Annotated in this window: 47 protein-coding genes and 1 riboswitch (1 of these 48 running past the window's edge); of the genes, 35 read left to right on the forward strand and 12 right to left on the reverse strand. The window is 41.9% G+C overall.

Translation table 11 applies throughout. The features are described from left to right. The 10 genes from FC093_RS01935 to rnr form a co-directional block, all read left to right on the forward strand. A protein-coding gene (locus FC093_RS01935) for a family 20 glycosylhydrolase (protein ID WP_137260043.1) crosses the window boundary here: on the forward strand, positions 1-830 show its 3' portion. Its footprint begins 271 nt before the window's first position; the window shows 830 of its 1,101 coding nt (coding positions 272-1,101); its start codon lies off the left edge, out of view; its stop codon occupies positions 828-830. A 503-nt stretch (positions 831-1,333) separates the two neighbouring features. Further along, a complete protein-coding gene (locus FC093_RS01940) occupies positions 1,334-2,434 on the forward strand; it encodes an amidohydrolase family protein (protein WP_137260044.1) in 1,101 nt (366 codons plus the stop codon). A gap of 677 nt (positions 2,435-3,111) precedes the next feature. Beyond that, entirely contained in the window at positions 3,112-3,867 is a 756-nt protein-coding gene (locus tag FC093_RS01945; RefSeq protein WP_137260045.1) for an MIP/aquaporin family protein, read from the forward strand. 101 nt (positions 3,868-3,968) lie between these two features. Beyond that, a complete protein-coding gene (locus tag FC093_RS01950) occupies positions 3,969-4,211 on the forward strand; it encodes a hypothetical protein (protein ID WP_137260046.1) in 243 nt (80 codons plus the stop codon). A gap of 638 nt (positions 4,212-4,849) precedes the next feature. Further along, complete coding sequence (locus tag FC093_RS01955) at positions 4,850-6,616, forward strand: M23 family metallopeptidase (RefSeq protein ID WP_137260047.1); 1,767 nt, start codon at positions 4,850-4,852, stop codon at positions 6,614-6,616. A gap of 411 nt (positions 6,617-7,027) precedes the next feature. After that, positions 7,028-8,539, forward strand: a complete 1,512-nt coding sequence (locus FC093_RS01960; RefSeq protein WP_137260048.1) for a M28 family peptidase — start codon at positions 7,028-7,030, stop codon at positions 8,537-8,539. A gap of 25 nt (positions 8,540-8,564) precedes the next feature. Next, the gene (gene bioD / locus FC093_RS01965) at positions 8,565-9,212 is read left to right on the forward strand and encodes a dethiobiotin synthase (RefSeq protein ID WP_137260049.1); all 648 of its coding nucleotides are present in this window, start codon (positions 8,565-8,567) and stop codon (positions 9,210-9,212) included. Further along, positions 9,209-9,778 carry a 5-formyltetrahydrofolate cyclo-ligase gene (locus tag FC093_RS01970; protein ID WP_137260050.1) on the forward strand — a complete coding sequence of 190 codons (570 nt, stop codon included), beginning with the start codon at positions 9,209-9,211 and terminating at the stop codon, positions 9,776-9,778. Before bioD ends, FC093_RS01970 begins: the two co-directional genes overlap by 4 nt. Further along, on the forward strand, positions 9,768-10,847 hold the full coding sequence (gene lpxK / locus FC093_RS01975; RefSeq protein WP_137260051.1) for a tetraacyldisaccharide 4'-kinase: 1,080 nt from the start codon (positions 9,768-9,770) through the stop codon (positions 10,845-10,847). Before FC093_RS01970 ends, lpxK begins: the two co-directional genes overlap by 11 nt. A gap of 248 nt (positions 10,848-11,095) precedes the next feature. After that, the gene (rnr, locus tag FC093_RS01980; protein ID WP_137260052.1) at positions 11,096-13,324 is read left to right on the forward strand and encodes a ribonuclease R; all 2,229 of its coding nucleotides are present in this window, start codon (positions 11,096-11,098) and stop codon (positions 13,322-13,324) included. 135 nt (positions 13,325-13,459) lie between these two features. On the opposite strand, the gene FC093_RS01985 is transcribed toward rnr, so the two are convergent. Together FC093_RS01985 and FC093_RS01990 are read right to left on the reverse strand one after the other, a co-directional pair. Next, positions 13,460-15,070, reverse strand: coding sequence for an aryl-sulfate sulfotransferase (locus tag FC093_RS01985; protein WP_137260053.1), 1,611 nt, complete (start codon positions 15,068-15,070; stop codon positions 13,460-13,462). Between the two features lie 30 nt (positions 15,071-15,100). After that, on the reverse strand, positions 15,101-15,487 hold the full coding sequence (locus tag FC093_RS01990) for an RDD family protein (protein WP_170970962.1): 387 nt from the start codon (positions 15,485-15,487) through the stop codon (positions 15,101-15,103). 300 nt (positions 15,488-15,787) lie between these two features. Here FC093_RS01990 and recF point away from each other — a divergent pair, with 300 nt between their 5' ends. Then, on the forward strand, positions 15,788-16,873 hold the full coding sequence (gene recF / locus FC093_RS01995; RefSeq protein ID WP_137260055.1) for a DNA replication/repair protein RecF: 1,086 nt from the start codon (positions 15,788-15,790) through the stop codon (positions 16,871-16,873). A 307-nt stretch (positions 16,874-17,180) separates the two neighbouring features. Continuing rightward, positions 17,181-18,338, forward strand: a complete 1,158-nt coding sequence (locus tag FC093_RS02000; RefSeq protein ID WP_170970963.1) for an alpha/beta hydrolase family esterase — start codon at positions 17,181-17,183, stop codon at positions 18,336-18,338. A 181-nt stretch (positions 18,339-18,519) separates the two neighbouring features. On the opposite strand, the gene FC093_RS02005 is transcribed toward FC093_RS02000, so the two are convergent. Beyond that, complete coding sequence (locus FC093_RS02005; RefSeq protein WP_137260057.1) at positions 18,520-19,077, reverse strand: DUF1003 domain-containing protein; 558 nt, start codon at positions 19,075-19,077, stop codon at positions 18,520-18,522. A gap of 222 nt (positions 19,078-19,299) precedes the next feature. Between FC093_RS02005 and FC093_RS02010 the strand changes: the two genes are divergently transcribed. From FC093_RS02010 to FC093_RS02050, 9 genes are all read left to right on the forward strand, one after another. Then, on the forward strand, positions 19,300-20,781 hold the full coding sequence (locus FC093_RS02010) for a cellulase family glycosylhydrolase (RefSeq protein ID WP_206106484.1): 1,482 nt from the start codon (positions 19,300-19,302) through the stop codon (positions 20,779-20,781). 488 nt (positions 20,782-21,269) lie between these two features. Next, positions 21,270-22,385 (forward strand): SDR family NAD(P)-dependent oxidoreductase, encoded by a 1,116-nt coding sequence (locus tag FC093_RS02015; RefSeq protein ID WP_137260058.1) that lies wholly within the window; start codon positions 21,270-21,272, stop codon positions 22,383-22,385. Between the two features lie 21 nt (positions 22,386-22,406). Further along, positions 22,407-23,507, forward strand: coding sequence for a GDP-mannose 4,6-dehydratase (locus tag FC093_RS02020; protein ID WP_137260059.1), 1,101 nt, complete (start codon positions 22,407-22,409; stop codon positions 23,505-23,507). Positions 23,508-24,171: 664 nt separating this feature from the next. Next, positions 24,172-25,125, forward strand: a complete 954-nt coding sequence (locus tag FC093_RS02025; protein WP_137260060.1) for an MDR/zinc-dependent alcohol dehydrogenase-like family protein — start codon at positions 24,172-24,174, stop codon at positions 25,123-25,125. Between the two features lie 10 nt (positions 25,126-25,135). Then, positions 25,136-26,143, forward strand: coding sequence for a Gfo/Idh/MocA family protein (locus FC093_RS02030; RefSeq protein WP_137260061.1), 1,008 nt, complete (start codon positions 25,136-25,138; stop codon positions 26,141-26,143). Then, positions 26,127-27,251, forward strand: a complete 1,125-nt coding sequence (locus FC093_RS02035) for a glycosyltransferase family 4 protein (RefSeq protein WP_137260062.1) — start codon at positions 26,127-26,129, stop codon at positions 27,249-27,251. The genes FC093_RS02030 and FC093_RS02035 overlap by 17 nt, the downstream gene beginning before the upstream one ends. Before the next feature lie 217 nt (positions 27,252-27,468). After that, entirely contained in the window at positions 27,469-28,605 is a 1,137-nt protein-coding gene (locus FC093_RS02040; RefSeq protein ID WP_137260063.1) for a CgeB family protein, read from the forward strand. A 51-nt stretch (positions 28,606-28,656) separates the two neighbouring features. After that, positions 28,657-29,745: a CgeB family protein gene (locus FC093_RS02045; RefSeq protein WP_137260064.1), complete on the forward strand. Its 1,089-nt coding sequence runs from the start codon at positions 28,657-28,659 to the stop codon at positions 29,743-29,745. Next, positions 29,745-30,851, forward strand: coding sequence for a CgeB family protein (locus FC093_RS02050; protein WP_137260065.1), 1,107 nt, complete (start codon positions 29,745-29,747; stop codon positions 30,849-30,851). Before FC093_RS02045 ends, FC093_RS02050 begins: the two co-directional genes overlap by 1 nt. 66 nt (positions 30,852-30,917) lie before the next feature. Here the strand turns inward: FC093_RS02050 and FC093_RS02055 are convergent, their stop codons facing one another. Beyond that, entirely contained in the window at positions 30,918-31,574 is a 657-nt protein-coding gene (locus tag FC093_RS02055) for a metal-dependent transcriptional regulator (protein ID WP_137260066.1), read from the reverse strand. Positions 31,575-31,655: 81 nt separating this feature from the next. Here FC093_RS02055 and FC093_RS02060 point away from each other — a divergent pair, with 81 nt between their 5' ends. After that, on the forward strand, positions 31,656-34,130 hold the full coding sequence (locus FC093_RS02060; protein ID WP_206106485.1) for a TonB-dependent receptor: 2,475 nt from the start codon (positions 31,656-31,658) through the stop codon (positions 34,128-34,130). A gap of 255 nt (positions 34,131-34,385) precedes the next feature. Here FC093_RS02060 and FC093_RS02065 read toward each other — a convergent pair whose 3' ends face one another. Together FC093_RS02065 and FC093_RS02070 are read right to left on the reverse strand one after the other, a co-directional pair. After that, positions 34,386-35,711, reverse strand: coding sequence for an inositol-3-phosphate synthase (locus FC093_RS02065; protein WP_137260067.1), 1,326 nt, complete (start codon positions 35,709-35,711; stop codon positions 34,386-34,388). Between the two features lie 229 nt (positions 35,712-35,940). Next, a complete protein-coding gene (locus FC093_RS02070; protein WP_137260068.1) occupies positions 35,941-36,534 on the reverse strand; it encodes a histidine phosphatase family protein in 594 nt (197 codons plus the stop codon). 244 nt (positions 36,535-36,778) lie between these two features. Here FC093_RS02070 and FC093_RS02075 point away from each other — a divergent pair, with 244 nt between their 5' ends. Both FC093_RS02075 and FC093_RS02080 read left to right on the forward strand, forming a co-directional pair. Beyond that, the gene (locus FC093_RS02075; protein WP_137260069.1) at positions 36,779-37,870 is read left to right on the forward strand and encodes a polysaccharide pyruvyl transferase family protein; all 1,092 of its coding nucleotides are present in this window, start codon (positions 36,779-36,781) and stop codon (positions 37,868-37,870) included. Beyond that, entirely contained in the window at positions 37,867-39,252 is a 1,386-nt protein-coding gene (locus tag FC093_RS02080; RefSeq protein ID WP_137260070.1) for a Coenzyme F420 hydrogenase/dehydrogenase, beta subunit C-terminal domain, read from the forward strand. The genes FC093_RS02075 and FC093_RS02080 overlap by 4 nt, the downstream gene beginning before the upstream one ends. 98 nt (positions 39,253-39,350) lie before the next feature. Here the strand turns inward: FC093_RS02080 and FC093_RS02085 are convergent, their stop codons facing one another. From FC093_RS02085 to FC093_RS02105, 5 genes are all read right to left on the reverse strand, one after another. Continuing rightward, entirely contained in the window at positions 39,351-40,277 is a 927-nt protein-coding gene (locus FC093_RS02085; RefSeq protein ID WP_137260071.1) for a glycosyltransferase family protein, read from the reverse strand. Between the two features lie 119 nt (positions 40,278-40,396). Further along, positions 40,397-41,281: a beta-xylosidase gene (locus FC093_RS02090; protein ID WP_137260072.1), complete on the reverse strand. Its 885-nt coding sequence runs from the start codon at positions 41,279-41,281 to the stop codon at positions 40,397-40,399. 165 nt (positions 41,282-41,446) lie between these two features. Next, positions 41,447-42,187 (reverse strand): TIGR04290 family methyltransferase, encoded by a 741-nt coding sequence (locus tag FC093_RS02095; protein WP_137260073.1) that lies wholly within the window; start codon positions 42,185-42,187, stop codon positions 41,447-41,449. Between the two features lie 164 nt (positions 42,188-42,351). Next, positions 42,352-43,686, reverse strand: a complete 1,335-nt coding sequence (locus FC093_RS02100; protein WP_137260074.1) for a voltage-gated chloride channel family protein — start codon at positions 43,684-43,686, stop codon at positions 42,352-42,354. Positions 43,687-43,718: 32 nt separating this feature from the next. Further along, a riboswitch (Fluoride riboswitch) is annotated at positions 43,719-43,792 on the reverse strand. A 142-nt stretch (positions 43,793-43,934) separates the two neighbouring features. Continuing rightward, entirely contained in the window at positions 43,935-44,834 is a 900-nt protein-coding gene (locus tag FC093_RS02105) for an SDR family oxidoreductase (protein WP_170970964.1), read from the reverse strand. Between the two features lie 327 nt (positions 44,835-45,161). Here FC093_RS02105 and FC093_RS23650 point away from each other — a divergent pair, with 327 nt between their 5' ends. Next, complete coding sequence (locus tag FC093_RS23650; protein ID WP_170970965.1) at positions 45,162-45,323, forward strand: cyclic nucleotide-binding domain-containing protein; 162 nt, start codon at positions 45,162-45,164, stop codon at positions 45,321-45,323. After that, complete coding sequence (locus FC093_RS02110; RefSeq protein WP_137260075.1) at positions 45,324-45,737, forward strand: cyclic nucleotide-binding domain-containing protein; 414 nt, start codon at positions 45,324-45,326, stop codon at positions 45,735-45,737. Between the two features lie 33 nt (positions 45,738-45,770). On the opposite strand, the gene FC093_RS02115 is transcribed toward FC093_RS02110, so the two are convergent. Continuing rightward, positions 45,771-46,802: a GntR family transcriptional regulator gene (locus FC093_RS02115; RefSeq protein ID WP_137260076.1), complete on the reverse strand. Its 1,032-nt coding sequence runs from the start codon at positions 46,800-46,802 to the stop codon at positions 45,771-45,773. Positions 46,803-47,027: 225 nt separating this feature from the next. Between FC093_RS02115 and rhaT the strand changes: the two genes are divergently transcribed. The 9 genes from rhaT to FC093_RS02160 all read left to right on the forward strand — a co-directional run bounded on the left by rhaT (position 47,028) and on the right by FC093_RS02160 (position 57,231). Beyond that, positions 47,028-48,107: an L-rhamnose/proton symporter RhaT gene (gene rhaT, locus FC093_RS02120; RefSeq protein WP_137260077.1), complete on the forward strand. Its 1,080-nt coding sequence runs from the start codon at positions 47,028-47,030 to the stop codon at positions 48,105-48,107. Between the two features lie 73 nt (positions 48,108-48,180). Continuing rightward, positions 48,181-50,361 carry a bifunctional aldolase/short-chain dehydrogenase gene (locus FC093_RS02125; protein ID WP_240743151.1) on the forward strand — a complete coding sequence of 727 codons (2,181 nt, stop codon included), beginning with the start codon at positions 48,181-48,183 and terminating at the stop codon, positions 50,359-50,361. A gap of 97 nt (positions 50,362-50,458) precedes the next feature. Then, complete coding sequence (locus FC093_RS02130) at positions 50,459-50,794, forward strand: L-rhamnose mutarotase (RefSeq protein WP_137260078.1); 336 nt, start codon at positions 50,459-50,461, stop codon at positions 50,792-50,794. 138 nt (positions 50,795-50,932) lie between these two features. Next, on the forward strand, positions 50,933-51,247 hold the full coding sequence (gene rhaM / locus FC093_RS02135; protein WP_137260079.1) for an L-rhamnose mutarotase: 315 nt from the start codon (positions 50,933-50,935) through the stop codon (positions 51,245-51,247). Positions 51,248-51,288: 41 nt separating this feature from the next. Next, on the forward strand, positions 51,289-52,563 hold the full coding sequence (locus tag FC093_RS02140; protein ID WP_137260080.1) for a TIM barrel protein: 1,275 nt from the start codon (positions 51,289-51,291) through the stop codon (positions 52,561-52,563). A 55-nt stretch (positions 52,564-52,618) separates the two neighbouring features. Beyond that, positions 52,619-54,001 (forward strand): FGGY-family carbohydrate kinase, encoded by a 1,383-nt coding sequence (locus FC093_RS02145; protein WP_137260081.1) that lies wholly within the window; start codon positions 52,619-52,621, stop codon positions 53,999-54,001. Then, the gene (locus tag FC093_RS02150) at positions 53,998-54,735 is read left to right on the forward strand and encodes a (Fe-S)-binding protein (RefSeq protein ID WP_137260082.1); all 738 of its coding nucleotides are present in this window, start codon (positions 53,998-54,000) and stop codon (positions 54,733-54,735) included. The genes FC093_RS02145 and FC093_RS02150 overlap by 4 nt, the downstream gene beginning before the upstream one ends. Before the next feature lie 391 nt (positions 54,736-55,126). After that, complete coding sequence (locus tag FC093_RS02155) at positions 55,127-56,500, forward strand: lactate utilization protein B (RefSeq protein WP_137260083.1); 1,374 nt, start codon at positions 55,127-55,129, stop codon at positions 56,498-56,500. 83 nt (positions 56,501-56,583) lie between these two features. Continuing rightward, positions 56,584-57,231, forward strand: coding sequence for a LutC/YkgG family protein (locus tag FC093_RS02160; RefSeq protein ID WP_137260084.1), 648 nt, complete (start codon positions 56,584-56,586; stop codon positions 57,229-57,231). The last annotated feature ends 440 nt before the right edge of the window (positions 57,232-57,671 follow it).

Genomic DNA, 57,671 nt, shown 5'->3' on the forward strand with positions numbered 1-57,671 from the left:
TAAAAGTGTGTAACGAGAATGGCATTCAGCTAATACCGCAGATTAACCTGTTGGGACATCAAAGCTGGGCAAATAAAACCGATAAACTGCTGACTGTATATCCGCAGTTTGATGAAACACCGTGGGTACAAATGCCTGCCAGATACGAGTGGCCCAATGCCGATAAGTTGTATTGTAAAAGCTATTGTCCGCTGCATCCTGACGTGCACAAAGTAGTGTTTGAGGTGGTGGATGAATTATGCGATGCTTTTAAAACAAACGCTTTTCATGCAGGCATGGATGAAGTATTTTATCTGGGTGAAGATAAATGTCCGCGTTGTAGTGGCAGAGATAAAGCGGAGTTATTTGCTAATGAAGTAAGATTGATCCGCGACCATCTTGCACAAAAAAACCGCAGGCTGTGGATTTGGGGCGACAGGCTAATAGATGGTAAAACTACCGGACTGGGCGAATGGGAAGCCAGCTACAACAATACGTACCGCGCCATTGATATGATACCAAAAGATGTGGTGATTTGCGATTGGCATTATGAGCGCGCCGATAAAACGCCGGTGTATTTTGCTATGAAAGGATTGGATGTGGTGACGTGTCCCTGGCGCAAGCCCGCACTGGCAATTATTCAAACAGATGATATGGTCAACTTCAGGCAACAATCTTCTAAAGAAATGCAACCACACTTTGCCGGCATGATGCAAACCGTGTGGAGCGATGCCCGGTCTTTTTTAGATGGTTTTTACGGCAATAAAAAAGACAATAAAGGCGGAGACAGCACGCCGTGGGATTGCTTTAGAGCCATGTATAGCAAGATAGATAGCTTGCCACAGCAATGATATAAGCTGCAAGCCGCGAGCAGTGAACAGAAAGCATACTATGACTTAATTGAAAATGATATAAAATATCAGCGCTTGTTTTTGCTGATAAATATTGGTATGGAATGGCTTAATGCACTAAAAGAAAAAAGCCCTCCCTAAGAATAGGGACGGCCTCTAACGATTGCTTGCCATATGAAAATTTATATATACTGAGGTATATCTTCTTGTTTGACACTGCAAATATAGGAAGGAAGTTTAAACGTTTAAACATTTAATGAAAATATTTTTTAAAATTCCTGTTTTTGGCTTCCTTTTAACTGTTTGCTACCCCGGCAACTGGGAGTTAGTAGGTTATTAATTAAATTATTTTTCTATTTTAAAGGGGGATGTAATACACCCCGATAATGCGCTGCCAGAGAGGATCTCGCCATTTGGATGTTAATAGGCTATTTTAAATACATTTAAATAATCATGCATTTACTTACATTAGTAGGCATATTTTATACAATACTTTCATTATAATGAATTTATACAAAATTACTTCGCAACTAAGACGGGGCATCCTGTTGCTTGCTGTACAGAGCCTGGGATTCACGGCTTTTGCTCAAAGCGTAGATAATCTGAAGCTCAAAGATTATCGTCCCCTTTCTATTTACAAAGTGCCACAAACAAAGGTGGACAAAGCAAAGTATCCGGTGATTGATTTCCATTCGCACGATTACCCAAAAACTGATGCAGCAGTGGATGAATGGGTGCATATAATGGATGAGGCAGGTATTGCCAAATCAATTATTTTATCTTATGCAACCGGTGCCACATTCGATTCGGTGGTGGATAAATATGCCCGCTATAAAGACCGTTTTGATGTTTGGTGCGGCTTTGACTATACGGGCATGGATAAGCCGGATTGGGGTAAGCGGGCGGTAGCGGAACTGGAAAGATGCTACAAAAAAGGAGCGCGTGGCGTAGGCGAACTGGGCGATAAAGGTTTAGGTGAATTTTATTCCCTACCTACGCCCGGCTGGGGTATGCATATTGATGATGTGCGCATGAAACCATTGCTGAAGCGATGCGGAGAGTTGCACATGCCCATCAGCATACACGTTAGCGAGGATGCGTGGATGTATCTACCCGCAGATTCCACTAATGATGGGTTGATGAATGCCGCTACCTGGCATGTAGATATGACAAAAAAGGGTATGCTGAATCATGACGAACTAATAGCCACGCTGGAGCACTCGGTAAGAGACAATCCCAATACTACATTTATTGCCTGCCACCTGGCAAATACCTGTTCCGATTTAAGCCAGTTAGGCAGACTGCTCGATCAATATCCTAACCTGTATGCCGATATAGCTGCCCGCTATGGAGAGCTGGCGCCTATTCCCCGCTATGTACACCAGTTTTTAGAGAAGTACAACAATCGCATTGTATATGGTACCGACATGGGCTATGCAAAAGATATGTATCAAACTACATTCAGGATTTTAGAATCGGCTGATGAGCATTTTTATGAATACGACCGCTTTGGCTATCATTGGCCACTGTATGGATTGTATTTAACAGATACTACACTCCAAAAGATTTATTCCGGTAATGGTAAACAAATCCTATCAAAGTAATACTTGCTTTAAGACTGTTTTAGATGGAGTTGTCAACAACAGTTTATACCATTTTCAAACAAATGGCATACTATGTTTCTGTTTATAATTTAATATCAAAGCCTGCTGCTTTCATCGGGTAAATGGGTTTACACATACACATTTACAAGGTGTGTTTGCTTTTAAATAGCTCAATTATAAAGATTAGCAGCAAAAGAAATTTGCATTAAAATCCGGCTGACTTCAGTTGGGTTTTAATGCTTACTATTTATAGGGCAATATCCTGTTGAGTAGATAAACATAAAGCCTGTTAAACTCCGGTACTATAAGTGTTCGAAACCTGGGATATTATAAGTTTTCAGCTTGTCATTGCGAACGGAGTGAAGCAATCTGTGAGTTGTAGAAAAATCAAGATGAGCCATTAAGCTTTGATTTACAGCTAAGCATAGACTGCTTCGTAAACCCGCAGCGAGGATATTATTCTACTTTCAAACATAAAATTCATGTTTCGAACACTTATGCTCCGGTAATGCTATAATTACAAACACCCGAAACAGTTATATTTACTGTAAAAGACTTCATCAAACAGCAATATTTTGCAGTAATCAGGCAGCAAATAAATTATAAAAACCAGTAAAAATTGCCTGGTGCAGGAAAAGCTTATACAAGATTGGGTTGGTGTTTGCTAAAAAAAGGGTATGGGAAAGGAGTACAAAAATGAGCAGGCCGACTTTCTGAAATCTAAAAATAAATGGCGGGCTTTATTTGCAGAATGTTGGGGTACTTTTTTGTTGGTATTGGCGGGCGCTGGTGCGGTGGTTGCCTCCAAACTCACGGGTGAAGTTTCTAAAGGTATGGAAGTAGTGGCGCCGGGTATTATGGTGATGACGATCATCTACTTTATGGGCGCAGTAAGTGGTGCGCACATCAACCCGGCAGTAACGGTTGCTTTTGCCCTCCGGCGGCATTTCCCCTGGGCAAGGGTGCCTTTTTATATTGCTGCACAAATAACAGGGGCTGTGCTGGCGGCTGCTTTTTTAAAGAGCTTGTTTGGCCCGGTGGGCGACGTGGGTGCTACCGTTCCGCATCATCTGGATAGCTATTGGCAGTTGTTTGTTTTGGAAACGCTGCTGACCACCGGATTGGTGAATACAATACTGGGCACAGCGTCTGGCCCGGGCAATGTAGGAAACAATGGCGCCATTGCTATTGGTGGATACATTGCTTTATCGGGCTTGTGGGCAGGCGCCTTAACCGGCGCTTCGATGAATGCTGCCAGAACACTGGGACCAGATATTGTAAGAGGTGATTTTTCTACCACCTGGATATATGTAATTGCCACTTTTGTTGGAGGCATTATTGCAGTAGGTTTTGAATGGATACTAAAAGGCAGGCCCAGCCGGCACGCCGATGAGGAAGCTCAGGGCGGCGCAAAGATGAAAGATGCGGGGTAAAGAGAAATTTGAGATAGGTATTAAAAAACATATTTATCCTCGTTCTTTTGTTGGCTGTGTATATGAGCAGTGAAGGAGTTAATGTATTTAAAATGTAAACTATGGAAAACAATCCCCACAAAGGCACTGAACTGAATAATGTGCAGGAAACCTGGAACGAAAATGAAAAGCGGCGTGAAGAGGAGAGTGGTACGAGCGATATGCCGCAGGAAGAAACAGCACCTGCAACTACGCTGGATAAACTAATACAACAGGAAGCACATGAATATGATAATGACAACAAAGAAAACCGGTTGTTAGGCGGCGACCGCGCCAGTGTGAATGACGTAGAGGGTGATGAATAGCGTAATTCGTAAATAGCTATAACGGCAGCGCATAACATTCAAAATTTTGCGAAGTGCGGGATATCCTCATTCCGTAAGATCAGGAATTAGTTATATGATGTTTGGGATGAACTGTCACTAAGTTCAATCTCCGCAGCTATAATATCCATAATGTCGCACTTTGCAAATACATGCCTTTTAAACATAAACGCATGAATGTAGTATTTTGTAAGTGTAAAAGTACCTGCACGTATTTTTAAAGTTAATAGTGGCGCAAGTAATCCAAAGGCTGCAATGGAAATTACCAGAATGCCATAGTCATTTATATAAATGAAGAAGAAGTCAAGGCAATGCTACAGTCGTTAGAAGTATTATCCATACTGTGTAAGCCTATTTTTTAATTTTTACGCTGGCCGCCATGCTGTTGTTATACTTCGCATACAACTCCCGAATATATGCAACTCCGCCTAAAGTAACTGGCGCTACACTATCCTTCTCATTTCTTTTAAGCATATTTGTAATGCAATCCAATTCCGGGTTTACAAGAATGGAACAGCAATTGTTTTAGTTGCTGGCACGAAGGATGGAAAAGACTAACAGTCTGAAACCATAACAGTCAAATTATTTATTCAACAAATTAACAGATATCAGGAGTTGTAATGAGTCGTTTTATTATTTTTTTCTTTTTTCTTTTTATTGCACCTTTTCACGTTCTCGAATCGCCTTTTTATACTGGTAACACGGCTGTAAGCAAGCCTCCTGAATCCTACCCCAAAAATTATTTTCGCTATCCGCTCAATATTGCGCCTTCGCTCGCCGGCAACTTTGGCGATTTGCGTACCAATCACTATCACATGGGGCTCGATTTACGCACGCAACAACGCGAAAACCTGCCGGTGGTAGCTGCTGCAGATGGTTATGTAAGCCATATACGCATAGAACCTTATGGCTACGGGCATGCCATTTTTATTACACATCCCAACGGCTATACTACTGTGTATGGACACTTAAATAAGTTCTATATGGAACTGGAAGATTTTGTACGCAACCAGCAATACGCTACTGAAAGCTGGGAGCAGGATATTGATTTTTCACCCGGTCAATTTCCCGTGCAACAGGGACAATTTATTGCTTGGAGCGGCAATACAGGCGGCAGCGAAGGTCCGCACCTGCACTTTGAAATAAGAGATAGCGGATTGGCGGATGGTCATAATTACAACCCGCTTTTGTTCGATCTCAACATTCCCGATCATGTGCCGCCGGCACTGTACCGGCTGGGTATTTTTGATCGAAACCAAAGTATATACGAAAACAATCCGCGTATGTTTCCATTGCACAAAAAGGTACAGGTTGGCGAGAGGATTTATACACCGGCTGATGCAGTAATAAAAGTGCCTTATGGCAAGTTTAGTTTTGGCTTGAGTATGCAGGATAAAATGGATAATTCGTTTTCGTTTGGTGTGTACAAAGCTGATTTATATGTGGATGACAGTCTTTATAACGAGTTTAAAATAGAAGAATGTATTTATGGCGACAGCCGCTATATTAATGCCGGTATTGATTATTTTATGCGGTACGATGGACACGGTTACATGCAGCACCTGAGCCGGTTGCCCGGCAATCATGCTCCTTTTTATAATTCGGCTGGCGATGGCGTTTTGCAGTTGAATGATGATAGCGTTCACCAGGTAGAAGTGGAAGTGCTGGATGTTGCAGGCAATACCTCGCTGTTGCAGTTTGGGATACAGCGCGACAGCAGTGTGCATTTTCCCGAAAATAAAATGGGCGACAATATCGTACAAAAGCTGGCACCTAACCAGCCTGCCACTTTTGAAAATGCAGCAGTGCAAATATCGTTGGATGAAAATGCGTTGTACGATACGGTGCTGCTACGGTACAATGCTTCTAATGCACCGCCGGAGGCAGTATCTGCACTGCACAGTATTGGTGATTATCGCCAGCCGGTGCATACGGCTTATACAGTGCGCATCAAGTCAGCTGTTTTGCTGCCCGATAGTATGAAAAAGAAAGTAATAATGGTAATGCAAAGCGGTCGAAGAAAAGATGCCCAACAATGTATCTGGCAAGGTGATTGGGCAGCAGCAAGGTGGATGAATTTTGGACAGTTTTATTTAAAGTTGGATACACTTTCGCCAACAGTAAGACCGATCAATGTGTATGATGGCGCTATTTTTATAAGAGACCAGCAACTGGTGTTTGAAGCCAAAGATGAAACCGGCGACCTGCAATCATTCAATGGCTATATTGATGGGCGCTGGATTATGTTCAGGCAAAGAAACAATCGCTATACGTATGATTTTGACGATCGCTGCCCACCGGGAGCGCACACGCTGGAAATACGGGCAGTGGACTTAGCAGGCAACGAAACGGTGTATCAATGCAGCTTTGAGAATAGGGCGAAGTAGTAAGAATCTGGAGTTTGAAGTTTGGAAGAATAACTTGCTTTACTGTGCATTTAATATTTGCAAATAACGAATTAACATTCTGCACCTACTTAAAGCTGTATAAACTTGCCCATTGACGAAAGCACCCGTACCTGCTATAATCTTTTAGCAAAACCAAATATACACTTCTATTTTTAATAGAGGCTTTCACCTATTCAGTTAATAATCTGTGTTTGAAAAACTACTGTCATCTTTGTAAACCTTCTATATGAATGAATGACAGGCAAGTGAATTTTTGAATAAAGAAGAACGTTAATTCGTTGCAACTGTCAATAAAAGTTTCTACATCATCTGTAGAAGCCCGTTCATTAAACCCAAGCCGCTCAACCTTATCCTCCCACCATTATCTTTGATGTTTTTATTTAATAGCGTATGATGAAGAATTTGTTTGTAGCGTGTAGCTTATTATTAGCTTCCACTGTATTTGCGCAGCAAAAAGATATGGCTGCAAAATATGCCTCCGTAATAACGCCGGCAGCATTAAAAGAAAAGCTAACCGTGATTGCCAGCGCCGGCATGGAAGGACGCGAAACCGCAACGTCGGGACAAAAGAAAGCAGCGGCCTATATAGAAAATTATTTTAAAAAAATCGGCTTGCAGCCGGGTACGCCCAATGGTTATCAACTGCAATACCCGGTGTACCAGGATTCGCTGATTGCAGCATCTTTAAGCATTAACGATAATGCAGCGGAAATGTACCAGGACTTTACTTTAAGTCCCGCTTTTTTGGCAGAAGGCAACTGGCATGTGCAGGACGTCGTTTTTGCTTCGTATGGATTAAGCGACTCGGCCAACAACAATTTTGATGGATTGAATGTAACAAATAAATGGGTGATGGTAATTGATGGCACACCTGCCGATATTGACAGCACCGAAGCTGCAAAAACGTATGCAAATATGCGTGCCAATCGCATGAAGCCATCCAACATCAGGAACAAAAACATCAAAGGCCTGCTCATTATTAAAAGAGCTTTTCCGGAGCCAGCGGCTGCTTCGCTTAAAGGTGCCATGTATATGGATAAAAAAGCCAATAGCGTTCCGGTTATTTATATCTCCTTGCAAATGGCAGCTTCTATTTTGCAACAGCCTTTAAACAACTTCAAAGATTTAAAAACGGTCATCCGCGGTATTTATCCAACTTCCTTTTCTTTCAATGAACAAAAAACCACCCTTAATCTTAATAGCTCTAATGTGATTGGCGTATTGCCGGGGACAGACAAGAAAAACCAATATGTATTTGTAACCGCACACTACGACCATCTTGGCAAAAAAGGCAATACCATCTGGTATGGTGCCGATGATGATGGCTCGGGTACAACAAGTGTATTGCAGATTGCCACTGCTTTTGCCAAAGCCGCAAAGGACGGGCATCCTCCACGCCGCACCATGGTATTTATGACCGTATCGGGCGAAGAAAAAGGTTTGTGGGGAAGTGACTATTATACCGATCATCCGCTGTTTTCATTGGATAGCACTTCGGTAGATTTGAACATTGATATGGTGGGCAGAATTGACCCTGGTTACAAAGGTGATTCACTCAATTATGTGTACACTATTGGTGAAGATAAACTGAGCAGCGATTTATTGCCTATTAGTGACAGCATTAACAAGCGATACAACAATATGGAATTAGATCGTCGCTTTAACGATCCTAAAGATCCTAACCGTTTTTATTACCGCAGCGATCATTTCAACTTTGCCAAGCATGGTGTACCAGTCATTTTTTATTTCAATGGGGTACATGCCGACTACCATCAACCAAGCGATACGGTGGATAAAATCAATTTCAACCTCATGGCAAAACGCGGCAAGCTGATATTCTACACTGCATGGGCAATGGCCAACCGCGATAACATGATGAAGCGCGATATACCATTGAAATAATGGTTAAAAAGTATATTCTTTGTATATGAAACCAATTTTTATTACCGGCATTGGCACCGGTGTTGGCAAAACCGTAGCCGCAGCCATCATTACCGAAGCTTTGCAGGCCAATTACTGGAAGCCGGTACAGGCGGGCTTTGATGATGGTACCGATACATTAACTGTAAAAGAGTTAATCAGCAATACACAAACTGTTATTTTTCCCGAAGTATATAAACTACAATTGCCTGCTTCGCCGCACATTGCTGCAAGAGAAGAAAATATTACCATTGATATAGCAGCCATTTATCAATCCTACTCACAACTGGCAACTCACCACTCACATCATTCACCGCTTATTATAGAAGGCGCCGGCGGATTATTAGTACCTTTAAACGAAAGTGAATTTATAATAGATCTGATTAAAAAATTAGATGCCCGCGTCATACTCGTTAGCCGCAATTACCTGGGCAGCATCAATCACTCTTTACTAACTGCTGCCGTTTGCAAAGCAAATAATCTGGATGTGGCAGGCTGGCTCTTCAACGACCAGTACCTGCATTATGAAAGCGAAATAGAAAAATGGAGCGGTTATAAAAAAATCGGTGCAATTCCTGCTGCTACAATAATTAATAAAGCATTGGTGCGGGAACAGGCAATGCTTATTAAAGACCAGTTGAAAGCCTTATTATGACAAAAAAAGAATTGCGCGAACACTACCGGCAAAAGCGTTTAGCTATAACTGAAAAGGAAAAAATGAAGTTGGATGATTTGCTGCTTATCCAGTTTCAGCAATTGTCATTCAGCGATGTACGTGTGTTGCTTACTTATGCGCCTATGCCACATACGGCAGAGCCCGATGTACACCTGTGCGAGCGTTATTTGCAGCACCAGATTCCGGGCTTGCAGGTGGCATATCCGGTAATTGATTTTGCTACCTACACCATGCGTGCAGTGCTTGTAAATGAACAAACGGAATTTACACAAAATGCTTATAAAATTGAAGAGCCAACAGATGGCGAAGTGGTAAAGCCCGAAGCAATTGATATGATATTTATTCCGCTGCTGGTGTGCGATAAAAAGGGACATCGTGCTGGCTATGGTAAAGGTTTTTACGACCGTTATCTCAACCAATGCCGCGAAGAAGTACTAAAAATCGGCTTCTCTTACTTTGAGCCGGTAGAAACCATCAGCGACATCCATGCATTTGATATACCTTTAAATTATTGCATTACGCCGCACCATATCTATGAATTTTAATATCATTTTTACTCGCTCCATCCGTCTTTTACTACTGCCGTTTGCCTTGCTGTACGGGTTGGTAATTGCCATGCGCAACTGGCTGTACGATAAAAAAGTACTGCGGTCTGCAACGTTCAACTTTCCACTTATTTGTGTAGGCAATTTATCGGTTGGTGGCACCGGCAAAAGTCCCATGGTGGAGTACCTGGTAGAACTGCTGCAATCCCGTTTTAAAGTAGCAACTTTAAGCCGTGGCTATAAGCGTAAAACCAAGGGCTATGGCCTGGCCAACGAAACGACTACCGCATTAGAGATCGGGGATGAACCAATGCAGTTCCATTTAAAGTTTCCGCAAGTGGCAGTGGCTGTAGGCGAAGAACGGCTGGTTGCTATTCCGCAACTGCTGCACGACCGTCCCGGGACGGAGGTAATTATATTGGATGATGCTTTTCAGCACCGAGCTATCAGTGCCGGTCTCAACATTTTACTTACCGATTACAATAACCTTTTTTATAACGATTGGTTTTTGCCCACCGGCGATTTGCGCGATGAACGCCGCTCGTATAAACGGGCGCATATTATTGTGGTTACAAAGTGCCCTGCTACATTGGGTACAGATGAAAAAAACAAGATAGTAAAGCAGATAAAATTGCAGGAGCAGCAACATCTTTTTTTTACTGCTATCCAATACGGGCAGCCCTATCATATCATTACAAAGCAACCCATTGGCATTACGGCGCAGCAGGAAGTATTGCTGGTATGCGGCATTGCCAATCCGCAGCCTTTAAAGGATTATCTTACTGCACAGGTAGCTTCTTTTACAGAATTATCTTACAGCGACCATCATATTTTTACCATTGATGATTTAAAAGAAATGCGCAAAAAATATGGGCAGTTGCAGGGCATTAATACATTTATTCTTACTACCGAGAAAGATGCGGTACGCCTGCTTAAATTTAGTGAAGCATTGCGCGATTTGCCGCTGTATGTATTGCCTGTAAAGCATCAGTTTTTATTTGGTGAAGGTGCGCAGTTCAATCAATTGTTGCACGACTTTGTAGCTCATTCTCCGGCGGCTGAGGTGTAGCAAGCATGGATTTATTATAAAAGAGAATGAGTCTTCTCTGATGAATAGACGGTCCGCTCTTTTGCAGTGTTGAGTGGTGTATTAATTTTAATTTTTAAGCAGAGAAATAAAAGTGTAAACCCATATACTGTCACACCTTCTTTACAATATTCTCTGCATCAACTTTTCCTTACCTTTAAAAAATTAAAAGCTTCAAATAAAACAGGCTATATTATTGTATGGCTTGTAAGTAATAACTCAAACAAATAATGCGAGACAAAAAGAAGAAAAAAAAACATCCATCTCATAAGCATCATCCCGATGGTCATTTACTAAAAGGTACGCTGGAAGTAACGCGCTCGGGCATTGGTTATGTAGTGATAGCCGATGGCAGCGGCGATGTACTGGTGCGTCCGTACGACTTTAATACCGCGCTCAATGGCGATACCGTGCAGGTGAAAGTGGTAAAAGAAAACCCCATTACGCACAAGAAAGAAGGGCGCATAGCCGAGATAGTAGAACGCAAGCAAACGGAGTTCATCGGCACGCTGCAAATGGGCAAACGCTTTGCCTTTGTGGTGCCCGACAGCGATAGGCCGATGCCCGATATGTACATTGCTTTTGAAAACATTAACGAAGCAAAAGATGGTGATAAAGTAAGCGTGCGATTAACAAAATGGGAGAAAGGCGAGCGCAAGCCCGAAGCGGAAGTAACAGCTATTTTGAAGCCCGAAGATGTGAACGACAGCGCCATGAAAAACCTTATTGCCGAAAGCGGTTTTCCGCTTGCCTTTGGCGATGATGTATTGGAAGAGGCTGCCCGCCTCCCCGAAACCATTGCAGAGCATGAAATAAAAATACGGCGCGACTTTCGCGATACATTAACTATTACCATAGACCCGGTAGATGCTAAAGATTTTGATGATGCTATTTCCATCCGCACGCTTAAAGGCGGCTGGTACGAGGTGGGCGTACACATAGCCGACGTGAGCCATTATGTAACGCCGCAAACCGCACTGGACGAAGAAGGTTATAAACGCGCTACATCGGTGTACTTGCCCGACCGTGTAAACCCAATGCTGCCCGAGCATATCTCCAATGTATTATGTTCGTTGCGCCCGCACGAAGACAAGTTAACTTTCTCGTCGGTATTCCAGATAAATAAACAGGGAAAAGTAAAGCAATACTGGCTCGGTAAAACCGTCATTCATTCCAATCATCGCTTTACTTACGAAGAAGTACAGGAGATAATAGAAGGTGGTAAAGGGGAGTATAAAAAAGAAATATTACTCCTGAATGAAATAGCACAAACATTGCGCATGCAACGCTTTGCCAAAGGCGCTATCAACTTTTCTTCGCAGGAAGTCCGTTTTAAGTTGGATGAAAAGGGAAAACCCGTTGGTATTGAAATAAAGGAAAGTAAAGAAGCACACCAACTGATAGAAGAATTGATGCTGCTGGCAAACAGAACGGTTGCAGAGAATGTTTCTAAAATAAAGATCAATAAACAACACATTCCTTTTCCTTACCGCGTGCACGATACGCCGGATGAAGACAAGTTGAAACCTTTTATAGAATTTGCAAAGAAATTTGGCCACAAATTCGACATCTCTACGCCCGATAAAATTGCGGAAAGCTTCAACACCATGCTGGACGAAGTGCAAGGCAAGCCCGAGCAGCATGTGCTGGAGCAGTTGGGCATTCGTACCATGGCAAAAGCTACCTACACTACTTCAAATATCGGCCACTATGGTTTGGGCTTTGAAAATTATTGCCATTTTACTTCGCCCATACGCCGCTATCCCGATGTGCTGGCACACCGCGTACTGGAAAGTTGCCTGCAAAACACACCCATTATTGATAAGAAAATGGAAGAAAAATGCCGCCATTGCAGTGAGCGTGAACGGGCAGCGATGGAATGTGAGCGGGCTGCCAACAAATACAAGCAGGTAGAATACATGCGCGACTTTTTGGGTGAGGAATTTGAAGGCGTTATCAGCGGAGTTACCTCCTTTGGATTTTTTGTAGAAACTGTGGAGCAAAAATGCGAAGGGCTGGTAAGCATTAATAGTCTTACCGATTTTGATGATTTCAGGTTAATAGAGAGTGATTACTCATTAGTGGGCCTGCGTAGTGGGCGCCGCTTTGGTATGGGCGATAAAGTATGGATAAAAGTGGTAGCAGCAAACCTTGATAAGCGGCAGTTGGACTACGAATGGGTGCCAAAAGCTGTTAAAGAAGCGAAGCAACAAAAAGAAGTAAAACAGCAAAAGGAAGCAGCGCCGCAAAAAGAAACAAAGCAGCGTGCAAAGCCAAACAAGGCGGCAGCAAAAAAAGAAGTAATAGCAAAGGCTGCTCCTGCCAAAAAAGCACCAGCAGATGAGCCGGCAAAAAGGGCAGCTATAAAAAAAGCCTCCGTCAAAAAGGCTGCGACGAACAAAACCTCAACAAAAGCAGCCACTAAAAAAGTCAAAGCATCAAAGCGAAAAACGGGGTAGAATTAATATAAATACTTAACAACAAAGCCGCTGGTATTTTCAGCGGCTTTGTTGTTTGATAAACAAGTAATATCATTTTCAATTAAGTAGCAGGATATACACTTAATCTCCTGCTCATGGCGCACACCATCCAGTTTATAGATTATCAGGATAAGCACTCATTTTTTTTGCGCGGTGAAAGGCTGTGGTAGTAGCAGTATTGATAACCCTTTCGGCAACTACTTGCCCGGTACTGTAGTCAACTTCTACAATTCTGCCACCTCGGCCACCAGGATTCAGCGTATTAAGACCTGGTGCAAACAAGATATGGTTTGTTTCGGGTAAGTACTGAACGCTGCTGATAAAAGAGGCATAGCATTCCTGACCTCTGTCTTTGCCATATTCCCATATCTGCTGTACTGTTTTATTCGTTTCATCTATTTTATATTCTACTGCACGGCTGTATTTGCCAGGAGCAGAGTTGCTGGTAGAGCCATCGGGTGCATAAGGTGTACGGGCGGTACCATTATCAAATATCATAATGTCGCCGTTAGGCAAAAAAATGTTGGAGTGCTGGTACCAGTTCCATTCAAAGTCGGCGGTTCTGGTCCAGCCTTTTACAACAGCCGTATCGGTGATGGGGTTGCCCGAAGCATCGAGCGGCGTTAGCAAAAACTGGTTAAGGTCTTCTCCTCTGCGGTTTTTGCCCCAGCCAATATGTGCTGCCATTATCCATTTTACATTATTGCTATAATCCAGCTTTACTAAACATTGTGTACGGCCAGACACAATAATCGTATTATCGGTGGAATCGTACATTACAGAGTTAATATGTATCCAGTCTGCTTTGTTAGGATTATTTACAGTCTGCACCGTTCTGTGTTCATCCAGCGATTCTTTCAAATCCCATACGTTAGCAACGTCACCGCCCTGCCTGTTTATTTCTATAACATAATCTTCTATGGTAGAAAGACCTTCTGTATTCTTACTGTCGGGCTTGCTCACTGTAACGAGGAAGTTGCCATCTGGTTTCTCCTGCACATTGTGGTGAAATATATAGCCGGACAGGCCCCAGGTATTTATTATTTGACCCAGCAAATCCACTTCATATATCTTACTGGTTTTTGTGTCGCCAAAGTAAAGGTTGCCATTACGCAGCCTTGCAATACCATCGTCAAAAAACATGGTAGCCAGTTCGGGATAACTGCTGTAGTCGAGCACCCACCGTATATCGCCATAATCATCTATCATGTAAGGTATAGTAGGCCGGTTAGGTACTCCAAAAGTACTCAGACTACTTACCAGCGTTATGCCCGGTTCTACTGCGGTGGTATCAAAGTCTTGTGGCGTAATGGAAGTAGGCAGGTCGGCGGGCAGGCTGCCGGTTTGAATCATAACCGTGCTTTTTGCAAGCGTATCGCCGGTGCTGTTTACCACTCTTAGCAGCACTGTATTATTATAATCGGCATACATACCTATTACGGGTATAGAGTGCGAAGTACCGGCATCATTAAAGCGGTGAACAATATCGGTAAAGGAGCCATGCTTGCCCTTTACAATAAGTACGGTATTGCCTGCTTTTTCTGTAGTAAAACTCACTAAAGCAGATAACGGGGTATAGCCATACGGGTTCACTTTTACAGAATCGGGTGATACTGTAAATTCAATGGGAACAATGGGCGGGGAAGGTGGGCTTGGATGGTCGTTTTTGGAACAGCTATGCAATAATATAAACGCAGCAAGTGCTGTAAAAATGCGGTGTTTCATAAGTTGTGTAATTTTTTGCCAAAATACATATTATACTTCAACTACATAAGTTTTGCTGGCAAAATCGTGTAGGGTTTTTCCCAAAATGGGGAGAAAAAGGCTGTCAATTAGTATAATGCCCACAACCCTTACGGCAGAGCGGACTATTATTTGCCCGAAAGTTGCCTTTTTGCCATTAGCGCTCACTACTTTGGTAAGCGATAACCATTTACCCGGTGTACGCCTCCAGATCCCTTCAAAAAAGAGGTAATATAAAAAGGTTACGGCAGCGAGAAATTCATAAAACGGGAAGTATGTAAAATCATAATACGTTACATAAAAAGTCCAGCCGTTATAAGCTGCATATGTAAGCAGAAAAATAAGCAAAAAATCTACTAAAAAATTGATAACACGCGTGCCAATACCTACGGAATTCATTTGTTTGTTTTTGTTTACAATAACCATTGCAAAGGTGTGCAATTTAAAGCATAACTAACCTTTGAATGGCAGATTTGAATAATGAAACACCTTATGCTCCTGTGATGAGCTAAGCCGGTGTGGCCAATGTAATGGCTGTTTCCATTAGAAATGGTTTGTTTGAAGACTTTAATGCCTTTATTATACAGCTAAATGTAACCTTGGACTAACGCGTAAATGGTTGTATTTAATGTTAAACTAATTCTGCAATAGCACCTGCTTATTGATTGCCTTTTATATTGCCTGTTGTACATTGCAGCTATGTTATTCTTCCGGCAGTTGATGCTTACGCAATTTCGCAATTATGTGTTTGATTCCTTTACATTCACTCAAAATGTAGTGGGCATCAGCGGTGCCAATGGCAGCGGTAAAACCAACCTTTTAGATGCCATTCATTACCTCTGTTTTACCAAAAGTTATTTTTCGCGCCCTGATGCGCAAAATGTGCATCAGGGTATGCAGGGCTTCAGGCTACAGGCTACGGTAACGCGCCAGCAGCAAGACTTTGAGCTGTTGTGCATATTGCGCGAAAACAACCGCAAAGAGTTTTTAATAGATGGCGATGCGTATAAAAAATTCTCTTCGCACATTGGACGCTTTCCATGTGTAATGATTGCACCCGATGATGTGGAACTCATCAGCAATGGCAGCGAAGAAAGACGAAAATTTATAGATACACTGCTGTCGCAGTTAAATGAAGACTATTTAAAAAACCTGATTGATTATACTAAAATATTACAACAGCGCAACAGCCTGCTAAAGGCGGCAGCAGAGCATAACAGGTTGGATGATGCGCTGCTGGATATTTTAGATGAGCAACTAAGTGAAAGGGCTACTAATATTTATAACCGGCGCAATGATTTTATGCAGGAGTTTATCCCTGCGGTGCAGCAGGAATACGAAAGCATTGCCGGTAAAGGCGATGAAGTGCATATAAATTATTACAGCCAGTTGCACCATAATAGTATGCAGCGGTTGCTGCGCGAAAACCGTCCGCGCGATTTGTATTTGCAGCGCACCGGTGCCGGCATTCATAAAGATGATCTGGAGTTTAGTATGCAGCAGCAAGCCTTCAAAAATATTGCCTCGCAGGGGCAGCGCAAAAGTTTATTATTTGCATTAAAGCTGGCAGAGTTTAATATTCTTAAGCAATACAAAGGTTTTGCGCCGGTGCTCCTGCTTGATGATATTTTTGAAAAGTTAGATGCTGCGAGGATGCACAATTTATTGCATAAAGTATGTGTGCAACAGCAAGCCCAGGTGTTTATAACCGATACTCACAAAGAGCGTCTGGAGAGTGCATTCGAGCAATTAGGAATAGGATTTGAGCTGGTAAAATTGGAGTAAAATTGACGGCTTTTTTGCGTCTTGTAAATGCGCAAAACAGGCATACAGTTACAAACTGCTTTTAGGAGCAGGGAGAGCGGCTATAAGTGTTTAAAAGCGCGGATTCTATGCTTGAAAGCCGGATAGCATAATTGCGGCATAACGTAGTATCGGGTTAAGACAATACCCCGGGACTGAAACAAAGCTGGATTATGATAAAAAATATTTATAGGACAAACGACCATTCCTTTAAAAAACATCGTAATATTATGCTGTAATTAAAACTGCTGTTTGTAAAAACAAACAAATAAACCTTTAAAATTGAATCATGCCCCTACTTATGAAAACCATTTTTACCTTGTTTGTCTCGTTGCCGATCTTAGCTGCCGCAGCAAACAAGCCACCTAAAGTGAATGCAGGGCCAGACAAAGTAGTAGTATATCCATCCTCCACCTCAACAACTCTTTCTGGCAGCGGCTCTGATGCCGAGGGAGCTGTTACCTTTCTGTGGAAGCAAATCAGTGGCGTATCTACTGCTACGATTGCCAAGCCAACGGCTGCTGCAACAAAAGTAAGTGCACTCAAACCAGGAATATATAAATTCAGGCTTACCGTTACAGACAACAGTGGTGTTTCGCGCAGCGATACCGTCAATGTCTCTGTATTTCAAAAACTAACATGGACAGTTGCTGGTGTTGCCCGTGAAGCGTTAGTGCATCCTCCTGTTAATGGCACAGGTACTGCATCTCCGGTTGTATTTGCTTTCCATGGGCATGGTGGTACCGATTCGGCTTATGCTGCAAAAGGTTTTGAACTGAGTTGGCCCGAAGCAATAGTAGTGTACCCGCAAGGGCTACGTACAAAGGGAGAAATATTAGACTCTACCTGCCGCCAGTCTGGCTGGCAGACAAGGGTTGGAGAAGTGAATTGCTTTAATGGTAATATAGATCAGGATTTAAAGTTCTTCGATGCGATGCTAACTACTTTGAAAAATAAATACAATGCCAATCTAAGCCTTGTATTTGCTCATGGCTGGTCTAACGGCGCTGCTTTCGTTTATAATGCACTGTGGCCGGGCCGCAGAAGCAAATTAGCAGGGATTGGCCCATCCGGAGGTGATATGGATACCATAGCGGGGAAAAAGCCAATACCGGTCATACACGCTGCAGGCACGCAGGATATTAAAGATACTTTTCTTTATCAGCAGCAGGACGTGCTAGCCATCCGTAATTTAAATCAATGCTCTCCCACTGGCACTGTATGGGCTACCGGCCCGGGTGGACTTTTAGGTACGCGCTATAGCTCGCCCATTAACGATCCGGTAGTCTTTTTACAATATGATGGCGGACATATATATCCTTCTACAGTTCCACCATTGATTATGAGATTCTTCAGGGAAGTTGCGGGAGGTGCAACGGCTGCACCGTTGATTACTACTGTATATCCCCGTGTGAGCAGCAATTTATCAGCAAAGCGATTGCCTTAAGGTGCTGCCTTGTAAGTGGAGCATCTAGTCTATAGCAAAGCTATTAAGCCTTGCAGAAATGAACTCTGCAGAACTTATTATAGCTTTTATGCTGCTATAACAGGATGCTCTTTGGCGGAGCTAAATAATATTGGGCTGTACCTCTGTTAGTTTTATAGTCCTTTTTATGTGTATATTACCATTAACTTACTTCATTATTCAGGCTATCCTCACTTTCTTTTTGATGTTTTTCCATGGTATCCAATACTTTCTCCGGCTGCACATCCTTCGCTAATTCATCTATTTCAGGATTATAAGCATCTTCAATATTCATTTTTTTGGCTATAGCAGTCACCAGCGTTATCAGGCGGGTTACTTCGTGCTCTGCCAGCAGGCTCACCTGCAGGTTAAGGTCGGCACGTTTATCTGCCTGCGCATTCATCCGGTTTTGGCTGATAAGTACAAATGTAGAAAGAAAGATAGCTTCTACCGATGCGAACATGGCCAACACAACAAATGAAGGATCGAAAGGTTTTAAAGGCAGCCAGCCAACATTCCAGAATATCCATATTCCAAAAAGTACTAAATGAATATAAACAAACGACATGCTGCCGGTAAAGCACGTAACTGCATCGGCAAGCCGCTCCTCAAAGGTTTTTTGTTTTTCTTCCTGTTTATGCCGTCTCAGCAGCGCATCAATATTCCGCTCTACAATGCGCGCCATTTCAGGCATTTGGTCTGTTCTTCCATTACTATTCATATAGTTCTTTGTTTGTAAATACTATGGAACTTTTATGCCATACAGCTTCGCATAACCCATTGTTTTTATTTTAATGGGTTCAATTCGGGTTAAACCAATTGTTCTTACATTTTATATAGCGCTTGTAAAAACAACGGTGTATTTTGCTATGGCAAAATTTTTGAGGATAGCTATATCCGTTACTAGCAGTTAGTTTAATAATACGGTATTTATTTACACACGATGATAGATCAACTAGCAACCTACCCAGTTAACTTAAACACCAAAAAAAACGTACAAAAAGAGGCAATCCCATTAGCATATAACCTGCCCTGGATTAAAGTAGCAAAAGATGCTCCTTATTTTGTAACAGAGGATGGAAAAGACTGGATGCCCGTTGGACAGAATGATGCGATTACATGGCCGGATTTAGCAGGCATTTTCCGGCGTAAAGATCTGGCAAGTGTAGAAAAGTATCTGCAAATGCTGTCTCAGCATGGTGTTACGTGCCTGCGCCTGATGCTGGAATATTGCCATGGCGAAAACCGTTATTTTGAAAAGCCGGTTGGTTATTTTCAGCCTAACATGATACAATTGTGGGACGATTTGTTTGCGCTGTGCGAGCAATACAGATTGCGCATCCTGCTTACCCCTTACGATACTTTTTGGATGTGGCTTCGCTGGAAACATCACCCGTATAAGAAGAGTAATGGCGGTCCATGTGACAAACGCAGTCAGTGGCTGCTGTGTGCAGAAACGCGTAAGGCCATCAAGCAGCGTTTGGCATTTGCAACCGAACGCTGGGGCGGCAGCGGCGCTTTATTTGCCTGGGATATCTGGAACGAAATTCATCCTGCTCACGCCGGTGACAGCGTAGATAATTTTAGTGAATTTATAGAGGATATCAGTTCTTTTTTACGGCAAACAGAATTGCGGTTGTACGGACGTGCGCATCCGCAAACAGTCTCCGTCTTTAGCCCCGTATTGTACAAAGAGCCACGTGCTGCTGAGTGCATTTTTAAACATCCGGCACTCGATTTTGCTTCCGTTCATTTTTATGAGGCATGGACAATTGACCATCCGAAAAACACAGTGGATGCAGCTGTCAGTACCGGCCGACTCACGCGCGAAGCATTGGAACACACCAATAATAACCGTCCTTTTTTTGACAGCGAGCATGGTCCCATTCACACTTTTAAAGACCATAAAACAACACTGCCCGAGCCCTTTGATGATGAATACTTCCGGCATATTCAGTGGGCGCATTTTGCTTCGGGTGGTGCAGGCGGTGGTATGCGCTGGCCCAACCGGCATCCGCATAGGCTTACAACTGGTATGCGCAACGCGCAACAGGTGCTTGCGTCTTTTTTGCCACTCATCAATTGGCAACAATTCCAACGAAAAAACTTGAATAAAGAGATTGTTGTTTCAAACAAGGCCTTTGCACCTTTTGGTTGTGCCGATGCAGCGCAGGCGGTGTTGTATCTGTTGCGTACCAACACGATTAATGTTATCGGCATGCTCAACCCGTTTGCCGAACCATTGATGGTAGATGTACAAATTCCTGGGTTGAAGTGTGGGCGTTATCAAATTACAGCATGGAATACAGCAACCGGCTCGGCAGTAAAAGTGTATGAAATGGATTATAAAGAGGAGCCCTGTTTTTGTTTTACAACACCGCCGATTGTAACAGACCTTGCAGTTGCAATAAGGCGTATTGAGTAGTGGATAATAAAGCCATAAAAAGTACATGTCAACGGGCTAAAACTTCACTTTCGCCTTCACATTGCTGCTGTTATTGCTATTGGAACATATTTTGCTATGAGTCAACTCACAGCAATAATTGTAGCCGTAATAAAAAATTATAAATGCTAACCATGTTTTATTATAACCCATTACCACATCATTTTACTCCCTGCTCTTACGCTTGCAACACTTGCCCGGCTTCGTTTTATAAAAAAGAAATTTTACGGCATTGCTTTACCTTCAAAAGCTACATACGGAATAATGGATAATACAACTAAAACAAGTTGCTTGATATAGCAGATCGGACCCTGACAGACAAAACGGATAAGATGAATTTAGCAACAAGTAATTAACGCTTCCGGCGCTTTTTCAAGCTTTATAGAAGAAGCAGGTTGTTTTTAGACGACTGTTAGTTATATCAGCATCTTTTTTTGTAAAACCTATATTACTATAAAACACTATTATTAATGAATAAAAAAGTTTTGATAACAGGTGGCGCCGGCTTTATCGGGTCGCATTTGGCAGATGAACTGTTGGAGAAAGGCTATGAGGTAAGAGTACTGGATAACTTATGTGAACAGGTGCATGGCAAAAATTGCAATCGACCAGCATTTCTCAATCCTGAAGTAGAATTGATTGTAGGTGATGTGCGCGATCCTAAAAAAGTGAAAGAAGCTTTGAAGGATATAGATGCCGTATATCACTATGCAGCTATGGTGGGCGTAGGGCAAAGCATGTATGAAATAAAAGAATACACCGATGTAAATAATGTAGGCACTGCTGTATTGCTGGAAGCATTAAGCAAGAATCCGGTTGAAAAGCTGGTGGTTGCATCCAGCATGAGCATTTATGGAGAGGGCTTGTACAAAGACGCGGAAGGCAATATTAAAGCAGGCTTGGAACGCAAACTGGATCAGCTAAAAAGAGGCGATTGGGAAATATATGATGCTAAAGGAAATGTGCTTACACCTTATCCAACGCCCGAAACCAAAACACCTTCGTTGTCATCCGTTTATGCGCTTTCCAAGTACGACCAGGAGCGCATGTGTTTGCTCATTGGTAAAGCATATAATATTCCTACTGTTGCCTTACGTTTCTTCAATGTTTTTGGCACCCGTCAATCGCTTTCCAATCCCTATACCGGTGTGCTCGCTATATTCGCTTCGCGTTTGCTCAACGACAATCCTGTATTGATTTTTGAAGATGGTAACCAGATGCGCGACTTTGTGCATGTATCGGATATAGCACAGGCATCGAGACTGGCCATGGAAACAGGCGCTGCCGGCGAAGTATTTAATGTAGGCAGCGGTAATGCTTATACTATCAACGAAATAGCTGGCAAGCTTTCTGAAATATTGAACAAAGAATATATTGTTCCTGAAATATCGGGCAAGTATAGAGTGGGCGATATCCGGCATTGTTTTGCGGATATATCTAAAGTGAAAACTATATTGGGCTACGAGCCAAAAGTATCATTGGCAGGCGGATTGATTGAACTGGCAGAATGGCTGGAAGGACAAACTGCAGAAGATAAAGTAAGTGAAGCCAGCAACGAACTGGCAGTAAGGGGACTAACCGTTTAAAACACTAAAGCACTAAAAAAAATGATAGCTAAATCTGCATCTGATAATGAAGATAAGTATACGTTGGTAACAGGCGGAGCCGGCTTTGTAGGCGTGAACCTTGCAAATCGGTTGCTGACACAAGGAAAAAAAGTACTCCTATTCGATAACCTGTCACGTGCTGGTGTAAAGAATAATTTATCCTGGTTGCAGGAAAAACATAAGCAGCATTTACAGGTAATGATTGCAGACATCAGAGACCGGGCTGCTGTTGCAGAAGCCGTAAACAAAGCAGATGGGATATTTCATTTTGCTGCACAGGTGGCGGTTACCTCCAGCCTGATTGATCCTTTTTACGATTTTGAAGTGAATGCGCAAGGTACGCTCAATCTGCTGGAAGCAATTCGCAATTCAGTGCATCAGCCGCCGGTTATTTTTTCTTCTACCAACAAAGTATATGGCGATTTGGATGACTTAGGCATTGTAATGAATGGTACGCGCTATTATCCCGAAAATATTTTTTTTCGCCAACATGGTATTAGTGAAAAAAGAAGCCTGGATTTTCATAGTCCGTATGGTTGTACCAAAGGGGTAGCCGACCAGTACATGCTGGATTATGCAAGAACCTTTGGATTGAAGACCGTTGTTTTTCGCATGAGTTGCATTTATGGCCCACATCAGTTTGGTACCGAAGACCAGGGCTGGGTAGCGCATTTTCTCATACAAGCATTAAAAAACAAACCCATCACCTTATATGGCGATGGCAAGCAGGTGCGCGATATTTTGTTTGTAGAAGATTTAGTAACCGCTTATTTGCTAGCAATGAAAAACATTCATAAAATATCGGGTAATGCCTTCAACATGGGGGGCGGTGTAAGCAACACCATCAGCCTGCTGGAGTTGTGTGATATGATTGGTGAAATAGCCGGTAAAAAGCCCGAAGTGCAATTTGATAGCTGGCGCCCCAGCGACCAGAAATATTATGTTTCCGACTTCAGCAAATTCAACGCGGTTACCGGCTGGAAACCACAGGTAGGAACGCATGAAGGCGTAGAGAGATTGTACAACTGGTTGCAGGAAAATGCCATTATACCGGCAAAGAAAAATGAAAGCAAAAAGCAAAAGGTGGGCAGCCCGGCGTAAGTTGCTTTATACAAGTAAGCTCTGATATATTCTATGGTACTCTTTGTTAAGATTCGTGTCTTCAAGTACTGTTCGAAATAATTTCAGGTGCTGATTAAGTGAGTAGAATAGTAGAGAATGATTTTATATAATTATTGCTCATCTTCCTTTTTTTCTTGAAAGAAAAAAGGAACCAAAAAGTTATGAATGTATTGATGTTTTTTCAATGGTATTCATGAGAACGCTTCGTTTAGTTATTTCGGATAGTAAATATTTTCAATAGACTCAATGAGCCACTTCGTGGGTTCAAGGACGGCATAATCGCTCCGCGCATCCGTGCGTGCCTGCGCCTTCACTTACTCTCAGATGGATTTCTGTTGTTTAGGGAATGATTTAGCTACCATTAAAGCTGTATCTTAGGATAAAGGGTGGCGATGGCCGGACAACACGAAGTCTCATCGAAGATAAACGCGCGGATCGGGTTGTCCTTGATCTTTTTGGTTACTTTTTTTATCAAAGAAAAAAGTAACAAACAAGAACTTAAAATAGAAATTATATTTAGATATGCATGGCATCTAATAGAAAACACAAGAAGGAGTATTTATAAATCTATCTCGGCTAACCAGCATCTACTTACCTTTGGCACCAACATTATTTCAGCAAATAATAAAACGAAAAACACCAGATGATTGCAGCGGTATTGGATAAACCACAAACATTCACACTATATCAAACGCCTATACCCAACATACAAGACAACGAAATAAAGATACGTGTAGAAGGTTGCGGCATTTGCACATCCTCTATTCCCCTGTGGGAAGGGCGCGAATGGTTTCAATATCCATTAGAACCCGGCTCTCCAGGGCATGAAGGTTGGGGAATAGTAGAAGCCACCGGCGATAAAATAAACGATATAAAAGTTGGTGACCGTGTAGCATTTCTTTCTTATCATGCGTATGCAGAATACGATGTAGCTAAAGAGGGAAGCTTTGTAAAGCTGCCGCAACAATTAGCTAACATTCCTTTTCCCGGCGAGCCATTGGGTTGTGCCATGAATATTTTCAACCGAAGCGATATATCTAAAGGTGATACAGTTGCCATTATCGGCATCGGCTTTTTAGGTGCATTATTATGCCAGTTAGCCAAACAAAAAGGTGCAAAAGTAATTGCCATTTCCCGTCGTGAATATTCGTTGGATTTTGCAAAAAAGTATGGTGCGGATGAAACAATTCCACTTACCAATGCCTGGGAAGTTGCCAATACAGTGGGGGAAATTACCGGCGGTGCTTTTTGTAACCGCGTAATAGAAGCCACCGGTAAGCAGGAAGCCATTGATATAGCAACGGAGATTATTGGTGAATATGGCAAACTTATAATTGCCGGTTATCACCAGGATGGTTTGCGCCAGGTGAATATGCAAAAATGGAACTGGAAAGCCATTGATGTTATCAACGCACATGAGCGGGATGCCTCCAAATATTTAACTGGTATGCAGAGTGCAGTAGATGCTGTATTGCAGGGCATTTTAGACCCGCAATTATTGTACACCGATATACTTCCATTAGATGCTATTTCAAAAGGTTTTGAATTAACCAAAAAGCGTCCTGATGGATTTATGAAAGCATTGATACAACTATAAAAATTTTGTTTTGGAAACATCAATCAATACTAAACCTAGATTGGCTTTTACAGGCGTAGGCTGGATTGGAAGAAACCGCCTGCAGGCCGCTGCCAACAGCAATCTGGCAACTATTGCAGTAATCACCGACCCATCGCAGGCTTGTGTAGAAGAAGCCATTAAAATAGCACCGCAAAGCAAAGCAACGGCTTCATTTAAAGATGCTATTACAGAAGAAAACATTGATGGCGTAGTAATAGCTACACCCAGCGCTTTGCACAAAGAGCAGGCAGTGGCTGCATTTGAACAAGACAAAGCAGTTTTTTGTCAAAAACCATTAGGTAGAAACCTTGAAGAAGTAACAGCAGTTGTGAATGCAGCTAAAAAAAGCAATAAATTATTAGGTGCCGATTTTTCTTACCGTTATACTAAAGCATTTCAGGCTATTTATTCCATCATACAATCCGGCGAATTGGGAAAAATCTTTGGTGTTGATCTGAAATTCCATAATGCTTACGGTCCGGATAAACCTTGGTTTTATGACTTAAATCTTTCCGGCGGTGGTTGTGTGTTGGACTTAGGTATTCATTTGATTGACCTCATGTTGTATGCCTTGAATTTCCCCAATGTAACTACGGTAAGCAGTGATTTATTTGCCAAAGGCAATTCGGTAAAAGGCAAACAAGCGGTGGAAGATTATGCCAATGTTTTTATGAGTTTAGACAATGATGTAACTGCCCAATTAGCCTGCTCCTGGAACCTTGCTGCCGGCTGTGAAGCCGTGATTGAAGCTTCTTTTTATGGCACCAACGGTGGTGTGGCTTTAAAGAATGTAAATGGTTCTTTTTACGATTTTGTGGGGCTTCGTTATTGGGGAACAAAAACAGAAACAATTATTGCACCACCGGATGACTGGGGTGGAAAAGCATTAATAAATTGGATAGAAAAATTAGCTGCTGATGGGAGTTATAACAGTGAAGCCGAAGACTTTTTAAAATCAGCCGCAGTATTGGATAAAATCTATGGAAGAATTGCATAACAGTTATACACCAATACGCATCTTAATGACCACCGATACTGTTGGTGGTGTATGGTCGTATTCAATAGAATTATGCAAAGCGTTACTTCCATGTAACGTTCACTTTTATCTTATTACCACCGGTACGCGCATGCAACCTGCACAACAAAGGGAAATGGCAGCATTGGCAAATGTAACGGTGTATGAAACAGATTTTTTATTGGAATGGATGGAGAATCCATGGCAAAATGTGGATGCTTCCGGCAAGTGGTTGTTGCAGTTAGAAGAAAAACTCCAGCCTGATTTGATTCACATTAACGGCTATGTATATGGTTCGCTTCCCTGGAAAGCGCCGGCGATAATAGTAGCTCATTCCGATGTTTTTTCCTGGTTTCTCTCGGTAAAAAAAATGGTGCCGCCTGCACAATGGAATGAGTATTTTACCAGAGTGCGTGCGGGACTGGAAGGTGCCGATTTGCTCATCGCGCCATCCAAAACGATGTTGCAATTTATACGGGAGATTTATGGCGCAATAACGCCGGGCAAAGTGATTTATAACGGCAGAAATGACGATATTTTTTACCCAAAACAAAAGCAGCAATACGTTTTTAGCATGGGCAGGATTTGGGATGAAGCAAAGAACATACAATTGTTAATCAAGGCTTCATCGCACATTTATTATCCCATAAAATTAGCCGGCGATAACCGGTTTGAAAACAATAGTAGCTCAATAGAAAGTGATAATATTATTTACCTTGGCAAGCTATCCATGCAGGAAGTAGCAGTACAATTATCCACTGCTGCTGTGTATGTGTTGCCAGCAACATATGAACCTTTTGGTTTGTCCATTTTAGAAGCTGCTTTATCAGGTTGTGCATTGGTGCTGGGTAAGATTGAGTCCCTGCAGGAAATATGGGGCGACAGTGCTGTGTATGTAAATACAAATGATGTGGATGAGCTTGCCCATAAAGTGAATGAATTAATGGAGAATGAATGGCTCCGTAATCATTATGCGCAGGAAGCAATGAACAGAGCAAAGCAATATGCTACAACAGCTATGGCAGAAAATTATTTGCAGGTGTACCGTCAACTATTACAACAAGAACAACTTGTATCAAATACAGTTTAAAATACAAATAAAAGAGGAACCGTCATTGCGAGGCACGAAGCAATCTGTTAGTCTTAGTACAATCAAAATATGCCTTTAGCAGTGAAAGGTGGTAAGATACAAAGTGAGCCTCCAATGATGATTATACCTCTACCCACAGATTGCTTCGCTCCGCTCGCAATGACGGATCGCAATTTGTAAACACGATGTACTAATATAAACCAGGAAATAGTATAAGATGAAGATGGTGCTTTTTTATCACTCGCTGCTCTCCGATTGGAACCATGGCAATGCGCATTTCTTACGTGGTGTTGCTACCGAACTAATTGCACGTGGCAATGAAGTGATTATTTACGAACCGGAAAATGGTTGGAGTTTATCCAATTTGATACAAGAGCATGGTGAAAAAGCAGTGGAAGAATTTTATGAATATTACCCATTACTAAAATCCATTCAATACAACGCTGCAACGATTGATTTGGATGCTGTTCTGCAAGATGCCGATCTGGTAATTGTACATGAATGGAACGAGCATAGCCTGGTAAAAAAGATTGGTGAGAAGCGTAAGCAATCTTCTTTCAAATTGCTCTTCCACGATACACATCATCGGGCTGTTACCGAACGCGAAAGCATGAAAGCGTATGATCTTTCTGCTTACGATGGTGTGTTAGCCTTCGGCAACATGATAAAAGAAATCTATTTAAAAGAAGGCTGGACTAAAAGAGCATGGACGTGGCATGAGGCTGCAGACACCCGTATCTTTAAACCGTTACCTTCGGATGGTTATGAAGGAGATTTGGTTTGGATTGGTAACTGGGGTGATGAAGAACGCACCAAAGAATTATTTGAGTTTCTCATCAATCCTGTAAAAGAATTAGGGCTCAAAGCTAAAATATACGGCGTTCGTTATCCGGAGCATGCAAAAAAAGCATTGAAAGATGCCGGTATTGAATACGGCGGCTGGCTGCCCAATTTTAAAGCACCGGAAGTATTTGCCAAATACCGTTTTACCGCGCACGTGCCACGCGGACCGTATGTGCGTTCATTACCCGGCATCCCTACCATCCGCCCGTTTGAAGCAATGGCTTGCGGCATTCCGTTATTGTCTTCGCCCTGGAGTGATGCAGAACATTTGTTTACGCCTGGCAAAGATTTCAAATTTGCACAAAATGGTGAAGAAATGAAAGTTTTAATGCAGCAAGTGGTTGCTGGCGAGCCTTGGGTAAAAGACATGACAGAACATGCTTTGCAAACCATCCGGCAAAAACATACTTGCGCACACCGCGTGGATGAGCTGTATACGATTTGTGAGGAATTAGGAGTAAATAATTGCTCACCGGTAAACACGGATGAATATGTAAAGATTACTCAGTAATCACCTGTATGCATCTGTGCTATCCTCGAGAAAAAATATAAACACCACCACATGAAATTTGCATTTTTTGGTTCCAGTTTAGTTTCTGCCTATTGGAATGGTGCCGCAACCTACTACCGCGGTATTATCCGTGCGATGCACGAGCGAGGTCATCAGATCGCATTTTATGAACCCGATGCCTATGACCGGCAAAAGAACCGCGATATAGAAGACCCGGATTGGGCACGTATTTATGTATATCAGCCAACAGAAGAAGAAGTATTTAAAGCGTTGGACGATGCGCTGCATGCAGATATTATCATCAAGACAAGTGGTGTAGGTGTGTTTGATGAATTGCTGGAAAAAGAAGTGTTGAAATTGAAATTAAAAGGCAAGCATGTTATCTTTTGGGATGTGGATGCACCGGCTACTTTAGACCGCGTAAATTATTCTGAAGGTGATTATTTCAAAGCGTTAATTCCACAATATGATTTGATATTAACCTATGGTGGCGGCAATCCGGTAGTGAGTGCTTATAAAGAATTGGGTGCGCGTGCCTGCTATCCTATTTACAACGCATTAGACCCATCCACGCATCACCCGGTGCCTAAAGAAGCACGCTTTGAAGCAGACCTTGCTTTCCTCGGCAACCGCCTGCCTGACCGTGAAAAACGTGTAGAGGAATTCTTCCTGAATGTAGCTGCACAAATGCCCGGATGCCACTTTATTTTGGGTGGCAATGGCTGGCACGATAAGCCAATGTCATCCAACATCAACTACATCGGGCATGTTTTTACCAAAGACCATAATGCATTGAACTGTTCACCTAAAGCAGTGCTGAATATCAGTCGCGATAGTATGGTAAAATACGGTTTTTCGCCTGCTACGCGTGTGTTTGAAGCGGCTGGTGCAGGCGCCTGTATTATTACGGATTATTGGGTAGGAATAGATACTTTTTTTGAGCCTGAAAAAGAAATTTTAGTAGCGAATAATGGCGATGAAGTGGCGCAAATTTTATCATCGCTTACCGAAGAAAAAGCAAAGGTAATTGGACAGGCAGCGTTGAAAAAAGTACTGGCGAAACATACTTATACACACCGGGCAATAGAGTTAGACGGCATTTTGCAACAGGAATTTTCCACTACAAAAGAGGCTATATAATGAGTAAAAAATTAGACATTGTTATTTTAGGTTTATCCATTACTTCTTCCTGGGGCAATGGGCACGCAACTACCTTTAGAGGATTGGTCAGGGAATTAAATAAAAACGGGCATGATGTAACTTTTTTAGAGCGCGATGTTTCCTGGTATGCCTCCAATCGCGACCTTGCTAATACGCCTTTTTGCAAAACCATTTTGTACAATAATCTTGAAGAATTAAAAACAGAATATGCTGATTTGATTCAACATGCTGATTTAGTGATTGTGGGTTCTTATGTGCCCGAAGGTGTTGCGGTAGGGGAGTTTGTAACCAATATTGCAGATGGCATTACGGCTTTCTATGATATTGATACACCGGTTACTTTAACAAAATTGGAAAGAGGCGATTTTGAGTATTTACATCCGGACTTAATTCCAAAATACGATTTATATTTATCCTTTACCGGCGGGCCTACTTTACAAAGAATAGAACAACAATACGGCTCACCCGCAGCCAGAGCATTCTATTGCTCTTTCGATCCTGAATTATATTTTCCCGAAGAAACACCTGTCAAATGGGATTTAGGTTATTTGGGAACATATAGCGATGACCGCCAGCCGCCTTTGCAACAATTAATGCTGGATGCCGCGGAGCAATTAAACGATAAGCGGTTTGTAGTTGCCGGTCCGCAATATCCGCAAAGTATTCATTGGGGAGCTAATGTAGAACGCATTGAACACCTGCCACCTTCACAGCATCGGGCATTTTACAACAGCCAGCTTTTTACCATGAATATTACCCGTGCCTATATGATTAAGGCGGGCTTTTCACCCAGCGTACGCCTTTTTGAAGCGGCAGCCTGTGGCACGCCCATCATTTCTGATTATTGGGATGGTATTGACTCTATTTTTGAAATTGAAACGGAAATATTGATTTCAAAGTCAGTAGCGGATACCGTTTACTATTTAACAGAAGTTAGCGAAGAACAACGAAAAATTATTGGTGAACGCGCCCGGCAAAAAGTTTTACATCATCATACGGCAGCACACCGCGCGAGTGAGTTGGAAATGTATTATAAAGAAGTGGTAGGTAAAAAGGTAGCAAAGCAGCAGGAAGTAGAAAGTTGAAAACATAAAAATTTACAGTTTACAGCCTTGATGCGTGAAGACATGTGGCAGGGCTGTATAAGGTTCTCACAACACATAAATATTCTCTGCAAACTTCTGGCTCACACTCGATCTCTTGCCGTCCACTTCAATCTCCATAATAGCATCATAATCCTGCCGGCTAAGCACTTTTATTTTACTGCTGATACCCAACCCAACTTTTACCACATATTGCAGAAAAGTAGCGCTGTTATCCTTTACCGCAATCAGTTTACAGGTTTTTCCAATGGCAATCTCCGACAATGTTTTGCGTGGTTGTATGTTCAATTCACCTTTTGCATTGGGGATGGCGTCGCCGTGCGGATCAAACTCGGGATAGTCGAGAAACTTTTCTAATTTATCTATCAGTTTGGCAGATTGAATATGCTCCAATTGTTCGGCAATTTCATGTACTTCATCCCAGCTAAATTCCAGTTTTTCATACAAAAAAGTTTCCCAAAGCCGGTGTTTGCGAATGATGTCTACCGCTTTGCGTTTGCCTTCTGCAGTGAGCGAAATTTTGCCATACTTCTCATAGTGAATTAACTTCTTTTCTTTCAGCTTCTTAAGCATATCATTTACCGAAGCGGGCTTCACATTCAGATGCGCCGCCAGTTCGTTAGTACCGGCTTTGTTTTTACCAATATTTTCTGTAGTGAGGTGAAATAATGCCTTTAGATAATTCTCTTCTGTATGCGATAACATAGCATAAAGATATGTGATTTATCAAAATGTTTTTGTTAGGTAAGCCTAACTTGCATAATTTTGCCAGTGAAACAATATAACGTGATAAAAATTTATACGACCATATTACTATGTGTTATCTTCTTTGCAGGTACAGCAAATACGTTGTTTGCACAAACAGCAAGTATAGCCGGCAAAATAGTTTCGGAGGGTAAACCTGTCGCCCTGGCAAGTGTGGTGCTCGCTGAAACAAACCAGGGAACGGTTACAGATAGCTACGGATATTTCCTCATCAGCAATGTTATACCCGGCACCTATCGTATTCATATTTCCTACATTGGTTATGATAATATAGAAAGACAGTTAACGCTTAAGAATAATGAATCAGTTACACTTACTATTACACTTGTGAACAATAGGAGTATGCTTGATGAGGTGGTAGTAACCGGCGTTTCAAAGGCAACACACGTCAGGGAAAATCCTGTAGCCGTGGTAAGTGTTTCCTCAAAAGCTATTACCCAAACAACCGCCGGCAATATCATTGATGTACTGGTTAAAAATGCGCCCGGCGTAAATGCAGTGAAAACAGGCCCTAATATTTCCAAACCCTTTATTCGTGGCCTTGGCTACAACCGAGTGCTTACTTTGTACGATGGCATAAGGCAGGAAGGACAACAGTGGGGCGATGAACATGGGATTGAAGTGGATGCCTATAATATTCACAGAGCCGAGATTATAAAAGGTCCTGCCAGCCTGATGTATGGTTCGGATGCAGTTGCCGGTGTAGTGAGTTTGTTTCCTTTTATTCCAAATGAGAGCGATGGAAAATGGCATGGAAATGTTACCTCCGAATACCAGACTAACAATAATATGGCAGGAAATGGTTTCAGGCTATATTACAATAAAACGCATTTTTTGTTTGCCTTGAGAGGTGCATACCGGCTGGCTAAAAACTATCGTAATGCTGTTGACGGTACAGTGTACAATACCAACTTCAACGAGAAAAATTTATCTGCACTTTTAGGGTATAAGACCAGTAAAGGATATACACACGTCAATGCCAGCCTGTATGATAATTTGCAAGGTATTCCGGATGGCAGCCGCGATTCATTAACCAGAATGTTTACAAAGCAAATAAATGAGGGCATTAATGATGATATCAAACACCGTCCAATTGTTTCACCGGATGAATTAAATACATATCAGCTTTCTCCATTGCACCAGCGTATTCAGCATTATAGGGCATACATAAAAAGTGCCTATGAAACAGGCAAAGGCAATATTGATTTCCTCTTTGCCTTACAGCAAAATATCCGTAGAGAATACAATCATCCAACTAAGCCGCAACAGGCGGGTATGTATGTGCGGTTGAATACGTTGAACTATGATTTGCATTACAATACACCAAAGATTATCAACATCGAAACTACTGTTGGTGTGAATGGTATGCTGCAACATAATAAAAGCAAGGATGCCACTGATTTTCCTATACCCAATTACAACTTGCTGGATGCCGGCATATTTGTATATGCAAAATGGAAGCAAAAAAATGTTACAATCAGCGGTGGAGTCCGTTATGATATACGGCAGGTTAGATGGAATGACTTCTATGTAAAAACCGATCCTCTAACCGGCTTCAATCAGCAGGTGAATGAGCAAGATACAACTGGTGCAACATTGCAGTTTCCGGCTTATACAAAAAGCTTTACCGGTGTTTCTGCAAGTGTGGGATTTGCATGGCACCTAACAAACAACGTTAGCATTAAAGCAAATGTGGGCAGAGGTTACAGAGCACCTAATATAACTGAAATAGCATCGAACGGATTGGACCCCGGAGCACATATTTTTTACATTGGCAACAGAAACTTTGATCCTGAATTTTCACTGCAGGAAGATGTAGGAGTGAGTGCTACCTTCAAAGCTGTTTCGGCTGAAGTAAGCTTATTTAATAATAATATCCAGCATTACATTTATCTTACCATGCTTGCCGATGCGAATGGAAATCCTTTAACGGATGCGCAGGGAAATAAGACCTATCAATACCAGCAGGCAGCTGCACAACTATATGGCATGGAGGCCTGGCTTGCTGTTCACCCGCAAAAAATGGAGGGTTTTAGCTTTAATAATAGCCTGGCTATCGTGTATGGATTTAATAAAAAGCAGGATTATAAAAAGCAGGATATTAATGGAGAGTATTTACCACTTATCCCGCCTTTAAAATTAGTAAGCAACATTGCTCAAAAAGTCAAACTGAGATCAAAAATAATAACAATGCTCACTCCAAAAGTGGAAGTAGAGTTCAATGCTGCGCAAGACCGCTTCTTAGGATTAAACAGTACAGAAACCGGTACACCGGGCTATCATTTGATTAATATAGGTTGGATAGCAGAGATACAATACTTACCAGCCAAAACGATGCAGTTGTTGTTTGAGGTTAATAACATTACAAACAAAGTATATCAATCGCACTTAAACCGGCTGAAATATTTTGAGTATTACAGCCAATCACCAAGCGGGCATACCGGCATTTACAATATGGGACGAAACATTTGTATGAAGGTTATTTTGCCATTTTGATAAATCTGTAAAAGGCATAATTTATTTAGTCTGAGTACCTGGGTAATTTAATAACAGTAAACAAAAAGGCAGCCCTTTTCAAGGCTGCCTTTTTGTTTACTGTAAACTTATTCAAGCTGTCTTATATATTAGTTACATTTTTAAGAATATGGAACTATGAAGTTGCGAGGAAAAAAGCCTCATAAAGTATTCTTTATTATCCTTTGCGCAACTTTGAACCCTTTGTCTTTGTAGTTAAAATTTTTTTAAATACTATTACATTACTTCTGCCAAATCCTGATAATAATCCAAACCTAAATGTGTAATTAAATCTTCGCCCATCAAATGACGCAAGGTATTTTGTAGCTTAATTAATTGCTTGAAGATATCATGCTCAGGACGCAATCCCGGCGCGGTTTGCGGAGATTTAAAATAGAAAGACAACCATTCCTGAATGCCCGACATACCGGCTCTTTTTGCAAGGTCGCTAAACAAGGCTAAGTCCAGTACGATAGGGGCGGCCAAAATAGAATCGCGGCATAGGAAATTGATCTTAATCTGCATCGAATAACCCAGCCAGCCAAAGATGTCAATATTATCCCAGCTTTCTTTATTATCGCCATGTGGCGGGTAATAATTGATTCTTACTTTATGATAAATTTCCCCATACAACTCCGGGTTCATATCCGGCTGCAGAATATCTTCCAGCACACTCAGCTTCGATACTTCTTTGGTCTTAAAATTATCCGGATGGTCTAATACATAGCCGTCACGATTACCCAGGATATTAGAAGAAAACCAGCCTTTGATACCCAATGATCTCGCAGCTAAGCCCGGTGCCAAAATCGTCTTCATTAATGTTTGACCAGTCTTAAAGTCTTTACCGCCAATGGGTGTTCCGGTTTCTTTTGCCAGTTCAATCAATGCAGGAATATCGCAGGTTAAATTTGGAGCACCATTCATAAACGGCACGCCCAGCTTAATAGCAGCATACGCATAAATCATAGAAGGTGCAATAGCAGGATCATTATTCTGCAAGCCTTCTTCAAAGGCTTCTATGGTTTGATGCACTTCCGAAATTTCATGGTATCGCTCGGTAGAGCCACTCCATACCACTACCACGCGTGAGCAATCATTGGCTTCTTTAAAGTTTTCAATATCATCCATCAGGCACTTGGCAAGGTCGGCTTTGGTACGCTCTTCTTTTACATGCGTACCATTCAAGTTAGGAACATAATGTTTATCAAATACCGCTTTCATTGGCTTAATGGCTTCCAACTCTTCCCGCACTGCATGCAACAGCATAGGCTCCAATACTTTGGCCTTCATGGCTGCTTCAAATACATTATCACTATACAAGTCCCAGCCACCAAAAACAATCTCGTCCAACTCGGCAAGCGGCACAAAATCTTTTATTTTCGGATAGCGGTTTTCGGTTCTTTTACCCAACCGTATATTACCCATTTGTGTTAATGAACCAACGGGTTGCGCCAACCCTTTTTTTACGGCAGCAACACCGGCAATCAATGTAGTGGCTACTGCGCCCATTCCCGGCAGCAATATGCCCAGTCTTCCCTCAGCTTTTTCAATAGGATTTTGCATGTGATTTTTTGATTTGTTGTGTAATGATTATCAAATACTACACCCAATTAAAGCTTTATATAAAAATTTGTCACCATAGTTGCAGTTAACAGATGAGGGATGACAGCAATAAAGCAGTGCTGCATGTATTATTGAAAGTGTGTTTTATAATTATGAATCCCTGGTACATAATAAAATCCTCTCTTTTCCGTGTTTTAGTCCGTGTTATCCGCGGTTCATTTTGCCTGTGCTATAATCCGCCGCCATTCACCAACGTAATCCTTGCTGTTTCCTTATACACTTCCACTATACTCACCGATGCCGGGCTGATTTCTATACGCTGAAACAGATCCAAATGAATACCGGCATAATAAGCAATTGCTGCTTTTATTAAATCGGAATGGCTAACGACCGCTACTGTTTCATTTTGATGTTGAACACATAGCTTTTGTAGCCCTGCAACAATGCGGGCTTGTGCTTCCAGCATCAATTCTCCGCCAGGAATACGTGTACAACTCCTGAATGAATTGAACAGTTGAAATGGTTGTTGATGTTGCAAATCTTCAAAGCTGCAATTTGTCCATTCGCCAAAATCAATCTCTATAAAATCTTTGTTGATGACCGTCTCCAAATAATGCCCTTTTGCAACCGGTTCAGCCGTTTCAACAGCGCGTTCCAGCGGGCTGCTATAGATGGCTGCAAGGGGCACATTTGCAAGCCTTTCTGCGAGTTGTTGTGCCTGCATTTGCCCTGTTTCATTCAAATGTACACCTGCTGTTCTCCCGGACAATTTTTTACCTACGGCCGCTGTTGCTGCATGTCTGATTAATAAAAAGGTAGTCATGAAGTTATTTTATAAGTGCTGTTACTGATTTATCTTTTATATTGCCTTGCAACGAACGTTAATTCCTGCAGAACACCCATCTCAGACTGAGAGAATTATAACCACTGTACTGTACATAGTGTACATGGACTAACTTTTGCAGGACAATTGCACCAACTGATGGCAGTAGTGCGGATGTAAAAATAGGTTGGATATAAAGCATACAATTAAAAAATTATTTCAGAAATAAACAGGAAAAACAAACATGGGCGTCTTAAAAATCGGAGTGCTTACCTTTCACCGTTGTATCAATTATGGAAGCTACTGGCAGGCACGCTGCCTTGCAGAAGGCTTGCAGGAGCGCGGGCATAATGCCGTAATTCTCGACCACGAATCAAGACGTGTAAATCTTGCAGAATGGAAATGTGCTTATCGCCCTACGCTGCCTACGCATGTGCCGGAGACAGATTATGCTTTTTATCGTGAAAAAATAGAAAAGTTCTTCGCTGTTTTTAAAACACTGCCACTTTCGCCACGCTTTCCTTTGAGTAAGCCGGAAGAGATGGAAAACTATGATGCCGTTGTAGTAGGTAGCGATGAGGTGTGGAATTTATTTCATCCCTGGTATGGCGGGTGTTCATTGTTTTATGGTGATGATATTAAAACTGACCGCCTTATTTCTTATGCAGCGTCTTTTGGCAACTATCAGGCAGATTGGGGTTTAGAACAAAAATGGGCAGAAAAACTGCAAAATTTTGATGCTATTGCTGTACGCGATTCCAACTCGCAAATGATTATCAATAATGCACTCAACCTCGAAGCTCCTATTGTGTTAGACCCCTGCCTCCAGTTTTTTATTCATCCTGATGAAAGGGATCTGACTCATTTACCCCAACAATATATAGCTGTGTACGGGCATAATTTCTCGGATTTTTTTATAAAAGAAATACGGGCGTTTGCAGCGCTTACAGACCTGCCATTGATCAGTGTTGGTTATCGCAACGATTGGGCAGATGAACAATGGCTCACTGCCGGTCCGCACGATTTTGCACATTTTATGGCAAATGCAACAGCGGTGGCTACCAACTTCTTTCATGGTTGTGTATTTGCACTTCGTAATAAAAAACCATTTGTGTGCGAAACCACACCTTACAGAAGCATCAAAGTGCAATGTTTGATGGAACTGTTGGGCGGTGAAAAACATTTGGTAGCAGCAGATACCGCCACATCGGTTTATACTACTCAATTGAGTGAACCTTTAGCATCAAATATTACTCAAAAGATTACTGAACTTCGTAAGTCTTCCAAAGTCTATTTAGAAGAAGCTTTAAGCATCAAACAACTTCAAATTGCATGAGTGAATTGTTGAGTCCGAAAGATATGGTTAGTTCTGGTTTGTGCATTGGTTGCGGTGCTTGTGTGGCTCAGTCTTGCTCATCTAATGCATCCATGCAATGGGATAAGCAGGGCTTCTTAAAACCACGTGGAGACACTGCCTGGTATCGGCAAAAATCAGCCACTTTTACCCAAACTTGTCCTTTTTCACCTGCTGCAAAGAATGAAGATTTTTTTGCTGCGGAATTGTTTTCTGATGCAAGGCAACGCATGGCTACTATTGGCTCTTTTCAAAAAGCGTATGTAGGTCATGTGGCGGAAGAAGATTTCAGGATGCAGGGTAGTTCGGGTGGCATGGTTACCTGGGTAGCTGCCGAGTTGATGCGCAAAGGGTTGATTGATGGTGTGGCACATGTTGTAGGCGTGGATAACCCGCAAGAAAAAGGCAGATATTTTCAGTACCGGATATCGCGTACCGAAGCGCAGGTAAGAGAAGGTGCAAAGTCGAGATATTATCCCATTGAAATGTCTCAGATTCTCAACACTATTCGCGAAGTGCCGGGGCGTTATGCCGTTATTGGTATTCCTTGTTTCATCAAAGCCATCAATCTGCTGCGCCAGGAAAATACTTTGTTTCGTGAGCGCATCCAATATACACTTGGGTTGTTTTGCGGGCACATGAAAAGTGCACGGTTTGTAGAAAGTTTTGCGTGGCAAATGGGTGTGCCCGTGAGTGACATTCAAAAAGTAGAGTACCGCTATAAAGACCCGAATCGGCCGGCAAACTGGTATAATGCTATGCTTACTTTGGATGATGGGCGCGTGGTAAACCGGGACTGGTGGCACCTGAATGATGGCGATTGGGGCGCCGGATATTTTATGAATAATGCCTGTAATTATTGTGATGATGTAGTTGCAGAAACAGCCGATGTAGCTTTTGGCGATGCGTGGGTAGAACCGTATTCTTCAGATGGAAGGGGAACGAATGTAGTGATTGCCCGTTCTGCTCTTATGCAGCAATTGATAGATAAAGCCATTGAAGAAGGGCATTTAAATCTAACGGAAGTAGATGGCAAATTTGTGGAGCAAACGCAGGCTGCAGGTTTCCGGCAGCGGCGCGAGGGATTGGCGTATCGCCTAACCTGGCCAAAAAATGGTATTCAGCCACGCAAGCGGGTAGTACCAGATGCTACTACGCTTACAAAGCAACGTAAGCGCATTTATCAAATGCGTTATTTTATTTCTACATGGAGTAACCGGATATTTGTCTTAGCACGCAAGTTTAATAGTCCACAAATTTATTTGTGGTTTGCACGTACCGCAACGGCGGTGTATCATAGCCTTGCGTATCATGGCGGAAAATGGAGCGAAATGAAAAAGCGGTTTGGGGAGTTGAAGAGATAAATAGATTACAATATTAAGTCGTAGAAAAAACCTGTTGTATCAACAACAGGTTTTTCTTTTGCATAATTGCTTTATTCATCTTGCTTTGTTGTATTGGATTATTTTGTCGTTTTATTCCACTTCTCCAGATCGCCAGCCACTCGTTTTATCACTCCTTCCCAATCACCTTCTTTTTCCTGTCTGAATAGCCGCATGGTAGGATACCAGGGACTATCAGCTCTGTCATCCATCCAGCGCCAATCGGCTTTTTTCTGCAATAAATTCCAGACCGGAACACCCAGTGCACCGGCAAGATGCGCCGGCATAGAATCTACTGAAATCAGTAAATCCAACCCTTTGATAATGCGGGCATGCTCCATAAAAGAATAATTACTTGCATTCATTCCAAAGCCTTCCTGCCAGCCTGCTGCTGCTGCATCGGCTTGTAAAATAGTGAACTGAATATTAGGGATATTTGCTAAAGGGAGCAAGGCAGAAAAAGGAATATTTCGTCTTTCATCCCAATCACCGCCTCTCCATACCAGGCCAACAGTAAACCGGTTATTTTTTGGGAAAATATATAACGGCTCCACCTGCAAATAAGGCACTGCTGCAGGCAATGTTTCCAATGTTGTACGAAAGATGTATGGCAGTTCCATTGTCTCTACATCCACATCATATTCCACTTCGGGTGTGCCATCATGTAATGGCAAGAGCTGGTCAATGCCTTCCATTGTTTCTAATAATGGAATGAGTTTTGGCTGCGCCCATACAATCACTTCTTTTGCTACTCTTTTTACCATCGGTGCAAAGCGGATGAACTGAATAGTATCTCCTAATCCGTGATAGCAACGAATGAGCACCCTTTTACCTTGTAAAGAGTTACCATTCCAGATGTATTGATAATGCCGGGGCAAATGCCAGCAGGGCTTGCCGGCGCGAGCTTTCAAGTCTGCATCACTGCATTCCCATGCTGCTGCAAAATTGCCGCAACGCATGTGATACTCCCACGAATGAGCTATAGCTGCCTCCATATTCTGGCTCATACAAACGATTTGTTGGAGCAAATCCTAAAGGTGTTAAATGTGTGTTTACCCGAAATACTTATGCCATTTTCAGGTTGGTTACATATGCCCGGGGCTTACCACTCATAGCCGCAGCTTTTTTATGCATAACGGCGCATCATTTCCACACAAAAGTCTGCAAACTCCTGTATGTTTTGAGGTGGGCTGGTATGATGTGGCTGAATGCCTTTAGATTCGGGTGTAAAGCAAAAAGTAACCGTTGTATCAAATTCATCTAACCGCTTCATTACATGGTCAAACCATTGTGCTGCATTAGGGCGCAACCAGTCTGCCCAGCTTAGTCCGGTACGTAACTTTTTTACACCCAAACGGCGTAGCCACTCTATTGCACTGTCCAGCCGGTGGTCTTCAAAATGAAACCACTGACAAATGCCAAACTCGGGTGTATAATCAGAAAAGATTTTACTCGCCAGTTTGGGCGTACCATCTTCCTTTAATAAACCTAAATAAAAGTGGCGATAATATGAGGAGCCTTCAGCTTCGCGGTGGCGGGTAGTAGCTTCCCAGGTTTTGGGCAAGTCGTACAAACTGTACCAGTGCACACGATCCACTCGCCCTAACAGCAATTCGGCAGTGCGGCGCAATCCAAACTCCTGCACTTCTTCGGCACCAAAAGTAGAAATACCGACTTCTGTAACCCACACGGGCAAATCGGTTACTTCTTCAATTTCAGCAATTTTATTGGGCCATTCATTAATGCTCCAGTTATTCCAGTCAAAAGGAAAACCATGTACTGCCACGGCATTCAGATTGTCCAGTGTGCCGTAGCTTTTTAGTATATTAATAAAATGCGGATCAATAGGAGAGATGCCGCCCAGCACCCGCGTGATACCGGGGTTTTCAGCTTTTACTGCTTCCGCAGCCACTTTTACCATTTCACCAAATATTCTCCATTCAGGATCAATCTCAAAAGCCCAATGCGATTTGTTGTTCGGTTCGTTCCAGAATTTTACTGCTTCAATCATAGGTTGTTTTCAATCTTTTATTATACTGCTCGCAAGTGGTTTTGTGAATGGTGAATCATCAATAGTGAATAGTGAAAGCTTAATGTTGGGTTGTAACTAAATGTTTAATATTCACAATTTGACTATTCACCATTCACAACTCATCACTCACAAAAAATTATTCAATTATTGTTTTGGTGGATATACTGCGCGTGGCTGCTTGTCGGTTATTTCGCTGCGGCGGCAAATATATACTTCCTGTTCAGGATGGTCGGTAATTTTAAAACCGGCACTACGCAGCATGGCTTCCATGCAGGCTGCATTGGGAATCCACCAGTTGGTTGGGTCGTTGGAGTAACGGTTTTCTATAAAATATAATTGCGGAAAGCCGGGTTTGGTAAATAGGTCTGTTTCCCAAAAATCATAATCATATTTTAGTGGTTCTATGTTGATGCTGCCGCGCTGCATAGACTGAAAAATGAGTATATCTTTTACCACATTTTCATACAACAAATCCAACGCTAACAAGGGGTGGCGAAGGTGGTATAATACACCCATAAAGATGACCACATCAAATTGTTCGTGCAGGGCCGCCACATCATATACCGACATGTTTTTAAATTCAATGTCTGCTTCCAATACCTCTGCTGCATAGCGTGCCTGTGCAAGGTATCTTTCATCCGAATCTATGCCTACTACGCGCGCCGCGCCACGCTTCTTCATCTCTATAGAATAAAAGCCCGCATTGCAACCAATATCCAGTACCGTTTTGCCGGTTAAATCTTTTGGAATGGCATGTGCAAAGCGTTGAAATTTTATACTTGGATAATCGCCTAAAAAATGATCAGGTGCAGTTTTAACGCCATGCAGGTCGATGTTGTGAAACCACTTGCCGAGTTTTTGAATGTTTTCTTTTATTTCTTCCATTATTACTTGGTTTTAAGCAAAAGTCGGGTGCTGTTTTTCATTTAATAATTTAAGACGCTGAGTTGTATAGGTATTTATGGTTGTTAGCAAATGTGCATATAGCAACTAAGATAGTGCCTGTTTTGTTGTAAGGATAAAAGATGGTAATTGTGCTGAGAAATTATTTACTTTTTTTGTTTCATTTCTTTAATCGTATGCACTCTGTTATAGGTTAAATGAAACTTGGAGACTGCCACTCTTTGTGAACCATAAATACCGGAGTGTCCGCTGAAATAATAAGCCGTAAAACAAGCTACCGCATAATACACTACATTGTTGGAGCCAAAGAGTTCTACGCCCATCAGCGTGCAGGCAAGCGGCGTGTTGGTAGCACCGGCAAAAACGGCGATAAAGCCAAGTCCGGCAAACAAATCAACCGGTGAGCCGCTGATGGTAGCCAATGTATTTCCAAGTGTGGCACCAATAAAAAACAAGGGTGTTACTTCTCCGCCTTTAAAGCCAGTGCTGAGCGTAATAGCTGTTAATATTAACTTCCAGAGCCAGCTCCAGGTATCAGCACCATGAGGATGAAATGCAGCGAGGATGCTCACACCGCCGGTTGGATTGCTTACTCCTAAGCCGAGATAATCGAAAGTGCCTAATAAATAGCTGATGCCAATCACTAATGCAGCACCTGCAATTGGTGTTATCCATTTGTTGTGAATGTATTTGGCGGAAGTATCTTTAATAATATGTGATGTTTCTGCAAATAAATAACTAGCCAGCCCAAATGCTGCACCGGCAACAATCACTTTAAATAAGAGTAAAAAATCGAATGAAAAATAAGATAATAATTGCTTTGTACTATGTATTTTGCCAACAAACGCAATGTTGTAACGGGTATGATGAATGCCATAGGCAGCACAGGTAATATCGGCTAAAATACTGGCTATTAAGCAAGGTATTAAGGCATCGTATTTTATACTGCCGATGGCCAATACTTCCATGGCAAAGATAGCTCCGGTAATGGGCGTCCCAAACACAGCGCCAAAGCCGGCTGCCATGCCGCACATCAGCAGTATTCTTTTATTTCTATTCTTTAATTTATACCATTTTGAAAAGAGTGAAGCAATACTGCCACCCATTTGTACAGCAGTGCCTTCCCTGCCGGCAGAACCACCAAAAAGGTGGGTAACAATAGTAGAAAATAAAACCAGGGGTGCCATGCGAAAAGGAATACCACCACCTGGCTTATGTATTTCATCCATGATGAGGTTGTTGCCGGCCTCTGTATTTTTGCCATAGGTTTTATACAAAAAAGTAATGAGCAGCCCGGCAAAAGGAAGTAAGAAAATAAGCCACAGATATTGCCACCTTGTTGCAGTTGCCCAATCGAGCAGCCAAAGAAACAAAGCCACCAAAGAGCCGGTAACGATAGCTATTGGAATAATTAAAGCAGTCCAATACAATAAGTGTTTTGCAATCTTTACCTGTTCAAAAGAATACCTGTATTTGTTCATCCTACAAATAGATTATAACGTATTAAAAAGTACTATTTGTAGGCGCCATTAGTCCCGAAAGCATTCGGGGCGGTTGGGGCAGGAAGACACCATTTCCTGTGGGAGCAGTGCGAAGATAGGTATTAATGTGCTTGATAAATGAAGCTATTTGTTCTATGTGCGATGTACGATGTTGGAATACCTGCATTTTACAATTTAAAAGAAAAGTTGCTACATCAAACATCGTACATCACACGTGGTACATGAAATTATATAGTAGGTGTGCCCCCCGTTACCTGCACGGTAGAGCTGGTCATATAGCTCGAATCGTCGGAAGCAAGTAATACATAAGCCGCTGCCAACTCGGCGGGTTGTCCTGCACGCTTTAGCGGAACATCCTTGCCAAAATTTTTTACTTTTTCTTCCGGCATCGTAGAAGGAATCAGTGGCGTCCAGATAGGACCGGGCGCTACACAATTTACACGAATGCCTTTCTCTGCCCATAACTGTCCAAGCCCGGCCGTAAAGTTTTGAATAGCGCCTTTGGTAGAAGCATAAGCCAGCAATTGAGGCGAAGGTTTATAGGCATTGATAGACGTAGTGTTAACTACTGTGCTGCCGGGCTTCATGTGCGGCTCTGCTGCCTTGCACAGATAGAACATTGCAAAAATGTTTGTCCTGTAAGTACGGTCCAATTCTTCTGCCGATATTTCCTGAATAGACTCATGCGTCATTTGATAAGCTGCATTATTTACCAGAATATCTATACCGCCCAGCTCTTGTACAGCACGGTTGATGATTGCTTTGCAGTGGTTTTCATCTTGTATATCTCCTGCAACCAACACAGCCTTTCTGCCTGCCCGTTCCACCCACTTTGCAGTTTCTTTAGCATCATTGTGTTCATTCAAATAAGCAATCAGCACATCGGCGCCTTCGCGGGCAAAGGCAATAGCCACTGCACGGCCAATACCTGAATCGGCGCCGGTGATAACGGCTTTTCTGCCGGTTAATTTACCCGAACCTTTGTACGAGTTTTCACCATGGTCTACCTGCGGCTGCATTTCGCTCTCGTACCCCGGAACGGGTTGCTGCTGTGCAGGCTGCGGTGGTTGGGGGTATGCGGTTAATGGATTTTCCATGTTTTTACCGGTGTTTTCTGTAGGTGCCATAACAATAATTTTTTGTTTTAGGTTGTTTGAAAATTAAGGCATGAAAATCAGATACCATGCCAATGCAAAACGCCTTGCGGCAGGCTTGCCATAAAAGCGAAAATGAAATTTTACATCTGCGGTTTACTTTTCTGTAGAATCAAAAGTCAGGCCTTTGTAGCCAGATCGTTGTCAGGCTTGCGTGCAATATATTTTGCTTTGGAATAAAGAGAGAGAATTAATGTAAAGAATGGAGATATGGAAGGGCTTATTGGAAAAGTTGATAAAAAAAGTTTTCTCATTGCAGTCAATAACTTTTTTGTATAAAAGCGTTATCTTAACTCATTTATGTTTGAGCCATTTTACCAATATATTCAACCTTTTGCTGCTTTATCGCAGCAGGAAGAAGCAGTGCTTGAAAATGCTTTTTCTTCCAGGCAGGCGCCTAAAAAATATAAGCTACAGGAAGAAGGTAAAATAACAAAGGAGTTATACTTTATTATAAAATGATTGATACGGTTGTATGATACCAAAGATGGAGATGAAATTGCGGGTTATATTTTTAAAGAAAATGTATTTGCCAGCAGTTACGACAGCTTTTTGCGGCAAGTGCCTGGCATACAAACATTGGAAACTTTAGAAGAGTGTGAACTGCTGGTGATTGGCTATACAAGGTTGCAACAACTCTATGACGAATTGCCTAAAATGCACATTGTAGCGCGAAAAGTAGCAGAGCAGCGATTCATCAATGCGCAGCTAATGTTATCTTCCTTTATCTTGGACAGCCCCGAAGAACGCTACCGCAAATTTGCAGTACAACATGGTGATTTATTACTGCGTGTTCCGCATCACATTATTGCGTCTTACTCAGGAATAACACCCGTTTCACTGAGTCGCATCGGGCGAAGGCTGATGGTGCAATAGTAATTTTTACACCTATAAAAAAGCAAATTTCCTTTACAACGAACTTCTTAATGTTAAATGAAAATCGGCTTCTATGTGCTCGGTTGAATTGGTTAAAATCAGTTCGGCTGCTTTTTCGCCAATCATTTTAAAATCGGTAGATATAGTGGTAATGCCATTCAGAATTATTTTTTTGATGGCGGTTTCGTTGTAAGAAATAACACCAACTTCTTCGCCTATCTTTAAGTGTTGCGATAATATTTTTTCTATCAGCGTAACCAAGTCATCTTCCATCAGGTTGATATATACTTCGCCTTTCTTTACTCCTTCTCTGTATATGTTGGAGATGACTTTGGGCGAAAAAGCATAATCGTAACAGAAGTTGTAAAAGCCGGTTAATATTTCTCGTGCATGATACGTGTACTCTGGAAAAATAATATTAATACAATGGTATTTGCTTAGCTGCGGCAAAGATTCCTTTAATGCATTATAAATATCTTTCTCAAAGTTTTCATACACGGCCCCGTACTTGCCATTTACACCCGGCAACAGTTTGTCCATAATGATGAGCTTATCTTTCGGCAACTCATTAATAACTTCGTGAGCCTGCTCGCCACCTTCTGTAAAATGAGGAATAATAACGTAGTAGGAATAATCCTGTTTACGGCTGTTCAGCAATTCTTTAAAGAGCAGGAAGTTGTTGTTATAAATATAAAAATCGATAGCAGCATTTGCTCCCAAAGCAGCAACGAAAGAATCGTAAATGATTTTTTTGTGTGTACTCAATTTATTAAATAACAGAAATATTTTTATCCGTTTACTTACCTGCGTTTCGTTTATAAAATAGCCTTTGCCCGGAAAAGAAGTAATGATGTTTAATTTCTTCAGCTCTTTATAAATGCGTATGCAGGTGTCTCTTGAAATATCCAGTTCATAGCTTAAATCGTTAATGGAAGGCATGAAATAGCCGCTCGAAATTTTACCGTCCTCTATTGCTTTTACAATAGAATTGATGACCTGCAAATACTTGGGCGTTGCAGAGTGTTCATCAATAATGATGAGGTTATATAGGTTCTCGGAAGTCATATATACAGCGTTAATATACAGAATTAATAAGCATTTTGCACCAGCATTATAGCGTGAATACATTTATTATTGCTACAATAATACCCGAAATTTAATAACACGTTTGCAAGTTGTATTAAATAAATAATGGTTATTGCTACAAAACCAACAGTTCATAACAGTTTGTTTGTTACAGCATTTTATTTTTACCAAAGATTATTAGCCATATAGAAAATTAAGTCATTCATGCAGGTTATCCTCGGTATTTTCTTTCATTTTATAGGCGGTTTTGCTTCGGGCAGTTTTTATGTTCCTTACAAAAAAGTAAAAGGCTGGGCATGGGAGAGTTACTGGATTATAGGCGGCTTGTTTTCGTGGCTTATCATTCCGCCCTTAGCGGCATGGCTCACCATTCCCAACTTCGGAGATATTATTGCACAAACAGGTGCATCCACACTGGCCTGGACTTTTATGTGGGGATTGCTGTGGGGTATTGGTGGCTTAACATATGGCTTGGGCATACGATATCTCGGTATGTCGCTGGGCAACTCGGTGTTGCTGGGCATTACCTCTGCTTTTGGTGCGTTAATACCTGCTATTTATTACAACTTTGTACCAACGGATGGCAAAACTACTTTCCATGAGTTAATTACTACTTCCTGGGGACGTGTGGTGCTTATCGGCACAGCGATTTGCCTAATTGGTATTTATATCTGCGGCAGAGCCGGTGTATTGAAAGAAAGAGAAATGCCGGAAGAAAAAAGAAAAGAGAGTATTAAAGAATTCAATCTTTCGAAAGGGTTGATTGTGTGCATTGTATCCGGCGTTTTAAGTGCCTGCTTTAATTATGGCATAGAAGCTGGTACACCAATGGCAGAAAAAGCAAATGAACTGTGGAAAGCAGCGCATCCGGGCGCGCTCACCGAATTTTTGTATCAGAATAATGTAATTTACGTGGTGCTGTTGTGGGGTGGTTTAACTACCAATCTTGTCTGGTGTTTATTCTTAAGTCTTCGCAATAAATCCTATAAAGATTTTACCGATGAAAGCACGCCAATCGCACGCAATTTTTTGTTTGCCGCTATGGCCGGCACCATCTGGTTTTTGCAGTTTTTCTTTTATGGCATGGGCGAGAGCAAATTAGGCAATGGCGCAAGCTCATGGATATTGCACATGGCATTCATTATATTGGTAGCTAATATGTGGGGTATTCTTTTAAAAGAATGGAAAGGCGTGAGCAAAAAAACGGCAACCACCATTACAGCAGGTATTGTTGCTATTTTGCTCTCTGTAATATTAGTGGGTATTGGCAATTCAATGAAATAAGAAGTCTCGCCCCTAAAGGGTGGGAATGAGGTTCCTGATAAACAAATTATCCAAATCCGAATAAACGTATATCATGAAAACAGAAAATATCAACGCTACACAAAGCTCCCCTATGGGCGCAGGAGACTTTAAGTATGTAAGTTACCTGTGGGATGATGCAACAGCAGCCGCGCTCGGCGATGACCAGGTGGCATTGCTTGTTTACCGCTCCAACTTACTGGGTGCCGATTTGCGGCTCACTAATTATGGCGGCGGCAACACATCGTGCAAAGCCATGGCAAAAGATCCGCTCACCGGAAAAGAGGTGGAAGTAATGTGGGTAAAAGGTAGTGGCGGTGATTTGGGAACAATGAAAAGAAGTGGTTTGGCGGCTTTGTATGTAGATAAATTGCACAGCCTCGCTAATGTATATCGCGGTATTGAGCACGAAGATGAAATGGTAGAGCTGTTTAATCATTGCATTTATGATTTGGCGTCCAAAGCGCCATCTATTGATACACCACTGCATGGCTTTCTGCCTTTCAAACATATAGACCATTTGCACCCCGATGCTGCTATTGCTATTGCTGCTGCCAAAGATGGTAAGCGTATAGTAGAAGAACTATTCAACGGTACACTTGGCTGGGTAGAATGGCAACGTCCGGGTTTTGATTTGGGATTAAAAATGAAGGAATGCTTAGATGCCAACCCCGGCATACGCGGCATCATGTTAGGTTCGCACGGCTTGTTTACCTGGGGCGATACGGCTTATGAAAGCTACATCAACACACTCGAAGTAATAGAGCGTTGTGCACAATATTTAGAAGATAATTATGGCAAAAAAGGACCAATTTTCGGCGGACAAAAAATACAGTCTTTACCAAAAGATGAACGTCTTAAAAAAGCAGCTGCATTGGCACCTGTATTAAGAGGTTTTTGCTCCAACAGCGACGTTAAAACCCCTCCTTCAGGTGTTAGGGGCATGATCGGGCATTTTACCGATGACGAACGGGTATTAGAGTTTATTAATTCTAATCACTTAGACAAATTGGCCCCAATGGGCACTTCCTGTCCCGACCACTTTTTGCGTACCAAAATCAGCCCTTTGGTACTTAATCTTACCACAGATGAAGATGTAAATAATGTTGCTGCTGTAAAAGAAAAAATACAGCCACAATTTGAAGAATACCGCCAGATGTACGCTAATTACTACAACAACTGCAAGCACGATAACAGCCCGGCTATACGCGATGCTAATCCGGTGGTGATTTTATATCCTGGTGTAGGCATGTTCACCTTTGCAAAAGACAAACAAACGGCACGGGTAGCAGCAGAATTTTATATCAATGCCATCAATGTGATGCGCGGTTCGGAAGCAATCTCGGAATATACTTCATTGCCAAGACAAGAAGCTTTTAATATTGAATATTGGCTATTGGAAGAAGCTAAGCTGCAACGCATGCCCAAACCCAAAGCATTGAGTGGACGTATTGCGTTAATAACAGGCAGTGCCGGTGGAATCGGCAAAGCCATTGCAAAGAAGTTTGCCGAAGAAGGGGCTTGCGTTATCATCAATGATATCAACGAAGAAAGAATGCAGGGTACGATGGAAGAGTTTAAGAAACAGTTTGGCAGGGATACCGCAGCATCTGTTGTTTTGGATGTAACCAATGAAGAAAGTGCAGCTACTGCTTTCGAAAAAGCTTGCCTGGCTTTTGGCGGGGTGGATATTATAGTAAATAATGCAGGCATCAGCATCTCCAAATCTATAGCAGAACATACATTGGAAGAGTGGGACAGACTGTATGATATTTTAGTAAAAGGACAGTTCATTGTGTCTAAAGCAGGTATTGCCATTATGCGCAAGCAAAATATAGGTGGCGATATCATCAATATTGTTTCTAAAAATGCAGTGGTTGCTGGTCCAAACAATCCGGGCTATGGCTCTGCAAAAGCAGCGCAGGCGCATCTTTCACGTTTAATGGCTGCCGAATTGGGTGGAGATAAAATACGTGTCAATACCGTCAATCCGGATGCTGTGATTTCTGATTCCAACATCTGGGCAGGTGGCTGGGCAGAAGGGCGAGCCAAAGCGTACGGTATTACCGTGGAAGAGCTGCCGGCTTACTATGCAAAGCGCACATTATTGAACGAAGTTATTTTACCTGAAGATATTGCCAATGCCTGCTTTGCTTTTGTAGGTGGCTTGCTCAGCAAATCTACCGGCAATGCACTGAATGTGGATGGCGGTGTGGCAATGGGATTTTATAGGTAAATAGATTGCCAGTTGCTGGTTACTTGTTGCCGGTATCTGGTAACAAATAATCGGCAACCATACATTCGACATTCACAGTACTTTGTAAATAACAGTAATGCATTACTTAGGTTTTAAGATAAAAATTCCTGATGTGGATAAAGCAGTATTTACGGTGCCTTACGGTGATTTGTTAGCCGGGCATCGGGCTTCACTGCACGCGCATGGATTACAGGATTACCGGCTTTTTCTTGATGAAGAAACGAATACACTCTTTTGCATTATGCGCGTTAATAAAAGGGTGAGCTTTAATGAACAGTTGAAATCGCAGCTTATACAACAGTGGTATAAATCTATTCTGCCAACAGATAAATCTAAAGAAATGGAGGATGTACAATGGTCTCCATTAAAGGATGTATTTCACCTAAATGATAATATTTCAAAAGTATTCTAAACTATCTTTGAAATAAAGCGGCTTGCTTAATAAATTAACCAGCATACACTAAATGAAAGTAACAGTGTGATAATGCTATTTTGATACAAGAAAAATATCAGTTACTGGTTATTAATAATCAATAATTGCAGCAATACTATGAAACAGATTGCTTTTAAAATGAAGTTGCATAAAGGCTTTGAAGAAGAGTACAAACAAAGGCACAACGAAATAGGACCGGAGCTGAGAGAGTTACTTCATTCAAAAGGTATTACAGATTACCACATTTTCCTGGATGAAGCAACAGGTGATTTATTCGGTACTTTGAAAATAGAAGATGAACGTAAGTTAGAAGAGCTTCCGCATCATCCGGTAATGCAGCACTGGTGGTCATTTATGAAAGATATTATGGAAACGGCTGAAGATAATTCGCCCGTAAGCATTCCTCTGCAACAGGTGTTTTATTTACCATAAAAAACCAAGCAAAGATTCTTTTTACTATTAAACGCTTTGTGATGACCATTGAAAAATATAAAATAGAAGAGTACAATCATCAACTGATGCAAGAACACCAGCGCAAGCTGGATTTTATTAAAGATGAAGTAAATGGTGCAGAAGAAATCCTGCAAAAGTTGATGGATTTTCAGGTGGCTATTCCAAGCTGGGCGTTAGGCACCGGCGGTACGCGCTTTGGTCGCTTTGGCGGTGGTGGTGAGCCGCGCAGCCTGGAAGAAAAAATAGAAGATATTGGTTTATTGCACGCACTCAACCAATCCAGCGGTGCGATATCGCTGCACATACCATGGGATATACCGGAGAATGCCAATAACATTAAAGCGCTGGCTGCGCAAAACGGTTTGCGCTTTGATGCAATGAACTCCAACACCTTTCAAGACCAGCCCGGCCAGCAACTGAGCTATAAGTTTGGCTCGATGCAACACGTGGACAAAGCGGTGCGCCGGCAAGCCATCGAACATAATATAGAAGTGATAAAGTATGGTGTGGAATTAGGCTCCACTGCATTAACTGTTTGGCTGAGCGATGGCTCGTGCTTTCCCGGCCAGTTGCATTTTAGAAGAGCATTTCAAAATACATTAGACAGTTTACAGCAAGTATATGCTGCCTTGCCCGACAACTGGAAAATGTTTGTAGAATATAAAGCGTTTGAGCCTAATTTTTACTCTACTACGGTAGGTGATTGGGGACAATCCTTACTCTATGCCACCAGGCTGGGCGAGAAGGCTTATACTTTGGTGGATTTGGGACACCATTTGCCCAATGCCAACATAGAACAAATTGTTGCCTTGCTATTAATGGAAGGCAAGCTCGGTGGCTTTCATTTCAACGATAGTAAGTACGGCGATGATGATTTAACTGTAGGCAGCATCAAACCATACCAATTGTTCCTCATCTTTAACGAACTGGTGGAAGGTATGGATGCAAGGGGCATGAACCACGCTACAGATTTGGGTTGGATGATTGATGCGAGCCATAATGTAAAAGACCCGCTCGAAGATTTATTGCAATCGGTAGAAGCCATCATGCTTACCTATGCACAGGCACTGCTGGCAGATAGAAAAATGCTGAATGAAGCCCAACTGCAAAACGATGTAGTAGCAGCACAGGAAATATTGCAAGCTGCTTTCCGCACCGATGTGCGTGCATTGGTTGCAGAAGCCCGTATGCGTGCAGGCGGCGCATTAAAGCCTTTAGCTGTATATCGAAAAGAAAAAGTAAGAGAAAATTTAATTAAGCAAAGAGGTTTAAAAACAGTGGCAACAGGCTTATAAGCTTCGTCTCTGTTTATAGCAATAGCAGTAAAACCTTATAAGAAATAGAATTGTAATGCCACTACCTGTTATTCTCATATTGGATATTGGTAAAACCAATAAAAAAGTATTGCTGTTTGATAAGCAATATCAACTGGTGTACGAAACGTCTGAACAATTGAACGAGACAACAGATGAAGACGGCTTTCCCTGCGAAGATGTGGAGGCACTAACGGCGTGGGTAAAGGAATCATTTCAAAACATAAAAAACAACAAGCGTTTTGAGATTACGGCTGTGAATGTTTCAGCCTACGGTGCTTCTCTTGTTCACCTTAACTACCAGCATCAGCCTTTTCTTCCGCTATACAATTACCTTAAGCCGTATGATGAAGACTTAAGTAAACAGTTTTACAATACGTATGGTGGCAAAGAAAAAATAACCAAAGAAACAGCTTCACCGGTGCTTGGCCATCTTAACTCCGGCATGCAACTGTATTGGCTGAAATATAAAAAGCCGGAACAATATGCCCAAATCAGCTATTCGCTGCATTTGCCGCAGTACATATCTTTTGTTTTATGCGGTGCGCAGTACAGCGATATTACCAGCATTGGCTGCCATACCAACCTCTGGAATTTTAGAGAAAGTGATTACCACAACTGGGTTTATCAGGAAGGCATTGATAAGAAATTAGCACCTGTTATTTCCTGCACCGAAGTGGCAGGAATCATTAATGATAATATACCGGCAGGTTGTGGATTGCATGATAGTTCGGCAGCCCTGATCCCTTATTTTAATTCGTTTAACGAACCTTTTATTCTGCTGTCTACGGGCACATGGAGCATTAGTATCAATCCGTTCAATCATTCCATGCTTACAAGTGAAGAACTAAGGCAGGATTGTTTAAGTTATCTTTCTTACCAGGGTGATGTGGTGAAGGCTGCAAGACTGTTTGCCGGCTATGAGCATGAGCAACAGGTAAAAAGAATAGCTGCTCATTATAACACTTCAGACGAGTATTATAAAACAATGCTGTACAATGCATCTATATGTAATAACTTGCACCGGGTACAGCCGCAGGAAATAATGGAAGGAAGCTCTGCAATGGTAGGACAATCCCCTTTTGGCAAACGTAACCTGCACGACTTTGAAACCTGTGAAGTGGCCTATCACCAGCTTATTTTAGATATCATTAAACAACAGGTTCAATCTACCAAACTGGTGATGAATGGTAAGCCGGTAAGAAAAATATTTGTTGATGGCGGCTTTAGTAAAAATGAGGTGTATATGCACTTGCTGGCTGCTGCTTTTCCGCATATTGAAGTGTATTCGGCTAAGGTGGCACAAGCTTCGGCCTTGGGTGCTGCAATTGCCATCAGGCGGGCATGGAATGATGAGCCGCTACCTGATGACCTGATTATTGTTAAGCGTTATCAACCTACTTATGATATAGTATTATGAATGTAGGATTATTTATCCCTTGTTATGTAGATCAGTTTTATCCGCAGGTAGCAATAGCTACATTGGAGCTATTGGAGAAGTTGGGCTGTACGGTGCACTATCCGCCTAATCAAACCTGTTGCGGGCAACCTATGGCAAACTCTGGCTTTGAGCATTTGACGGATGGTTGCAACCAATTATTTGCAGATAATTTCAGCGACTTTGATTATATCGTGTGCCCATCGGGCAGTTGCACATTGCACATCAAAGAGCATTGGCATAATGATAAGCTAAAGAAGGAAGCAAAGATTATCCATGATAAAATATACGAGCTTACGGAGTTCTTAACTGATGTATTGAAAGTAGAAAGCCTCAATGCTTCTTTTCCGCATAAAGTAGGGGTGCATCAGAGTTGTCATGGACAGCGGGGTTTGCATCTTTCGCAGATGACTGAGCTGGTAGCGCCGCCCTTTTCCAAACCTGAAATATTATTGAATATGGTAAAGGGTTTGGAGATAATTGAATTAAGCCGCAAAGATGAATGTTGTGGCTTCGGCGGTACGTTTTGCGTGGCAGAAGCGGCAGTGAGTGCCAAGATGGGCAAAGACCGTGTGCACGATCATGTAGCGCATGGCGCGGAATATATCACCGCTGCGGATATGAGTTGTCTCATGCACATGGAAGGTATTTTAAGAAGAGAAAAAAGCACTGTGCAGGTAAAGCATATTGCAGAGATATTGAATAGTGAAGGATAAAAGGGTTACATAAATAAAGGTGTTCCGGAAGTGATCTCTTATAATAGTTTTCACTCTTACTTTTTTCTCCCCGACTTACGTGACTTGCATTGAAAGAAAAAAGGAACAAAAAAGTTATAAATGGATTGATGTTTTTCAATGGTATTCATGAGAACGCTTCGCTTAGTTCAAGGACAACCCGATCGCTCCGCGCATCCGTCCGGGCTTACGCGCCATTTACTCTAAAATAGATTTCTATTTTGAGTGAATATTTTGGTAACAAAGTTCTTTCGAACCGTTGTAAAGAGGGGTGAACATATTGATATACTATATTAGCTTTTGTTGCTCTAAATAGATTTGTTATAAAAGGCGATAATTTATTGTCTTTTTAGTAAGGAATAAAGGAAACATTATGCAACAGCAAACTAAAGATCACGCCACATTAGCAGCGCAGTTTAATAAAAACGAGCCGCGTGTTGACTGGCATGATGAAACATTGTGGTGGGTGCGTACAAAGCGCGATATAGCAGCGCATACACTACCTGAATGGGAAGCATTGAGAGATTTAGCTTCAGGCATAAAGAATAATGTGCTCTCTAATATGAGTGCGTACCTGGCAGCTTTCGAAAAGAAAGCGGTGCAAAACGGTGTCAATGTTCATTGGGCTGCCGATGCAAAGGAGCACAATGAAATTATTCATACAATTCTTAAGCGGCATGGCATCAACCAGATGGTGAAAAGCAAAAGCATGCTTACTGAGGAATGCCATTTAAATCATTACTTACAAGAACACGGTGTAGAAGTAATTGATACGGATTTGGGCGAACGTATTGTACAGCTTCGGCAGGAACCACCCAGTCATATTGTGCTGCCTGCTATTCACTTAAAAAAAGAAGACGTAAGCAATACTTTTCACGAGCATCTACATACAGAGAAGGGCAATAACGATCCTAATTTCTTAACAGCTGCTGCACGCCAGCATTTGCGCGAAAAATTCTTAACGAGAAGAGCTGCACTCACCGGCGTCAACTTTGCTATTGCGGAAACCGGCGAGTTTGTAGTATGCACCAACGAGGGCAATGCAGATATGGGCGCTCACTTAGCAGACGTGCATATTGCCAGTATGGGATTTGAAAAAATTATTCCGCTTCGCAAGCATTTGGGGGTGTTTTTACGGCTGCTTACACGCAGCGCAACAGGGCAGCCTATCACCACGTATAGCAGCCATTTTAGACGTCCGCGCAAAGGACAGGAAATGCATATTGTAATTGTGGATAACGGGCGTAGTACACAATTGGGCAGAGCCGATTTTCGCAACTCTTTAAAATGTATTCGTTGTGCTGCCTGCTTTAATACCTGCCCGGTGTACAGGCGTAGTGGCGGACATAGCTATCATACGGCTATTGCCGGCCCAATTGGTTCTATACTCGCGCCTAATTTAGACATGAAGCAATATGCTGATTTGCCTTTTGCTTCCACGCTTTGTGGTAGCTGCAGCAATGTATGTCCGGTAAAAATTAATATCCATGAGCAGTTGTATAAATGGCGGCAGGTGTTGGGTAAAGATGGATATACCGGTAAGGCAAAAGAACTCAGTATGAAGGGAATGACCTTTACTTTATCACATCCTGCCGTGTATAAAACAGCCGGTAAAATGGGCAGGTGGTTTATAAAAAATGTACCTTTTGTGGTGAATAATGGTCTTAATCCTTGGTACAAGGAAAGAGACATGCCGGAGCCACCTAAAGCCTCTTTTGGAGAATGGTATAAAAAGAATAGAAAGTAGATACCCCAGCTCTAAAGGGAGTAATGAAGAGCCTTTTTAAAGATACGTTAATTTGGTAGAACAAATATTAATTATACATCATCATGGAAGCAGCGAAGGAAGATACACAGGAACAGTATGCAGCACTAAAAGCGGAAGGTATAAAGAGTAGCCGGGATGCGATGCTGAAAGCTATTAAACAAAATCAGCCTGCATTTATTGAAGCGCCATCCGTACCTGCTTTCGTGCCCTATTTTGATGATGCATTGCAGAAATATATGGATGTATTGAAGGCTATTGGCGGGCGTGTGTATTTGGTGAATAATTATGAAGAAATCATCCAGCAAATAGAAGCAGATTTTGCAGGTGCAAAGAAGGTGGTTTCGTTTGAAAAGACCTTTGCTGCCATCGCTGAGATGCCGGATGCTACTAATGATCCGCACGGGTTTGCAGATGTGGATGTGTGTATTACAACATCACCGCTGGCAGTGGCTGAAAATGGTGCTGTGTGGATATCTAACAAAGAAATGCCGGTACGGGTATTGCCTTTTATTGCACAAAGTTTAGTGGCTGTTATTCATAAAAACAGCATTGTACCTACCATGCACGATGCTTATGACATTATTGCTAATGAAGAGTATGCCTTTGCAATTTTTATTGCTGGTCCTTCCAAAACTGCGGATATAGAACAATCATTGGTATTAGGCGCGCATGGGCCAAAAATAATGACGGTGTTTATCATAAATGAATAATTGCTTTGTATAAAGCAACTATTCTAACCCTTCATTTACCAGCAGTATTTATTTAATCAATCCTACCCATCTACATCCTGAAATTAGTAACTTAAGACTGTAAGTAACTACACCTCGCCGTATTGCTATTTATATAAAACTTAAGAAGTGTTTTAAAGCGAAATATCAAAGCATAATCAGCGTTGCTGATCAATAAAGAAGAGATTATACTTAAGTCCTTCCCGTCTCAAAAAAATTTGCAGTGTAAATTAACAAAGCTTAACTTTATTCAAGCTAACATTAGCGCAATGTGGCAGTAATATTTAGGTAACTGCTGCTGTACAAAGTGTTGTTTGTTAGTGGCATATAAACTACTGTTACGAAAAAGAGAATTACCTGCTTTGGCCTTCCGCTATATCAAAAGAAATCAGGATAACAGGCGCTTTTAAAAACACGATTGC

The sequence above is a fragment of the Ilyomonas limi genome, from assembly GCF_005233845.1.
GTDB classification, from domain to species: domain Bacteria; phylum Bacteroidota; class Bacteroidia; order Chitinophagales; family Chitinophagaceae; genus Ilyomonas; species Ilyomonas limi.

Bases quoted from the DNA above. Each gene is read 5' to 3' on its own strand.
- FC093_RS23650 (WP_170970965.1), top strand. From the start codon at position 45,162: ATGTTTGAGCCATTTTACCAATATATTCAACCTTTTGCTGCTTTATCG.
- FC093_RS02055 (WP_137260066.1), bottom strand. From the start codon at position 31,574: ATGTTATCGCATACAGAAGAGAATTATCTAAAGGCATTATTTCACCTC.
- FC093_RS02040 (WP_137260063.1), top strand. From the start codon at position 27,469: ATGAAGATGGTGCTTTTTTATCACTCGCTGCTCTCCGATTGGAACCAT.
- FC093_RS02140 (WP_137260080.1), top strand. From the start codon at position 51,289: ATGACCATTGAAAAATATAAAATAGAAGAGTACAATCATCAACTGATG.
- FC093_RS02000 (WP_170970963.1), top strand. From the start codon at position 17,181: ATGCCCCTACTTATGAAAACCATTTTTACCTTGTTTGTCTCGTTGCCG.
- bioD (WP_137260049.1), top strand. From the start codon at position 8,565: ATGAAACCAATTTTTATTACCGGCATTGGCACCGGTGTTGGCAAAACC.
- FC093_RS02010 (WP_206106484.1), top strand. From the start codon at position 19,300: ATGATAGATCAACTAGCAACCTACCCAGTTAACTTAAACACCAAAAAA.
- FC093_RS02045 (WP_137260064.1), top strand. From the start codon at position 28,657: ATGAAATTTGCATTTTTTGGTTCCAGTTTAGTTTCTGCCTATTGGAAT.
- lpxK (WP_137260051.1), top strand. From the start codon at position 9,768: ATGAATTTTAATATCATTTTTACTCGCTCCATCCGTCTTTTACTACTG.
- FC093_RS02100 (WP_137260074.1), bottom strand. From the start codon at position 43,686: ATGAACAAATACAGGTATTCTTTTGAACAGGTAAAGATTGCAAAACAC.
- FC093_RS01970 (WP_137260050.1), top strand. From the start codon at position 9,209: ATGACAAAAAAAGAATTGCGCGAACACTACCGGCAAAAGCGTTTAGCT.
- FC093_RS01985 (WP_137260053.1), bottom strand. From the start codon at position 15,070: ATGAAACACCGCATTTTTACAGCACTTGCTGCGTTTATATTATTGCAT.
- recF (WP_137260055.1), top strand. From the start codon at position 15,788: ATGTTATTCTTCCGGCAGTTGATGCTTACGCAATTTCGCAATTATGTG.
- FC093_RS01990 (WP_170970962.1), bottom strand. From the start codon at position 15,487: ATGAATTCCGTAGGTATTGGCACGCGTGTTATCAATTTTTTAGTAGAT.
- rnr (WP_137260052.1), top strand. From the start codon at position 11,096: ATGCGAGACAAAAAGAAGAAAAAAAAACATCCATCTCATAAGCATCAT.
- FC093_RS01945 (WP_137260045.1), top strand. From the start codon at position 3,112: ATGGGAAAGGAGTACAAAAATGAGCAGGCCGACTTTCTGAAATCTAAA.
- FC093_RS02145 (WP_137260081.1), top strand. From the start codon at position 52,619: ATGCCACTACCTGTTATTCTCATATTGGATATTGGTAAAACCAATAAA.
- FC093_RS02020 (WP_137260059.1), top strand. From the start codon at position 22,407: ATGATAGCTAAATCTGCATCTGATAATGAAGATAAGTATACGTTGGTA.
- FC093_RS02160 (WP_137260084.1), top strand. From the start codon at position 56,584: ATGGAAGCAGCGAAGGAAGATACACAGGAACAGTATGCAGCACTAAAA.
- FC093_RS02005 (WP_137260057.1), bottom strand. From the start codon at position 19,077: ATGAATAGTAATGGAAGAACAGACCAAATGCCTGAAATGGCGCGCATT.
- FC093_RS02125 (WP_240743151.1), top strand. From the start codon at position 48,181: ATGAAAACAGAAAATATCAACGCTACACAAAGCTCCCCTATGGGCGCA.
- FC093_RS02130 (WP_137260078.1), top strand. From the start codon at position 50,459: ATGCATTACTTAGGTTTTAAGATAAAAATTCCTGATGTGGATAAAGCA.
- FC093_RS02070 (WP_137260068.1), bottom strand. From the start codon at position 36,534: ATGACTACCTTTTTATTAATCAGACATGCAGCAACAGCGGCCGTAGGT.
- FC093_RS02155 (WP_137260083.1), top strand. From the start codon at position 55,127: ATGCAACAGCAAACTAAAGATCACGCCACATTAGCAGCGCAGTTTAAT.
- FC093_RS02015 (WP_137260058.1), top strand. From the start codon at position 21,270: ATGAATAAAAAAGTTTTGATAACAGGTGGCGCCGGCTTTATCGGGTCG.
- FC093_RS02085 (WP_137260071.1), bottom strand. From the start codon at position 40,277: ATGAGCCAGAATATGGAGGCAGCTATAGCTCATTCGTGGGAGTATCAC.
- FC093_RS01955 (WP_137260047.1), top strand. From the start codon at position 4,850: ATGAGTCGTTTTATTATTTTTTTCTTTTTTCTTTTTATTGCACCTTTT.
- rhaM (WP_137260079.1), top strand. From the start codon at position 50,933: ATGAAACAGATTGCTTTTAAAATGAAGTTGCATAAAGGCTTTGAAGAA.
- FC093_RS02090 (WP_137260072.1), bottom strand. From the start codon at position 41,281: ATGATTGAAGCAGTAAAATTCTGGAACGAACCGAACAACAAATCGCAT.
- FC093_RS02050 (WP_137260065.1), top strand. From the start codon at position 29,745: ATGAGTAAAAAATTAGACATTGTTATTTTAGGTTTATCCATTACTTCT.
- FC093_RS02105 (WP_170970964.1), bottom strand. From the start codon at position 44,834: ATGGCACCTACAGAAAACACCGGTAAAAACATGGAAAATCCATTAACC.
- rhaT (WP_137260077.1), top strand. From the start codon at position 47,028: ATGCAGGTTATCCTCGGTATTTTCTTTCATTTTATAGGCGGTTTTGCT.
- FC093_RS02150 (WP_137260082.1), top strand. From the start codon at position 53,998: ATGAATGTAGGATTATTTATCCCTTGTTATGTAGATCAGTTTTATCCG.
- FC093_RS02065 (WP_137260067.1), bottom strand. From the start codon at position 35,711: ATGCAAAATCCTATTGAAAAAGCTGAGGGAAGACTGGGCATATTGCTG.
- FC093_RS02115 (WP_137260076.1), bottom strand. From the start codon at position 46,802: ATGACTTCCGAGAACCTATATAACCTCATCATTATTGATGAACACTCT.
- FC093_RS01960 (WP_137260048.1), top strand. From the start codon at position 7,028: ATGATGAAGAATTTGTTTGTAGCGTGTAGCTTATTATTAGCTTCCACT.
- FC093_RS02080 (WP_137260070.1), top strand. From the start codon at position 37,867: ATGAGTGAATTGTTGAGTCCGAAAGATATGGTTAGTTCTGGTTTGTGC.
- FC093_RS01940 (WP_137260044.1), top strand. From the start codon at position 1,334: ATGAATTTATACAAAATTACTTCGCAACTAAGACGGGGCATCCTGTTG.
- FC093_RS02095 (WP_137260073.1), bottom strand. From the start codon at position 42,187: ATGGAAGAAATAAAAGAAAACATTCAAAAACTCGGCAAGTGGTTTCAC.
- FC093_RS02075 (WP_137260069.1), top strand. From the start codon at position 36,779: ATGGGCGTCTTAAAAATCGGAGTGCTTACCTTTCACCGTTGTATCAAT.
- FC093_RS01950 (WP_137260046.1), top strand. From the start codon at position 3,969: ATGGAAAACAATCCCCACAAAGGCACTGAACTGAATAATGTGCAGGAA.
- FC093_RS02035 (WP_137260062.1), top strand. From the start codon at position 26,127: ATGGAAGAATTGCATAACAGTTATACACCAATACGCATCTTAATGACC.
- FC093_RS02025 (WP_137260060.1), top strand. From the start codon at position 24,172: ATGATTGCAGCGGTATTGGATAAACCACAAACATTCACACTATATCAA.